This is a genomic window from Nonomuraea sp. CX421 (genome assembly GCF_059358955.1).
On record NZ_JCADBK010000005.1, the window covers coordinates 1 to 53874 of the forward strand.

Consider the following 53874-nt stretch of genomic DNA (forward strand, 5'->3'; position numbering starts at 1 on the left):
CTGGGCCGCGCCCGGGCGAAAGACGATCGGCCGGGCCAGCACCCGCTCACGCCGGACGGAGCCGGGCCTGCCCAGATTGCCGCTGCGCAGATTGGCATGCAGGGTGGCGTAGGCGTCGGCGACCTTCTTGATGACATGCTGCGCGGCCTGAGCCGCCAGCCCGTACCTGTCCTTGACCTGCCCGTAGACGTGCCTGCGCAGATCGTAGTTGCGAAACACCCGCCGGTCGTGGGCGAGCTGCGAGACCCAGGTGGCCGCGTCGTTGACCGCGCGCAACGTCGCCTCCAGCGCCGCCGCCTGCTCAGGCGTCGGCAGCAGCTTCACCTGCACCACCAGCTTCACCTCGAACACATTATCGCCAAGCCCACGCCACCGGGATGGAAACCGAACCCCGGCATGAGAAGAGGGCGGACGCGTCGTCCGCGCGCTTCACGCGCATGTGATCTTCACCCTGAGCCGCTCCACGGCCTACCGGTCACCGCACCGCTCGGGCCTTGGCGGCCCTCCCGCGCTGTCGTTTCCTCCCGGGCGTGAACGCCCGGGGTTCCACGCCAGATCACGCTGAACATCTCCTCGATCGCCGCGCGACACCCCGACTTTCCACCTGGCCCGTACGCGGCGCTCGGCGGGACGGTGTACGGCATGTGCAAGGCGGCGCTGGAGAGGTTCACCACGGGTCTCGCCGCCGAGCTCTACGCCGACGGCGTCGCGGTCAACGCCCTGTCACCCAACGGGATCGTCCCGACCCCGGGCACCCTCTTCCACCATCTGACGTCGGTGGACGCCCCGGACAACGAGCCGCCCTCGGTCATGGCGGACGCCGCCCTCGCGCTCTGCCACCGGCCCGCCACCGAGCTCACCGGCCGGATCGCGTACTCGCAGGACCTGCTGGCGGAGCTGGCCGACCGACGCTGACCGGCGGGACCGGCGGGACCGAAACCAGGGGCGGAGGGACCGGGGGCGACGAAACCGGCCGGAGACCCGGCACGCGCACACCGCGCACACCGGACACGCCGGGCGAACCGGGCCCTGACCGGCGCGGGTCAGGCGGGCGGGGCGAGGCCGGGCGGGAAACCGCCGGTCGCGATGGGGCCCCAGCGGTCGATGTGGATGCGGATCAGCGACTTGTCCTGGCGCCGCATGGCGGCACGGTACTCGTCCCAGTCGGGATGCTCCCCGGCGATGGACCGGTAGTAGTCGACCAGCGCGTCGAGGGCGGCGGGCATGTCCAGCACCTCGGCGCGCCCGTCGACCTGGACGTAGGGGCCGTCCCAGTCGTCGGACAGCACGCAGATCGAGGCCCGTTCGTCACGCCGGGCGTTGCGCGTCTTGGCCCGCGCGGGATAGGTGGACACCACGATCCGGCCGTGGTCGTCGACGCCGCACGAGACGGGTGAGAGCTGGGGCCGCCCGTCCTGGCGGGCGGTGGCCAGCAGGCCCCGGTGCCTGGGGCGCAGGAACTCGAGGAGGTCGGGCAGGTCGACGCGGCGCGCGGTGGCGATCCTGGGAGCCATGCCGGCAGCCTTCCACATCCGCCTCGTCCGGCGGCCGTCCGGCGGGCCTCGGACTCACTGAACGGCCCGGCGGGCCGCTCCCCTTCTGCGGATGGTGAGGATGGCGAGGTCGTCGCGCGCCGACGACTCGGTGAAGTCGGACAGGTCGGCGCTCAGGGTCTGGGCGAGCCGCGCGGGCGGGTCGCGGGCCCAGGACCGCAGCCGCTGTGCCAGCGGATAGAACGCGCCGGCGTGGTCGCGGGCCTCGGTGACGCCGTCGGTGCACAGCAGGATGGTGGCCCGTGCCGGGAAGGCGAACCGCGCGACCCGGCGCGGCTCGCGCGACAGCGCGGCCAGGCCGAGAGGCAGGCCCGGCTCTCCGATGCTCGCCTGCCACGCCTGGCCTTCGTGGATCAGGTAGGGCGCCATGTGCCCGCAGTCGACGACCTCGGCCCGCCGGCCCGGCCCGACGCCGAGCACGAGGGCGGTGACGAAGCGCTCGAGCTCGCCGGTGCGCGCGACGGACGTGTTCTGCCTCGCCACGGCGCTCTCCAGCGCGTCGACGACGCCGAGGAGCGTGGGCTCACGGTGGGCCGCCTCCCGGAACGCGCCGAGGACGACGAACGCGGTCCCGATCGCGGTCAGCCCCTTGCCCTGCACGTCGGCGATCAGCACCCGGCTTCCGTACTCGGAGGCGGCGACCTCGTACATGTCGCCTCCGATCATGGTGTCCTCCTCGACCGGCCGGTAGACGCCGTCCACGACGACGTCCGCGGTGCGCAGCGGCAGCGGGCGCAGGATCTGCCGCTGCAGGGCCGACGCCGCCGAACGCAGCCGGCGGATCTCCTCGTCACGCTGGAGGCGGTAGCGGCAACCGAGCACGCTCACCAGGCCGAACAGGGCGGCGAACCCGGTCGCGAGCAGGTTGCCCGTCAGGTCGCCGCCGAGGTAGGTGACGGACGCCGTCATCACCAGGGTCACCCACACGGAGGCGATGGCCGTCTGCCGCACGGTGCCGAGGCCGGACACGATCGCCGGCAGGAACACCAGCAGCGGCACCAGCCACGCCGCCGAGCCGATGACGAAGTCGAGCCCGACCACGGCCCCGGTGACGACGACGAGCAGGACCGCGAACCTCGCCGGCGTCATGAGGGGGCGCCGCCCGCTCGGCCACCCGGTCTCCCACACGATTTCCCCTCACCCCCGTGGCACTTTTACCCGTGCCGGTCCATCCCCCGCCCGCGAACACCCCCGTTCCGGGCCAAGGACGGCCCATGCCGCGAGGCATACGCATCCGCCCTGCGGATCGCCGGAAACGCAGGTCAGAGCCGTCCCTGTACCCTGAAGGTCAGGACGCTCGCCGGTCGATCCCGGGCGCTGCCCGGGGGACGGCGGGCACGGCTCGCACTCGTGCGGGAGGTGGGGCCGATGCGGCTTCACGATGCACGGCTCACCGGGGCGATGAGCGCGGTCATGCTCGCCGTGGCCCTCGCGGGGCCGCCGGCGGCGATGGGCCGCGCTCCGGATCCGGAGGAGCACGGTACTTCCCAGCAGGAATGCACTCCGCCGCCTCTGCCCGGCAAGGTGGTGGACGTGACCGTGAGCGACCAGCCGTCGGGCGGCAGGCGGATGAGCCTGTCGGTCAAGCCCGACCAGGTCCCCGCGGGGACCGTGTCGCTGCGGGTGTACAACAAGGGGCCCGACCTGGCGCACGAGGCCGTCGTGCTGCCGCTGCCGTCCGGGCAGGCCGCCGGGAAGCGGGCGGTCGACTCCCAGGGGCGCGTGGACGAGACGGGAGCCCTCGGTGAGGCGGCGCGCAACTGCGGCGCCGGCGAGGGCGAGGGCATCGCTCCGGGCTCCATGAGCTGGACCACGATGACGCTCCGTCCGGGCCGTTACGAGGTCGTCTGCAACTTCCCCAGCCACTACGGCGCGGGCATGTTCGCCGAACTCGACACCACCGGACAGTGACCTACGCAACGTTCCAGAAGGGTGATCAGTGGGTGCGAAAACGGTCAAGTTAGGTTAGCCTCCCCTAAAAGGAGGCAAAGAATTGACCACGCCTTTTCGCATGTTCAACGTACGGGTGAGCAGGCTGGACCGGCTGAGCCCGTCGTTCCTGCGGGTGACGTTCGCCGGGCCGGATCTGGCCCGGTTCGCCGACAACGGTTACGACCAGCGGATCAAGCTCGTCCTGCCGCTCCCCGAGCACGGCCTGGCCCACCTGCCCATGGGCGCGGACTGGTTCCAGCGCTGGCGGGAGCTGCCCGAGGAGCTGCGCAACCCCTTTCGCACGTACACCGTCCGGCTGGCCCGCCCGCAGGCGTGCGAGGTGGACGTCGACGTCGTGCTGCACGAGGACGACGGCCACAGCGGCCCCGTGGCGCGCTGGGCGGCGAACGCCCGGCAGGGCGACCTCGCGGTCCTGTGCGGGCCGAACGCCGACCACCCGGGTGAGCACGGCGGCCTGGAGTTCCGGCCGCTCGCCGAGACGGGACCCGTCCTGCTGGCCGGAGACGAGACGGCCGTGCCCGCCATCGCCTCCGTGCTCGAACGGCTGCCCGCCGGCTGCACGGGCGAGGCGCTGATGGAGGTGCCCTACGCGGCCGACTCGCTCGACGTCCTGACCTCCAGCCAGGTCAAGGTCACCTGGCTGCCCAGGGACGGCGCCGAACGCGGGAGCCTGCTCCGGCCCGCCGTGACCGCCGCCGCCGACCGGCTGCTCCCCGCGCCGGCCGCCCCGGACCCCGCGCGGAACGGGTTCCGGGACGTGGACGTGGACGTGGAGGAGCTCTGGGAGGTGCCGCAGGAGGAGCGGCCACCCGGCCCGCTCTACGCCTGGCTGGCCGGCGAGGCGTCGATCATCAGGGCGCTGCGGCGGCACCTGGTCGCCGAGCGGGGCATGGACCGCCGCTCCGTGGCCTTCATGGGGTACTGGCGTCTCGGCCGTGCCGAGCTCTGACCGGCCGCCGGCCTCCCGCCGTGGCCGGGCGCTCCGAGTCGGGTAGACGAAACCGTTTCATCGGGCGAGAGCCCTGTGTTCGAGGAGAGAACATGGCCCACCCCCCACGACGCCGCCTCATGGCCATGGGCGTCGCCGCCCTCATCGGCGTCGCCGCCTGTGGCGGCACGTCCGCGCCGCCCGCCGCCGCCCCGTCCGCGACGGCCCAGCAGACCGCCTGGACCTGGACCGACGACCGTGGCAAGAACATCTCCACGCAGCGGCGGCCGCAACGCGTGGTGGCGCAGTCGGGAGCGGCGGCCGCGCTCTGGGACTTCGGCGTGCGGCCCGTCGCGGTGTTCGGCCCGCACAAGCTCAAGGACGGCGGCCGCGATCCGGAGGTGGGCGAGGTCGACATCGCCACGGTCGAGTCGATCGGCAACGTCTGGGGCGAGTTCAACGTCGAGAAGTACGCCTCGCTCCAGCCGGACCTGCTGGTCGCGGGCATGTACCAGCCCAACACCCTGTGGTACGTGCCCGAGGAGTCGGCCACGACGATCGACCAGATCGCTCCGTCGGTGGGCGTGCAGCTCAGCGGCAAGCCGCTCGTGCAGATCATCGAGCGTTACGGCGAGCTGGCCGCGGCCCTGGGCGCCGACCCCCAGGCCGCGCCCGTGACCGAGGCGAAGGCCAGGTTCGAGGCGGCCGGCGCCGCGCTCAGGACACTCGCCGCGGCCAAGCCCGACCTCAAGGTCATGGTCGTCACCGGTACCCCCGAGTCCCTCTACGTCGCCTACCTGCCCGACCATCCCGACCTCTCCTACTTCGGCGAGCTGGGGCTGAACATGGTCTCCCCGGCCAAGCCCACCGAGAGCGAGGGCGGCTTCTGGGAGGTGCTCAGCTGGGAGAACGCCGACAAGTACGCGGCCGACGTGATCCTGGTCGACGCGCGCGCCCAATCGATGAAGCCCGCGGAGATGGCCGCGAAACCGACCTGGGCCAAGCTCCCCGCGGTCAAGGCCGGCCAGGTGTATCCGTGGCACGCGGCCGAGAGGTACAGCCACCTCGGCTACGCCAAGGTCATGGAGGAGCTCAAGGGCCACCTGGAGAAGGCGCGCGACGAAGTCGTCGACTGAGCAACGGCGCGCGAGCGCCCGCCGCCCGAGCGCCCGGCCGGCCGTACCCGCCCCGGGCCGGCTCCGGGATCAGCCCGCGACCACGTTCTTCACGTCCAGCGGGTCCTTGAGGTAGCCGTAGTCGCGCATGAGGTCGGCCACCCGCTGCAGCCTTCTCGCGTCCATCACTTTTCCGGTGGCCATCACGGGAGGGTAGACGCCGAGCCTGGTCTGCGCGGCGCTGTCGGCGTCGATCTTGAGGTAGGTCGGCAGCACCGCCTCGACCTCGGCGCGGTCGCCGGCGGCGCGCTGCCCCGCCGCGATCCCGCGTTGGAAGGCCGCCAGCGTGGCGGGGTTGGCGGCCCTCCATTCGCCGGCGGCCACCCAGCCGCCGACCGGCAGGTCGGCCAGGTTCCCGGTCATGGGGTCGGCGAGCCGGCGCAGCGAGCCGCTCCGCAGCCCGGAGGTGCCCCAGGGCTCGGGTAGCCAGGCGGCGTCGACCACGCCCGCGGCAAGCCGGCGCTCCATCTCCGGGAAGGGAATCTCGATGAATTTGACGTCTTTCTTCGTCAGACCCGCGCCCTTGAGTGTGGCCTCACTGGCGAGCATGCCGATGCCGAACAGGTTGTTGACCGCGATCGACTTGCCCTTGAGCCCGGCCACGGTCCCGATCCGCGAATCGGCCTCGACCATCAGGCCGAAGGCGCCGGGCGCCGCCTGGCACAGGTCCGCGATCACCTTGACGTCCTCGTCGTGCTGCTGGACCAGGAGGGCCGTGACGTAGTCGGCCTGAGTGAGGTCCAGCGCGGCGCTCTTGAGTTGAGGTATCGCCGCGGCGCCGCCCGTGATCATGGTCGCCTTGACCGTCAGTCCCTCCCGCTCGAAGTAGCCCTTGGCCATGGCCAGGTAGAGAGGCGCCGAGTCGGCGCTCGGCACGACGCCCACCGTGATGACGTTCTTCTCGAGCGGAACCTTCTTCGGCGGCGGCTCCGCCGGGCTGCTACAGGCGACCGTCATCACGGACAGGACGAGGGCGGCGACAATTCCTCGGCCACGAGTCACGCGTGTCATCAAACTGGCTCCCCACGTAAGGCGATCACAGCGGCGAAGCGTAGCCGCTGGCGATCATGCCTGATAAAGGAACGTCTTTATTGATGAAATTTCGCGACTTCAGCCGAAATTAAGCCTTTATCGAAATTGTCCGCTACCAGGCGACCTCCAGCGAGGCCAGGCCGTACACGATGTTGAACGAGCGGAACCGCGCCTCGGGACCGGCCAGGCGGAGCCCGGGGAAGCGCCGCAGCAGCGCCGGGAAGGCGATCCGCATCTCCATCCGCGCCAGCGGCGCCCCCAGGCAGTGGTGCACGCCGTGACCGAAGGCCACGTGGCCCGGCTCGCCCCGGGTGATGTCCAGCCGGTCGGCGTCGGGCAGCAGCGCCGGGTCGCGGTTGGCGGCGGGCAGCGCGCACGCCACCAGCTCCCCCGGCCCGATGGTCTGGCCGGACAGCTTGACCTCCGTGGTGGTCACCTTGAAGGTGCCGGAGTGGACGATGCTGAGCCAGCGCAGCAGCTCCTCCACCGCGGCGTCGATCCGTTCGGGCTCCTTGCGCAGCATCTCCAGCTGGTCAGGGTGGCGCAGCAGAGCCAGCGTGCCGAGCGAGAGCATGTTGGACGTGGTCTCGTGCCCCGCCAGCAGCAGCAGGGCGCCGATGCCGATCAGCTCGTTCGACGTCAGCTCGTCGCCGTGCTCGCGCACCAGCATGCCCAGGAGTTCCTCGCCGGGTTCGGCCCGGTTGCGGGCGACGAGCCCGGCCATGTAGGCGCGTGACTCCATCTGCAGCGCCATCCGCTCCTGGACCGGCACCGACATGTCGAGCATCCGGGTCGTACGGTGCTGGAACCCGTCGCGGTCCTCGTACGGCACGCCCAGCAACTCGCAGATGACCAGCGACGGGATCGGCAGCGCGAACGACGAGACCAGGTCGGCGGGCGGGCCGGCGCTCTCCATCGCGTCCAGGTGCTGCTCGACGATGCTGGTGATGCGCGGCTCCAGCCGGCGCATCCGGCGGATCGTGAACTCCGGTGTCAGCATCCGGCGCAACCGGGTGTGCTCGGGAGGGTCGACGCCCAGCAGATTGCCCGCCCGCAGCACGGCGATCTGCTCGTCGCTCAGCTTCGGCGCTCCGGGCAGCTCCGGGATGCCCCTCTGGGCCAGCTTGAACCGCTCCGCGTCGCCCAGCACCTCGCGCACATCGGCGTGGCGGGTCACCAGCCAGGCGTCGATGCCGAACGGGGTGCGGACGCGGGCCACGCCCTCCTTGTCGCGCAACGCCCCCAGCTCGGGAGCCGGGTCGAACTCACTACGCCGCATGTAGAGCGGCAACGTCTCGGACTCGGACATGAGGCCCCCTGGGCTGGAATCGGTTGTGATCGCTCACGCTCCACTCTTGCCGTTTCTGCCCTCGTCCGCCAGGAACCTTGACCTCGCGCCTGCGTCAGTTAACGATGCCGCATCTTGTACGGATCGCCACCGCACAGTCACTTAGCGGGAGAGCTCCTGGTGTGATCGCCGTAGATTCATGGCTTCGGCTTGGTACCCCGGACCTTGAGGTGGCGAAGTGCAGGAGAAGCCCGATGCAGTCTGGCACTTCTACCGCACGCCGAACGGTCGCCCCATCGTCAGCGAAGAGATCAGGGACGTCCTCGGCGACGGTCCACCCAAGAAGGAGCTTGGTGCTCTACTCGACAGAATTCAGTACAACCGGGCCTTGCCGCGAGACACCGGCTCTCTCGGTCACGGGCTATACGAAGCCCGCCTGACTCACGTCGGCAACGAGTACCGCCTCTACTTCGCGCGTGGACCACAGGGCGAGCACGTACTGCTGGCACTGGCCTTCCACATGAAGGGAAGCAGAGGTGCTCAGGACCGAGTCATTGACCTCGCCAGGGATCGTCTGGCTGATTTTCTGAAAAGAATATAAGGTGAAGCCGATACGGGGAGGTGGATGGTGATGGACCCTCACGTCGCCGAACTTCTGGGCATCGACCTTGACGATCCTGAAGTCCAGCGCGAGAACGCCGCGATTGACCGCGACATGCGGCTGATCGAAACGCTGGTGCACCTCCGCCGGCAACGCGACATGACGCAAGCCGACGTCGCCGAACGCATGGGACGCAGCCAGCCGGCGGTGTCCGACTTCGAGCGTCTGGGTGGCGACCCGCATCTGTCCACGATTCGACGCTATGCGCTGGCCATCGGCGTGGATGTGTTCCACACGGTGAACGTGCCGGGAGAAGCCGGCGAGACAAGCTCCACACCGACCAAGATCCAGGTTTGCGGTTGGGAGTCAGGAACACCTCAGACCTTTGGTACAGCCAGCATCGAGCTCAAGCGAGCCGCACTGTGATGGAGGGGTTTCTCGTCCTCGCGGATTCGGGCAACACTGACCAGACATCCGGAAAGGTCCACCTTCTCGGAGCCGGCTGGTCGTTGACCGGTCCAGTTGTGCCTCACTCAGCTGTGGCCGGGTTCTTGCGGATTCCCTGGAACGACGTCAAGGAGGACTTCACCTTTCGCCTCAGGCTTGTCGACCACGACCGAAACCCTGTCGAGGTTTCCCTGGTCGACGGGAAGACCAAGCCGGTCAGTTTCGAGGGCAGGCTCGGCGTGGGGAACAATCAGCCGCACGAGGATGTCGCGCACCAGATCCCGATGAACCTGTCCTTTTCCGTGGCCATCCCTCCACTGCCTTTGGCTCCTGACAGCGTCTACGAATGGATCTTGGACGTGGGGGACGCAGAAGTGGCGTCCGTGCGATTCGGTGTACGACCCGAGACTGTCACCGTGCCCTGACCGTTTTCTCCCGGACTCTTGACCTCGTTCGGTCCGAGCGGAGAATGGAGGGCGCTCCACCGTCACCGCGCGTACGACCACGCCGACCGAGCGAGGCGAGGCACATGGCGCCACTCGCACGACTGGGGAGATTCTCCGGGTTGCTCCTCCTGATGACCGCCGTGGTGGTGGCCGCCGGAGGCTGCGTCATCAAGCAGAACCGGCAGTTCGAGGTGGACTACACGGTGCGCAGGGTGCGCATCTACATCTACGAGAAGCCGACGTACCAGATCGCCTGGCAGCTGCGTAACGCTTGCAGCGCCCAGAGCCACGGCGATCGTGAGCGCACCGGCCGGTGCATGCTGACCATCCTGCGCGAGCAGGTCGACCTCAACGACAGCGGCGTCATCGGGGAGATCTCCGAGCGGGCGGCCGAGACCGAGTGGAACCTGTTCACCCGGGGCGGCGAGTGGGACGACATCATGTCCGCGACGGACGACGTGCGCCGCGCCGGCGCCGGCACGGACTCGCGCGGTGAGAAGTACGCGCGGCGCTGCCTCACCGGCGACCGGCACGCCTTCCGGGCGCCCAACTGGACCTACCGGGTGGGCAGCGACGGCCACTGCAAGCGGGGCGCGTACGCCACCCCGTGAGTCATGAGCGGCCGCGTGGCCTCGCGATCCCGGTCACAGGCGTCGCGGGACACGGGAACGACCGCCGACGGCGGTGTTCCGGGCGCCTTCGCGGCAGATGCCGGTGGCGCCCAGGCCGCGCCGGGCGTAGAAGTCGTCCACGGCGGCGAGGACGTTGGCGATCGTCGCCGGGGCGTACCCGCGGTCCCTCAGGTGGCGGTCGTAGTCGTGGGCCGTCACGACGGCCGTGGACATGTCGGCCAGCGGGCCGCGGTCGTGCGCGCCGCCGGTCTCGGCCTCGGCCGTCCAGGCCAGGAAGCCGCTGACGTGGGAGAGGTATTTCGCCTTGCTGGAGGGCTTCAGCGGCGAGCCGGCCAGGGCGGCGGCGTACGCGGACAGCATCCCGCCGTAAGGGGGCGGGAGCCGGCGCGGGGAGGAGCTGATCATGCCTCGAACGCTAGGGACGGGCCGGTGCCGCCGCCACGGGCGCAGGTCCCGCGGCGGAGGGACTTCCGGCCCTATCGGGCGGCCGCGGTGATCGAGCAACCTGGCCGGTCGCCGTCGCGAGAAAGGGACCGGGGTCCACACGCTTCGGGACCTTCGGCACTACATCTCGGCTCCCCCGTGCTGATGGACTCCTTGTCGGCGCCGAGAGTGGGGCCGATCGGGAGGACCCGGAGGGGCGCGTAACCGGCCTCCGGGCGGAGTGTGGAGGTAGGAGAACGTGCTGAGCTGGGCTGACCGTGGCTGAGGCGATGTGGCCCGTCCTGATCCAGGGCGGCATGGGCGTGGGGGTGTCCGGGTGGCGGCTGGCCCGCGCCGTCGCGGCCACGGGGCAACTGGGCGTGGTGTCGGGGACGGCGCTGGACGCGACGCTGGCCCGGCGGCTGCAGCAGGGAGACCCGGGCGGGCACCTGCGCCGGGCGCTGGCCGCCTTCCCGGTGCCCGAGATCGCCGGGAGGGTGCTGGAGCGTTACTTCGTGGCGGGCGGCACCGGGCCGGACGTCCCCTACCGGCCCGTCCCCCGGCTCGGCGTACGGCCCGGCCGGGCGAGGGACGAGCTGGCCGTGGTCGCCAACTTCGCCGAGGTCTTCCTCGCCAAGGAGGGGCACGACGGCCTCATCGGCGTCAACTACCTGGAGAAGATCCAGCTGGCCACGCCGGCGGCGGTCTACGGGGCGATGCTCGCCGGGGTCGACTACGTGCTGATGGGGGCCGGGATCCCGGCCGAGATCCCCGGGCTGCTCGACGAGCTGGCCGCGCACCGGCCGGCGGAGATCACGGTCACCGTGGCGGGCGACGGCGAGGCGCGGCACACGGTGGGCGTCGATCCGCGGGCGCTGCTCGGCCGTGCCCTGGCGCCGCTGCCCCGGCCCCGGCTGCTGGCGATCGTCTCCTCCCACGTGCTCGCCGCCTACCTGGCCAGGTCGCCGCGGACCCGGCCGGACGGGTTCGTGCTGGAGTCGCCCGTGGCGGGCGGGCACAGCGCGCCGCCCCGGGGGCGGATGCGACTGGACGCGGACGGCGAGCCTGTCTACGGCCCCCGCGACGAGGCCGACACCGGCAAGGTGGCGGCGATCGGCCTGCCGTTCTGGCTGGCCGGCGGGTACGGCACGCCCGACGGGTTGACGCGGGCGCTGGAGGCGGGTGCCACCGGGATCCAGGTGGGGTCGGCGTTCGCGCTGTGCCGGGAGTCGGGGCTCGACGAGGACCTCAGGCGGCGGATGCTGCGGAGGGCGGCGCAGGGTGTCCTGGAGGTGCGCAACGACCCGTCCGCGTCCCCGGCGGGCTTCCCGTTCAAGGTCGCCCAGGTGCCCGGCACCCTGTCGGATCCGGACGTCTACGAGGAGCGGCCCCGGCTGTGCGACCTGGGCTACCTGCGCACGCCGTACACGAAGCCGGACGGCGGGCTCGGCTACCGCTGCCCCGCCGAGCCGGTCGAGGTCTACGTGCGCAAGGGCCGCCCGGCCGAGGAGGCGGCCGGGCGGCGGTGCCTGTGCAACGGGCTGCTCGCCGCCATCGGGCTCGGCCAGCGACGGCCGGACGGCTACGAGGAGCCGCCGCTGCTCACGCTCGGGCAGGATGTCGGCTTTCTCGCCACGCTCCCGGAGGACCACTCGGCGGCCGACGTCGTGGCGAGCGTCCTGGGGGCCCGGCTCCCGGGGTGACCGCGCCCACCGGGGGCGCGGCTTCCGGGGTTGACCGCGTCCAGCGAGGGTGACCGGGCCCCCGGCCGGGGCCCGGGCGAGGGTGGTCAGACGGAGATCCGGCCGGCGCCGGCGCCCGCGGTCACGATCGACTTGACGCCGGAGGCGCCGTCGAGCGAGTAGGAGTAGGGGATGGACGCCACGCCGCCGCCCGACTGGCCGGTGCCGGAGTTGACGAAGTGGTTGGAGCGGGCGACCAGCGTGCCGGGGCCCGAGTCGCCCTCGCCGAGGTGGAAGGGGTCCTCGGTGTTCTCGAAGTAGTTGCCCTCGACGAGCACGCCGGCGCCTTCGGTGGAGGCCACGCCGTAGGAACCGATGCTGCCGTAGTAGTTGTTGTAGACGTGCACGGGGTTGCCGAAGCGGACCCGGGGGTGGCGCTGGTTGGTGCCGTCGAACCAGTTGTGGTGGTAGGTCACCCGCAGGCGCCCCCGGTCCTCGCCGCCGTTGCCGTCGTCGTGCCCGAGCAGCATGCTCTTGTCGTGGTCGGTGACCTTGTTCCAGGAGACGGTGACGTAGTCGCTGGCGCGCTTGATGTCCACGGCGCCGTCGTAGCCGTCGCTGAAGGTGTTGTGGTCGATCCACACGCGGGTCGAGTACTGCACGTTGATCGCGTCGTCGTTCCAGCCGCGGAAGGTGAGGTTGCGGACGATCACGTTGGACGCCTCGGCGATGTTGAACCCGCAGCCCACGATGGCCGCGCCGGAGTTGCCCAGCACGCTCTTGTTGGAGGTGACCCTGAGCATCCCGGAGCAGGAGATCGTGCCGGACACCCGGATCACCGACGTGCCGCTCGCCGACAGCGCACTGGTCAGCGCGGACGCGGTGGAGACGGTCACCGGCGAGGCGTTGCCGCCGCCGGTGGTGCCGCCGCCCTGGGTGGCCCAGCCGACCAGGCCGGTCGGGTTGCCCGGGGGCGTGGTCGGGGTCGTGGTCGGGGTGGGCGTCGGGCTCGGCTGCGACCCGGCGGGGACGAGCCGCCACTGCTTGGTCGCCACCGAGTCGCAGGAGTTGGTCTGGACCAGCGCGCCGGAGGACGTGGAGTTGTCCTTGGTGTTGAGGCATTTGCCGCCGTTGGCGTTGACCACCCGGTAGGCGGAGCCCGACTCGGTCAGGTTCCAGCTCTGGGACGCCGCGCCCGCGCAGCTCTCCTGCTGCACGGCCTTGCCCGCGGAGGTGCTGGCGTCCTTGACGCCCGCGCACTTGCCGGTGTGGGCCGCCCTGAGCTGGAAGGAGCCGCCGGCGGCGACCAGGTTCCAGGTCTGGGCCGCGCCACCGCAGCCGCTCTGGGTGAGCTGCACGCCGTCGGACGCGCTGCCGCCCGGCACGGTGAGGCACAGCCCGCTGCCGTCGTTCACCACGGTGTACGCCCCGGGCGCGGGGGCGGCCGAGGCGGGCGAGGCGGTGGCGACGCCTGCCACCCCCGCTCCCGCTAAGGCGATGACACCGGCGATGACCGCGGCCGTTCCGCCGCTGATTCTCTGTCGCACGATTGAGCTCCTTGCTGGCCCGGCAGACCCTGGTGGCCTGCTCCTCGGTGTCCCCCCAGCGAGATCTCGTTCATGTACGTGAACGCCATGCGTAGTAGCGAACACGCATAAGATAGGTAAGCGCTTTCCCAGTGTCAACAAGCCATGAAACTTTCATCACGAGCCCCGGTCAGACCGGGTCAGACGACGCCCGCGTAGACCCAGCGGCCGTCGAGCCGGACGAACCGGCTGTGCTCCTCGAGCTGCCCCGGGCGCCCTCGTTCGACGAAGTGTGCCCGGAAGCGCACGGTGCCCTCGCTGTGGAAGACGGTGCCGCCGGTGGTCTCCAGGATCTCCAGGCTCACCCAGCGCAGCCCCTTGTCGAAGCCGACCCGCGGCGGGCGGACGTCCGGATGCCAGGTGCGCAGCAGGTAGGCCTCGTCGCCCACGCCGAACGCGCTGAACCGCGACCTCATCAGCTGCTCCGCGGTGGTGGCCGCGCCCTCGCCCCGGTGCAGGCGGCCACAGCACCCGGAGTAGGGGGCCGGCAGGCCGCAGGGACAGGAGGCGGTGGCGGGACGGGACATGGCCCTCATTCTGCCGCGGGAACCGCCGTGAGGCGGCCCGCGAGAGCGCTCAGCGTCTCGCCGAGCGGCGCGTCCAGGGTCAGCGTGGCGTCGGCGTCGCCGCCGGTCGGCCCCTGGTTGACGATGGCGATCGGGATGCCGAGCGCGGCGGCCCTGGTGACGAACCGCAGGCCGGACCTGATCGCCAGCGACGAACCGAGCACGAGCACCGCCCGCGCCGCGGCCACCAGCGCGAAGCACTCCTCCACCCGGGGGCGGGGCACGTTCTCGCCGAAGAACACCACGTCGGGCTTGAGCAGGCCCCCGCACCCCGTGCAGTCGACCACCTGGAACCCCGCGACCTGGTCATCGGTGAGCACCGCGTCGCCGTCGGGGTTGAGGTGGCCGGTCGCCTCCCAGCCGGGGTTGGCCGACCGCAGCCGGTGCTCCAGCTCGTGGCGAGAGGTCCGCTCCCGGCACGACAGGCAGACGACCCGGTCGAGCGCGCCGTGCAGCTCGATCACCCCGCGGGCCCCGGCCGCCTGGTGCAGCCCGTCCACGTTCTGGGTGACGATGCCGCCGAGCAGCCCGCACCGCTCCAGCTCGGCCACGGCCCGGTGCCCGGCGTTGGGCGCGGCCCGGCCGATCTGCCGCCAGCCGACGTGGCTGCGCGCCCAGTAGCGCCGCCGCGCCTCGGCGCTGCCGACGAACCGCTGGTAGGTCATAGGCTCGGCCCGGCGCGCACGGCCGGTGGGCCCCCGGTAGTCGGGGATGCCCGACTCGGTCGACAGGCCCGCCCCGCTGAGCACCAGCACGCCGCCCGCCGCCAGCAGCCCGGCCAGCGACTCGACGGATCCCCGCATGTCGGTCACAACCCCATGGTGCCCGATCCGCGGTGGCGCTCGACGGCCGCGGTGGCGCGTTGGACGTCTCCGGCCGCGATGGCCTCGACCAGCTCGGCGTGGATCTCGACCCGCAGGTCGAGGTAGCCGTCGTCCGGCCCGTCGGGGTCACGGTCGGCGCGGGTGGCCAGGTCGGCGATGCAGCGGGACATGCTGAGGTAGACGGCGCGGGAGAGCGGGTTGGGCGAGATCTCGGCGATCCGCTCGTGCAGCTCCCAGTTGGCCCGCATGAAGCGGTCGGCGCCACCGGCCGCGGCCCGCCGGAGCCTGGTCAGCAGCTTGCGCAGGGCCACGATGTCCTGGGCTGTGCGGTGACGGGCGGCGTCGGTGACGATCAGGGCCTCCAGCGCCTCGCGTACGGCGATGGCGTCGGCGACCGTGGCGGGCTGGCGCCGGACGGTGAGCAGGGTGTGCCGGAGCCGGACCACCGGATCGAGATCGGCCACGAACAACCCGCCGCCCCGGCCGGGGCGGATCCGCACGGTGCCCCGGTCGCTGAGCAGCCGCGCGGCCTCGCTGATGGTGGCGCGGCCGAACCCGGAACGGTCGCGGAACTCGTCCATCGTGCCGATCGGGTCGCCGGGCCCGAGCCCCTTTTCGGCGATCATCCGCTCGATGTCGGCGGCGAGGACTTCGGCTCGCGTCTGGGGTGCACCGATGACCACCTGCGCGAATCTACCAGATCACTGGCTCTCGCCCTGGTCTGACGCTACGCTCCAGGGTTTAATAAACCAGCGAAAGGTACGGGTGTTTATGCACGCGCCTGATGGCGACCCGCTGCTGCGGCAGGTGTTACGCGGGGTCAACGGATCCGACGAGCGGCTGAACGAGGTCGTCTCCTCGCTGATCACCCACCTGCACGCCTTCGTGGCCGACGTGCGCCCGACGGAGCACGAGTGGCTGGCCGGCCTGGCCTTCCTGGCCGAGACCGGGCAGCGGTGGTGCGGCCCGCACCGCGACGAGTTCATCCTGCTGTCGGACATGCTCGGCCTGACCACGGCGGTCGACGACGTGAACCACTCCGGCCCCGAGACGATGACGCCCTCGTCGGTGCAGGGCCCGTTCCACTCCCCCGCGCCGCCCCGCGAGCTTGGCGACTGGATCGCCCACGGCCCCGAGCGCGAGCGCGCGACCCCCGCCGTGGTGCACGGCCGGGTCCTCGACTGTGACGGCGCCCCGGTGCCCGGAGCCGTCGTCGACGTGTGGCAGGCCAACGACACCGGCCTGTACGACAGCCAGGACGACGCCCAGGAACCGGGCAACCTGCGCGCCCTGCTGACCGCCGGCCCCGACGGCGGCTACTGGTTCCGCACCGTCCGGCCCGCCAGCTATCCGGTGCCCACGGACGGCACCGCCGGCCGGCTGCTGAAGGCGATCGGCCGTCACCCGATGCGGCCCGCCCACGTGCACGTCCAGGTCACCGCCCCCGGCTACCGGCCGCTGACCACCCACGTGTTCCTGGCCGGCGACCCCTACCTGGACTCCGACGCGGCCTTCGCGGTCAAGCCCGAGCTGATCCGCCGGCCCGTGCGCCGGGAGTCCCCCGACGACCTGCGCCGCCGGCAGATGGACGGGCCGTTCGAGGAGATCGAGTTCGACCTGCGGATGGTGCCGCTCGGCTGGGCGGAGGAGCGGCCGTGAGGCTCGTCGGGGTGATCCTGCCCGGCGCCGGCCAGGTCCAGGTCGCCCGGCTCGACGACGACGGGGTCCGCCCGGTCGCGGAGGTGAGCACGTTCTGGTCGGACGCCGCCCGCTGGACCGCGCTGGCCGCCGCCTCCCCCGGTGACGCCGTACCGGCCGGGTCCGTGCGGTTCGTGCCGCCGGTTCCGCCGACGGCCCGGGTGATCTGCGTGGGCCTCAACTACCGGGCCCACGCCGCCGAGGGCTCGTTCACCGTACCGGATCATCCGACGCTGTTCGGGCGGTGGACCGCGTCGCTGAGCGTCGGCGGTGTGCCCGCGCCGGTCCCCGTGGACGAGGCCGGTCTCGACTGGGAGGGCGAGGTCGCCGCGTACGTCGGCGCGCCGCTGCGCGAGGTGGACGCCGACACCGCGCGGGCCGCCGTGCTGGGCTACTCCACGTTCAACGACCTCACCGCGCGCCGCGCCCAGAAGCTGACCACGCAGTGGACGCTCGGCAAGAACGGCGACCGCACTGGCCCCATGGGACCGATCGTGACCGCCGACGAGGTCGGCGACCTGCGTGACGGGCTGCGGGTGCGCACCCGCGTCAACGGCGCGCTGGTGCAGGACGGCGACACCAGGGACATGATCTTCGAGGTCGGCGAGGTGCTGTCGCTGATCAGCCGCACCCTCACGGTCAACCCCGGTGACGTCGTCGCGACCGGCACCCCCGAGGGCGTCGGGTACGTCCGCACCCCGCCCTGGCTGCTGGGCCCCGGCGACGTCGTCGAGGTCGACGTCGACCGCCTCGGTGTCCTGCGCACTCCCATCACCGGCCCCTCCGGCTCGTAGCGGCCCGCTTCCGGCCCTTCGAGCTCCTCAGCCCCTCAGGAAAGAAGCCCTCCAACTGTGACTGAACTCATCGAGACCGAGGTCGTGATCGTCGGTGGCGGCCCGGTCGGCCTGACGCTCGCCCACGAGCTCGGCTCACGCGGCGTCGCGTGCGAGCTCGTCGAGCCGCGGCCGGAGGCGGGCCAGGGCTCGCCTCGGTGCAAGCAGATCAACCCGAGGTCGATGGAGATCTTCCGCCGGCTCGGCGTGGCCGGGGCGATCCGCGACAACGCGCGGCTGCCGTTCGGCTGGTCCGACACGGCGGTGTTCTGCGCGAGCCTGACCGGGCACCGCATCGAGCGCTTCGACGGGATCTTCGGGCTGTCCGACATCCAGCGTGACGAGCTCGCCGAGCCGGCCCAGTGGTGCGGCCAGAACCGGGTGGAGGAGGCGCTGCGCGGCTGCCTGGACCGGCGTCCGACGGTCTCGGCCCACTGGGGCTGGACGGTGGACGGCCTCCGGCAGGACGCGGACGGCGTCACCGCCGAGGCGGTCGACGCCGGCGGGGCACGCCGGCGGATCAGCGGCCGCTACCTCGTCGGCGCCGACGGCGGGCGCAGCGTCGTCCGCCGCGAGCTGGGCATCCGGCTGTCCGGCCAGACCCACGAGGTCCGCAACGTGCAGGCCGTGTTCAGCGCGCCGGGCCTGTCACAGGCGCACCCGCACGGCCCGGCCGTGCAGTACTGGGTGGTCAATCCCGAGGTCAACGGCCTGATGGGGCCGCTCGACACCGAGGGCACCTGGTGGGCGATCATCATCGGCGCGCCCGAGGACCCGACCGCCGAGTGGGTGGAGCGGGCGCTGCACACGATGATCGGCGCCGCCCATCCGCTGGAGGTGCGGCTGCTGGACCCCTGGACGTCCCGCATGCTGGTGGCCGACGGCTACCGGCAGGGCCGCTGCTTCCTGGCCGGCGACGCCGCGCACCTCAACCCGCCGTGGGGCGGGTTCGGCGCCAACACCGGCATCGGCGACGCCGTCGACCTCGGCTGGAAGCTCGCCGCCGACCTGCGCGGCTGGGGCGGCGCCGGGCTGCTGGACAGCTACGAGACCGAGCGGCGGCCGATGGCGGTCCGGGCCATCGCCGAGGCGGCCAACAACATGCGCGTCCTCACCGGCGAGCTGGCCCGGCCCGCGCTCGACGAGGACACCGAGGAGGGCGGGCAGGCCCGGCTCAAGGCGGCCGAGCTGGTCAGGCGGACCAAGTCCAGCGAGACGTACACGCTGGGGTTCGTGCTCGGCGCCACCTACGCGGGGTCGCCGCTGGTCATGGCCGACGACGGTCCCGCCCCGGAGTCGCGTACCTCGGTCTACCGCCCGTCGGGCGCGCCGGGCGGGCGGCTGCCGCACGTGTGGCTGGGACGCGACCGCTCGCTCTACGACGAGCTGGGGCCGGGGTTCACGCTGGTCGAGGTCGCGGCAGAGCCGGCCGACGCGCGCTGGGAGAGCGCGGCCCGCGAGCGCGGCGTGCCGTTCGCCCGGCATCACCTGCACCGTCCCGACCTGACCGGCCTGTACGGCGCCCACTACCTGCTCGTCCGCCCCGACCAGCACATCGCCTGGCGCGGCGACGCCCCCGCCCCCGACGCGGGCGCGATCCTCGACCGGGCACGAGGCGCGAGCTGACCCCGCCCGGCCGTGGGGCCCGTCGTCAGGTGACCCGTCGTCAGGTGACCACTCGGTGTGGCCGCGAGAGCTGGACGCGGCGGACGTCCGCGCGGCCCGCGATCCGGTCGATCTGCGACCGCGTGAGCCGCGCGGAGACGACCGTGGCCAGCACGCGCGGCTCGACGTCGGCCGCGCCGAGCCGTTCCAGGTCGGCCACGATGCCGGACAGCACGTCACCCGTCGCCCTGGGCAGGTCGCCCGCGTCAGGGATCGCCGTCGCGGGGATGACGTGCTCGATCAGCACCGTGACCCGGGCCGGACCGGCGCCGGAGGACTCCGCCGCGAGCCGGTCCAGCTCGCGGAAGACGTCCTCGTCGACCTTCGCGCGCACGATCACACCCCCTTGCCGAGCCCGCCCATCAGCGCGCCGAGCGTGTTGACCAGACCATAACCGGTCTCGTTCGGCGCGAACGGCAGTGGCTCGGCGCTCATCTCCAGCAGCTTCTTGACCTGGGCCGGACTCGCTCCGGGGAAGCGCTCCAGCATCAGCGCGGCCAGCCCGGCGACGTGGGGCGCGGCCATGGAGGTGCCGCTGAGCGCCACGAATCCGCCGCCCAGCGCGCACGACGTGATGGCCTCACCCGGCGCCGCCAGGTCGGGCTTGGTGAGCCGGGTCGGCGACGCGGGGCTCAGCCGCCCCGAGCCGGGTCCGATGCTGGAGAACGCGGACAGCTGCTTGGCCTTGTCCACCGACGCCACCGTGATGACCCGCCTGGCCGCGCCGGGGTGCCGGATGTTCGACAGGCCGGGCGGGGCCAGAGTGCCCTCGTTGCCGGCGGCGACCACGACCGTGACGCCGAGCCGGGCCGCGTTGTCGGCCGCCTGGCACAGGATGCAGTCGGCGTTGTCGCAGTACCAGCCGTGGAAGTACTCGCTCCAGCCGAGGCTGAGGTTGACGACGTCCGCGTTGCGCCGGACGGCCTGCTCCAGCCCCGCGACGACGTTCGCCGGCTGGCCGAATCCGAACGAGGTGAGCACCTTGATGTCGATGATGCCGCTCTGGTAGGCCACGCCCTGGTAGACGGCGTCGTTGCCGGCGATGATGCCCGCCACGTGCGTGCCGTGCGCGCCGGGGACGATGCCCTCGCCGGAGGTGTCCACCTGCTCGACGACCTTGCCGGACAGGGCGGGGTGGTCACCGTCCACGCCCGAGTCGAGCACCGCGACCCGCACGCCGCGCCCGTTGACGGCGAACTCCTCGCGCCCGTCGGCCACCTCGATCTCCACGGCGCTCTCGTTGAGCGTGGTGACGGCGTCCATGCGTTCGAGCCGTACCACCTTGACCTCGTCGAGCTCGGCGACCCGCGCGATCTGGTCGGGGGTGAGCGTGGTGGTGACCGCGTTGGTGAGCGTGTGCCGCACCACCTCTCCCTCCGGCGCGAGGTCGCTCAGCCGGTCGAGGATCGCCTGCTGGCTCGGGCGGGTCCGGACGCGGAGCTCCTCCAGCGCGTCCTCTCCGCGCCGCCCGAGGCCACCGGCCTCGGTGGCGAGGACCGGTTCCTGGTGCGAGATCGTGACCCGGAACCGTTCGGCGCGGTCCACGTCGGCGGCCTGGCCGCCCTGCGCCGTGGCGCGCGTCTTCTCGTGCTCGATCGCCTCGATGAGACGTGGTTCCATCTTTCCCGTCAGCATCGCTCAGCCTTTCGCCTGGATCGCTGGGAACGGTCCAGACGCTACGGATCGGCGGCTCGGCGACGCATCAGGGCGGCTCCCGGGAAAGTCCCTAGGCCGGTGCGCGCGGGGACGGCCGGGATGCGGCAGAACACCGATCTCGCTGGCGTTCCGTCCTTCGGCGCACGACACTGGAAGCCATACAAAGGCGGTGACCCATGGAAGATCCCGACCTCCCGGCGCGCCCCGGCGACGAGGCGGCGCCCCCTCCGCGCAGGCGCGAGGCCTCCGCCATCGACGGTCGCCTGCCGCCGGACGTGCTGGCGCTGCTCGCCGCCCGGGACGATCTCGATCCGGAGAAGCGCACGGCGGTGGATGAGCAGGCCGGGTCACAGCCCGAATGATCGGCTGGTCTTCGAGCGGGTGGAGACGAAATGACGCGAACGCCAGTGGGCGACTCCGGTGAGCGGATCCTCGTCGAGTTCGGTCAGCGCGGTGGGTTACGGCAGGTGTCGCTGAGCGCTCCGGAGGCGATGGCCCGTTCGGCCGAGGCGGTGAACCAGGCGATGGACACCATCCACGGCATGGCCGAGCGCGTGCGTGACACCGTCGAGAAGCTCGCGGTGCGCCCCGACGGGGTTCAGGTGGAGTTCGGGATCAAGTTCGATGCCGAGGCCGGTGCCGTGATCGCCAAGGCCGGCGTCGAGGCGGCGGTCACCGTGACACTGACCTGGGGCCCGAGCGGCACGCCATGAGCGGGCCGGAAGGGGGAGACGCGCCCCGAGTGATCCTGCAGGACGTCAGGGAGTTCACCGTGCAGATCAGGGACCCCGAGGGGCAGAACGTCCTCGGCACCGGAGTGGTGATCTCCCGCACCGGCCTGATCGCCACCTGCGCCCACGTGGTGCGGGCGGGCGGGGTGGAGCCGCGGGCGAGCCGCGAGGCGCGGGTCCGCGTCTACTTCCCGTCGTCGGGCCGCAGGTCCGAGCCAGCCGAGTTGCGCGCCGCGTGGGTCATCGCGTGCTTCTCCGACAGCGACGACGACCTGGTGTGCCTGCAGGTGGACGGCCCGCTGCCGTTGCCCGTCGAGCGGGTGGCCGTGCTGGGAGCCGCGGGAGACTCCCACTGGCATGCCTTCCGCAGTTACGGGTATCGCCAGCTGGGCGGCTATTTCGGCGCCTGGGCGCGCGGCATCATCCTCGGCGAGGTGGAGGCCCCCGCTGACCGGCGGCTGCTGCTCGATCCCGTGCAGCTGGAGTCCAAGCACATCGACGCCGGCATGAGCGGCGCCGCCGTCCTGGACGTCGAGCGAAATCTGGTGGTCGGAGTCGTGGCGGAGACGTGGATCGCCGAGCTCGCCGGTAAGGACCGTGACACCGCCTGGGCCGTCAACGCCGGCCTGCTGGAGCTCTCACCGCTACGGGTCGACCTGCGGAGCGAGCCGCTGCCGCTGGTCAGGGCCGAGCCCGCGCACGTGCAGCCGGCGCTGATCGGCCGGGCGCGGCCACGACGGGCGGCGCGCCACATGGACTTCGCGCCGCTGCCCCTGCCCGAGTGGGTCGGGCGCGACAGCCATCTGCGAGAGCTGGACGAGCGCGCCCGCGACGACGAGGTGCTGGTGATCAGCCTCGTCGGCTTCGGCGGTGAGGGCAAGACCAGCATCGCCCGCCGCTGGATCGACCAGCTGAGCGCGTCGGCGCCCGAGGACGACCAGCTGAGTGTCTTCTGGTGGAGCTTCACCGAGCGCGCCAGCGCCGACGACTTCCTCGAGGCGGCGCTCGACTTCGTCAGCGGCGGCAGCATCTCCCCCGACGAACTGCCGGACGGACGGGCCAGGGCCGAGTGCGTGGCCGGGCTCCTCGGGCTGCACCGGTTCCTGTTCGTCCTGGACGGCTTCGAGGTGATGCAGCATCAGGAGGGCGACCACTACGGCTCCGTGACCAGCGCCGACCTCCGCGACTTCCTGACCTTCTTCGCGACACCGGACCACGCGTCGCTGTGCCTGATCACCACCCGCGCGCCGGTCTTCGACCTCATCCCGTACGTGACCCACCACCAGGTGGACGTGGAGCCGCTGGAGATCGAGCCGGGCAAGGAGCTGCTGCGCAAGCTCGGCATCTACGGCCCCGACGCCTCGATCGAGCAGGTGGTGCGCGACTGGGGCGGGCACGCGCTCACGCTCAGCCTGGTGGCGGCCTACCTGATGACGCGCCACGACGGCGACGTGCGGAGGGTGTCGTCGCTGCCCGCCCCCGATCCGAGCCTGCCCCGCGACGTGCTGGTCCGCCGGGTGCTGCGGGAGTACGACGCGTGCCTGTCCGAGGAGGAGCGGACGTTCCTCGTGCGCTACAGCGTCTTCCGCACGCCGGTCCCGGACGACGCGCTGCGCCGGGTCCTTCCGGACATTCCGTGGGAGGAGGGCGGCCACGAGTGGCGGCAGGCTCGCTCGGCCGTGTTCCGCCATCTCATCGCCGCCAGGATCGTCCGCCGCGACGCCTCGGGGCGGACGAGCATGCACCCGCTGGTGCGCGACTTCTTCGGCGGACAGGCGGCCGACGACGACGCCCGCCGCGCGCTGCACCGCAGGGCCATGGACTACTACCTGTCCGCGACGGCCGCCGTCGCGGCGGCGCGAACCCTCGAAGACCTCGCCGCCACCGTGGAGGCCGTCCACCACGCCTGCCGGGCGGGCGTCCACGACGACGCCTGCGACCTGGTCCACGAGCGGCTGTACGAGGGCGAACGCGGCCTCATCACCCGCGAGCTGGGCGCCTACGAGTCGGCGCTGACCGTCTTCGCCGACTTCTACCCTCGGGGCGAGCTCATGCGCCGGCCCCTGGTGCGGGACGGGGTCTCCCGGGGGTGGATCCAGCACGAGGTCGCCACCTGCCTGCAGATGCTGGGCCGGCTCCGCGAGGCGGCCGTCGCGACGCGCCGCGCCACGCAGGCGTTCCGGGCGGTCGGAGCCTGGCACGACGCCGCGGTGAGCTGCCAGAACATGGCGGAGCTGCATCTCAGCCTGGGCGCGCTGCCGTCCTGCGAGCCGATCGTGGACGAGACGTTCGAGCTCGCCCGCCGCGCCGGTGACGAGGAGGACGTGCTGGTCGCCGAGACCCTGCGCGGCGCGCTGGGCCACCTCCAAGGGCGCACGGAGATCGCGGGCGCGGCCTTCGCCGAGGCCCTTCGCATCGCGCGCGAGCACACCCCGATCCCCGCCCTCTACAGTTCGAGCGGCATCCGCTACGCCGACTATCTCCGTCACCTCGGCCGGGCCGACGAGGCCCGGCGGGTGCACGAGGTCAACCTCGACGTGTGCCGGGCGGCGGGCTGGCGGGGCGATGAGACCGGCTGCCTCGTGGGGCTCGGCGATCTCGCCCTCCAGGCCGGCGACGCCGACGGCGCCCGCCAGTGGTACGACCAGGCCTTCCGCATCGCCCGCGGCATCACCAGGCGCGACGTCCTCATCGGCGCCATGATGGGCCGCTCCCGCTGGGACCTCCGCTTCGGCAGGCCCGACACCGCCGTCCTCGGCGAGCTCAGACAGGCGCTCACCATGGCCATGGCCGGCGGCTACCGCATCGCGGAGATCGACGTGCGCCTGCTGGTCGCCGAGACGCACCACCGGCTGGGCGACATCGAGGCGGCCTGGGACTCGACGACCCGGGCCGAGCAGATGAGCCTGGAGATCGGCTACCACTGGGGGGCGCGGCGCGCCCAGGAGCTGACCGAGTGGCTGGACCAGGAAGCCTGAGGGCGCGTCAGGCGGGCACGACCGCAACCGGGCACGAGGCGTGCTCGGCCATCGCGCGGACGACCGTGCCCAGGCGGCCGTGGCGGTGCCGGGTGCGGTCCGCTCCGACGACCACGAGAGTCGCCCCGGCCGACGCCTCGCCCAGGACCTCCCCGGCCGCGCCGATGACGGCGCGCGCTTCGGTCAGGACCTCCGGATGTCTGTCACGCCACGGCGCCAGGCGCTCCTCCACCTGTTCCCGCCCGGCCTGGACGAACGCGTCGGTGTCGGGCAGCGGCGGAATCGGCATGCCCCACGACATGGTGGGCAGGCGCACGGCGTACACGGCCACCAGGCGCAACTGCCGCACGGCGGCCTCGCCGAAGGCGAACTCCAGCGCCTCGTCGGGCGTGGCCGGGCCCAGGCCCAGCACCACGGGGCCGGGGTTCACCGGCTGAGGGAGCGGGCCGGGGCCGCGCACCACGATCACCGGGGCGGTCGCGTGCGCCGCGACGTAGGCGGTGACGGAGCCGACCACCGACCGGGCCAGCGCCCCGAGGCCGCGGCAGCCGATCACCACCAGGTCGGCGCCGGCGGACAGCTCGACGAGGCGCTCACCGGGCGAGCCCTCGTACAGGTCGGTGGTGACGCGGGTGACCGTGCTGGACGAGCGCGCGCACTCGGCGCCGTGGCCGAGGACGTGCTCGGCGGCCTTGCGCAGATGCAGTTTGGCCTCCTCGGGCGCCTCTCCGTACGGCCAGCGCCACGCGTGGCTGAGCGTCAGCGGCAGCCCGCGCAGCTCGCACTCGTCGATCGCCCAGTCCAGGGCCTGCATGGAGAAGTCCGAGCCGTCGTAACCGAGGACGACTCCGCGTGGATCGGTCATGGTCAACACCTCAAATCCGGTTGCGACGGGGTGCTCACCCCGCTGCCTGGCGGGCGTTCACGACGCGGAACACCGGGATCCGCGCCGCGACCCGCTCGAAGTCCTCCAGCGGGGCGTGCCGGTCCACCGGGATGTGCGGGCGCGCCCCGGGTGCGACGGCCAGGTAACGCCGCAGGACGGGCGCGCGGAGGCCGGGTTCGACCTCTTCGAGACGTACCCGCTCACGGCGGCCGTGCCGCAGCACCACCCGCCCCTCGGCGGCCTGTACGTTCCGTACCCAGTTCGTGTCCGCACCGAGCATGGCGACGAGGTAGCGCTCGCCCTCGTGGTCGGCGACGACCACCGGGAAGGAGATGAGCTTGCCGGTGCGCCGGCCGGGCACCTCCAGGGTGGCCAGCCGGTCCGGCAGCACCACCCCGGTCGAGTGGAGGGCGGCCGAGATCCTGTTCAGCGCGCGGGCCAGCCCGTTGGGGTGGCCGCCCCGGTAGAGCCAGCGCGAGTAGCGGTGCAGGCCGTCGGTCACGGTGCCGTTCACGGTCACGCGCCCCCTCATGGGTCGTCGGGTCGGGCTGACCTCGTTCGCTGCCAGCATCGCAGCGGGGGCGCGGGTCCGGTACGGGCCAAGGTCCCCGCCGCCCGGGACTTTCGGGCCCGGCCGTCAGCGGGTGGCGCTCCGCCACCGGGTGACGGCGGCGATCGCCAGGACGCCCGCGACCGTCCAGCCCGCGAGCACGGCGAGGTCGGTCCACGGCCACGGCCGGCCCGCCGGGTCCAGCGCGGCGAGGAGGGCGAGGGCGGTGTGCTTGACCGGGAAGAGATCGCCGACCGCGCGTAGTCCGGCGGGCAGGGTCCCGCCGACCACGAACACCTCCGAGACGAACGCGAGCAGGAGGAACGAGCTCAACGTGACCGCGTTGGCCGTGGCCCCCTTGGAGACCAGCGTGGAGACCAGCGCGCCCAGCACCGAGAAGCAGGCGAACCCGAGCACGATCGCCACCAGCGCTCCGGGGAGCATGCCGGGGCGCACCTCCGCGCCGAAACCGAGCACCGCCACCGCGACCAGGGCGACGGCGGCGGCCAGGGTCACGCAGAGCCCGGTGGTCGCCGCGCCCGCGTAGTGGGCCCAGCGGGGCAGCGGCGTGCCGGCCAGTCTCTTGACGATTCCCCGGTCCTTGTCGGTGCTGATCGTCTCGGCCAGGTTGACGTAGCCGGCGATGCCGATCACGTAGGTGATCATGGATGCGATCATGAACTGCGCGAGCCGTACCCCTTGCGTCCGTACGTCGCCGAAGACCAGCGAGATCAGCACGAGGATCAACACCGGCAGGATCGCGGTGAAGAACGCGGTGGCCGGGTCGCGGCGCAGCCGTGAGAGCGCGTGCGCCACCTGACCCCGCACCAGCCGTCCAGGCGTCGGCCGTCCGTCCGGCGGCTCCGGGCGGGCCGTCCGCCCCGCGCGGACCGGGCGGACCGGGAGGACGGGACGGGTCGCCGGGCGGCTCGTGGCGACACGGTCCGGCGGCCGTTCCCACTGGAAGCGCCAGAGCGCCACGGCGGCGCCCGCGATCCCCCAGGCGGCGAGCACGGCCAGGTGGTCGCCATGGAACCCCGCCCCGGGCAGGAACGGGTTGAGATCGTCGCCCACGGCGTTGGCGAAGTGCCGCAACGGGAAGATCCAGCCGATCACGTCCAGCCAGCGTGGCAGCGGGGCGTTCTGCAGGAAGATGTCGGAGACGAAGGCCAGCGCGAGCAGCAGCCCGGTGCCGACCATCTGCACCGCCGTCCCGCGCACCAGCGCGGCCAGCGCGAAGCCGAGCGCGGCGAAGCACCCGGCTCCGACCAGCAGGGTCAGCACCAGGGCGGGCAGGGTCCGCCCCACCAGGCGCAGGTCGTAAAAGATCATCCCGGTGCCGAGCAGCAGCACGACGGCCACCATCGACACCACGAGCGCCGCCCCGACCAGACCGGAGATCACCGCCCAGGCCGGCACGGGGGTGCCGCGCAGCCGCTTCAGGTAGCCCCGGTCGCGTAGGTCGGCCAGGTGGATCGCGAGCGCGCCGAAGCACGCCTGGGCGATGCCGAACACCGCCAGCACCGGGATGACGAACTGCATCATCCGGACCCCCGACCGGGCCTCGATCACCGCGTTGCCCACACTCGCGCCCAGGATGACCATCATCATCATCGGCAGCGCGAGGGTGAAGACGGCGGCGATCGGAGCCCGGAAGAACGACACGGTCTCGTGCCGGACGAGGCCGAGCACCAGCCGCGCGTTCATGACCGCACCTGATCGGCGTGGCTCTCGCCGGTCAGCTCCAGGTAGACGTCCTCCAGGCTGGGCCGCGTCACCGTCAGGGAGTCGAGTTCCACTCCGCGTTCGAGGGCCCAGCCGGTGAGGGTGTGCATGTCGTGGGCGGGCCTGGAGGTCCGTACGGCGATGGCCGCGCCGTGCGCCTCGACCTCCCCGGCCAGGCCCGGCAGATCGGCGACCACGGTGCCCGGCGGCAGCCGGAAGGCGAGCACGCTGGCGTGGCCGCCGGAGACGCCGAGCGTCTCGGGCGTGCCGACGGCGATGAGCCTGCCCTCCTTGAGCACCGCCACCCGGTCGGCCAGGTGCTGGGCCTCGTCCATGTAGTGCGTGGTGAGCAGGATCGTGGTGCCCGACGAGCGCAGCCCGTCGACCAGTTCCCACGCCCGGTGCCGGGCCGACGGGTCGAACCCGGTGGTGGGCTCGTCCAGGAACAGCAGGTCCGGCCGGCCCACGAGCCCCAGCGCCAGGTCGAGCCGGCGGCGCTGGCCGCCCGAGAGGGTGCGCACCCGCGCGTTCCGCTTGTCCTTCAGCCCGACCTGCTCGATCACCTCGTCGGGGTCGCGGCCGTGGGGGTAGAACCCGGAGAACAGGCGTACCAATTCGGCGACGCTGAACTCGTCCTCGAAGCCGGCCTCCTGGAGCACGACGCCGATCCGCTCGCGATACTCACGGCCGCCGGTCGCCGGGTCGAACCCGAGCACCGACACCGTCCCGCCGTCGCGTCCCCGGTGCCCCTCCAGGATCTCCACCACCGTGGTCTTGCCGGCGCCGTTCGGCCCGAGCAGGGCGAACACCTCGCCGGGCTCGACGGTGAAGCTGACGCCGTCGACCGCCCGCACCGGGCCGTAGTGCTTGCTTAAGTCTTCGACGATGACCGCGGACATCACTTCACCTCGGCTTCGCTCTGTGCGGGAGGACTTCCCTCCGCTGAGGGAGCTCCTGGAGGGAGTTCGCCTCTCTCTCACTGTCTCTGTCCGCGGGCACGGGAGCCGGGGGCGAACGTCATCTCTGTCGCGGCGTTGGTCCCGGATTTGCCTCGGCATACCCCCCTGGGTATGGTGAAGCCATGGAACTGAACGAGGCCATGCTCGGCGACGCCGTGACGCGGCTCCGCCGCGCGCAGGGACAGCTCGCCGGGGTCATCTCGATGATCGAGGCGGGCGAGGACTGCACGAAGGTGCTCACCCAGCTGGCCGCCGTCTCCAAGGCGCTCGACCGGGCCGGCTTCAAGATCGTCGCGACCGGTCTGCGCCACTGCCAGAGCGCCCAGGATCGCGGCGAGCAGCCGCCGATGAGCGTGACCGAGCTGGAGAAACTGTTCCTGGCGCTCGCGTAGGCGGGCACGGGCGGGCGAGAGCCCGCCCACTTTTTTACCGATTCTATACCCCCGGGGGTATTCCCTGGGAAGGGGCGTTCCATGGATGTCATCTCTTTCCGCACCGACGGGCTGGGCGACCAGAGCCACCTGCTCGTCCACGAGGGCAGGGCGATCCTCGTCGACCCGCAACGCGACATCGACCGGTTCCTGAGCGCGGCCGAGGAGCGTGACCTGGAGCTCCGCTTCGTCCTGGAGACCCACCTGCACAACGACTACCTCTCCGGCGCCGAGCAGGCCGCGCTCCGCACCGGCGCGGAGCTGGTGCTGCCGGCGGCGGCCGCGGCGGCCTACCGGCATACGCCCGCCTACCACCTGGAGGACATCGAGGCCGGCGACGGGCTGACCATCCGGCCCATCCACACGCCCGGCCACACCCCCGAGCACACCAGCTACCTGGTGCTGGTGGACGGGGCGCCGGTCGCCGTCTTCTCCGGCGGCAGCCTGCTCGTGACGTCCGTCGGACGCCCCGACCTGCTGGGGCCCGAGCGGGCGCGGTCGCTGGCCAGGCTGCAGCACGACTCGCTGCGCCGGCTGGCGGCGCTCCCCCGGGAGGTGGGGCTGTTCCCCACCCACGGTGAGGGCTCGTTCTGCACCACGACCGGCGCCGGGCGGCACACCTCCACCATCGGCGACGAGCTGGACGGCAACCCGATGATCGGCATCGCCGGGGCCGACGAGTTCGCCGACCGGCTGCTCGCCACCCCGCTGCCCATCCCCGCCTTCTACCGCCACATGGGCCCGGCCAACACGCTGGGCGTGCCGCCCATGCCCCCCGTCACGGCCCCCGAGCTGTCACCCGACGACCTGCCGCCGGACGTCCAGGTGGTCGACATCCGCCCGCGCGCGGCCCAGGCGGCGGGCATGCTGCCGGGCTCGCTCGGCATCGAGCTCGACACCGACTTCGGCAGCTGGACCGGCTGGCTGGTGCCGCACGGGGCGCCGATCGCGCTGGTGGCCGAGCCCGGCCAGGACACCGCCGAGGCGATCACCCAGCTGGCCCGGATCGGCGTGGACACCGTGCGGGGGATCGTCCGCGATCCGGGTGACTCCGCCACCCAGCGCTTCGACCTGGTGGACCTGCCCGGCTTCCTGACCCGGCTCGCCCGGCCGTCGGCCCAGCTGCTCGACGTGCGCATGCCGTCGGAGCGGGAGGAGGTCCGGGTGGACGGCGCGATCGAGCGGTTCCTTCCCGACCTGGTCGCCGAGGGCCTGCCGGCCGAGCTCGACAAGGACCGGCCGGTGCTCGTGGCCTGCGCGACGGGCCGGCGGGCCACCGTGGCGGCCAGTGTGCTGGCCCGCGAGGGCTACCAGCCGGTCGCGCTGAACGGTGCGGGCATCGCCGAGGTCGCCGACGCCCTCCACGCACCCGACACCCCCTGACCACCACCCCTGGGGACATCCTTCCCCTGCTCTACGCGATACAGGAGATCTCACTGTGAACGGCACAACCCACATCGGCGTCGAGGCCATGCGCTCGCTCGTCGCCGCCAACCCCGACGTGCTCGTGGTCGACGTCCGCACCCCGGCGGAGTTCGGCACCGCGCACATCCCCGGCGCGCTCAACCTGCCGCTGGAGCAGGTCGACGCCCATCTACGCCGGATCGTCGCCGACGCCGGCGGCAGCATGGTGCTGATCTGCCAGTCCGGGGGGCGCGCCGCCCGGGCGCGGGAGGCGCTGGAAGGCGCGGGCCTGACCGATGTCGCCGTGCTCGACGGCGGCATGAACGCCTGGATGGCGGCCGGCGCCCCGGTCACCCGCGGAAAGCAGCGGTGGAGCCTGGAACGTCAGGTCCGCCTCACGGCGGGAGGCATCGTGCTCGCCTCGGTCGTGGCAGGCGCCTGGCTGCCCGCGGCGACGGTGGTGGCCGGCCTGGTCGGGGCCGGGCTGACCGTCGCGGCCCTCACCGACACCTGCGCCATGGGGATGCTGCTGGCCAGACTCCCCTACAACCGGCGCGGCGGCACCGACCTCGACGCCGTCATCGCCCGGCTGCGCCGGAACCCCGTCGAATCATGACCTCTATATACCCCCAGGGGTATAAGCCATGATGGCCGTAACCCTCGCCGCCGCCGTCGCGGTCGGCGTGACCCTGGGCCTGTTCGGCGGCGGCGGCTCGATCCTCACCGTGCCGCTGCTGATCTACCTGGCCGGGCTGCCGGCCAGGACGGCCATCGCGGTCTCCCTGTTCGTGGTGGCCGCCACCAGCCTCGCCGCCGCCGTCGGTCATGCCCGTGCCGGGCGGATCCGGTGGCGGACCGGGCTGATCTTCGGCCTGGCCGGCATGGCGGGCGCCTACGGGGGCGGCCTGCTCGGACCGCACCTGCCCGAGCCACTGCTCCTGGCCGGGTTCGCCGTCATGATGTCGGCCACCGCGATCGCCATGATCCGGGGCCGCCGTCCCCGGGAGCCCCGCCCGCCCGGCTCCGACCTGCCGCTCGCGCACGTGGTGCTGGAGGGCGTGGCGGTCGGGGTCGTCACCGGACTGGTCGGCGCCGGCGGCGGTTTCCTGGTGGTCCCGGCGCTGGTGCTGCTCGGCGGCCTGCCGATGGGCATCGCCGTGGGCACCTCGCTGCTGGTCATCGCGATGAAGTCGCTGGCCGGCCTGGCGGGCTACCTGCAGAGCGTCACGATCGACTGGACGCTGGCGCTGCCGGTGGCCGCCGCCGCCGTGGCGGGAGGACTGCTCGGCGGCGCGCTGGCCGGACGGATCGACGGCGACCGGTTGCGCCGCGCCTTCGGCTGGTTCGTGCTGATCATGGGCGTGTTCATGCTCGTCCAGCAGGCGCCCGCGCCACTCGGCGCCGCCCTGACCGTCGCCGCGGCCCTCGGCGGCCTGGCGGTCCTGGCCTGCCGGATCCTGACACGGCGAAACGCCCACCCCCCTCGCCTGGGGCGGGCGTTTCGAGCGTGCCTGCTACCGCAGGTACGGGGTGCGGCGGACGATCGGTAGGTTGCCCAGGCCGAGCGTGCGGCCGGCGTCGGACAGAGCCAGGCCGACCAGCACGATCGCGTAGATGATGTGGTCGTCCATGAAGGGGTTGGTGGTCAGGGGCAGCGCTGCCGCCCACATCATGAGCAGCAGGAGGGAGCCGGTGACGGCGGCGATCCGCAGGCCGACGCCGAGGATGAGCGCGGTGCCGATGCCGAGCAGGCCGATCATGAACAGCCAGTCCACCCAGGCCTGTCCCGCGAGGGAGCTGAAGAAGCCGCCGAGCGCGTTCTCACCGGTGCCCTTGAGGAAGCCGGTCGTCGGGCTGCCACCCGCGACCCAGGCCCGCTCGGCGGGAGTGGCGAATCCCCAGCCGAAGGTCTTGTCGAGGAACGCCCACAGGAAGATCCAGCCAAGCGAGATCCGGGTGATCGCCCAGACGTAGTCGGCGGGGCGGCGCGCCGTTGAGCCTGCGTCCACATTCATGGCGTGGCCGGAGGTGGTGGCCATGACGGCCCCCTTTCCATACGGAGTTGTCCTTCGCATCTCAATCACATCGTGTCCGGCGGCTCCGGTGCAGTGCCCTAGGCCCCGCACCGCCGGGACTTTCGCCCTTTACCCGACACGGGAGGAGTCCACTCCGTCAACGTTCGCCCAATTTAGGACTTCCGCTCCTAAGGTCCAGGTCTGTCCGGATTTGCCCGGAACTCACCCCGTCAAGGGGTGGGGGTGAACCTGGTCATCCGGCGGCCCGGCCCAGGCCGGCGAAGCCGTCCAGGGCGGCGGGGACCGCCTTGCGCATCGTGTCGCTGCCGGTGTGACCGGAGTCGTCCACCACCACGAGCCGTGCGTCTGGCCAGGCCTCGGCCAGCTCCCAGGCGTTCTCCAGCGGACAGCCCAGGTCGAAGCGTCCGTGGATGAGCACCGCCGGGATGCCGGCCAGCCGGTGCGCGTCGCGCAGCAGGACGCCTTCGTCCAGCCACGCGGCGTTGGAGAAGTAGTGGCTGCAGATGCGGACGAAGGCGAGGAGCGCGGCGGACGGCCGGTCGCTGTAGGCGCCCGGCTTGCCGTTGGCCTCCAGCGAGATCACCGCGTCCTCCCACGCCATCCAGTCGTGGGCGGCCTTGGCCCGCACGTCGGGGTCGGGGTCGGACATGAGCCGCGCGTAGGCGGCGAGCAGGTCGCCGTCGCGCTCCGCCTCGGGGACCCCGTCGCGAAAGCGCCGCCACTCCTCGGGGAAGAACCGGCCCACGCCGCGATAGAGCCAGTCGATCTCGGAGCGGCGGGTCATGGTGACGGCACAGATGACCATCTCCGACACCCGTTCGGGATGGGCCTCGGCGTAGGCCAGCATCAGCGTCGAACCCCATGAGCCGCCGTAGAGCAACCACCGGTCCACGCCGAGGTGCTCGCGCAGCCGTTCCATGTCGGCGACCAGGTGGTGGGTGGTGTTGGTGGTCAGATCGACGGCCGGGTCACTGGCGTGGGGCAGGCTCCGGCCGCAGTTGCGCTGGTCGAACTGGATGATGCGGTAGCGCTCGGGGTCGAAGCCGCGCCGCTGGCCCGGCGTGCAGCCCGACCCGGGACCGCCGTGGACGACCAGCGCGGGCTTGCCCTCGGGGTTGCCGCTGACCTCCCAGTAGACGAGATGACCGTCGCCGGTGTCGAGGTGTCCGTGGTCGTAGGGCTCAATCGGGGGATACATCGCTCCACCCTAGAACGACGGACCTATGGGGCCGGACACGTCCAATGTCCAGAACGACGGACCAAGGGGGCCGGACAAGTCCCATGTTCCCTCAAGTGAAGGACTTTGGTCCCTGTCGCCGGAGCCCCGCCATGGCCGACCGTGTGGGGATGCCACTCGATTCACCCGCTCCAGCGTCGCTGGAGCGGGATTTACTGCGCCGGATGCTCCGGATCCGGCGCTTCGCGGAGCGTTGCGCGGATCTGCTGCCTCCGTACGCCGGCGGGGAAGCCGTGGCCGTCGGCGTCTGCCAGGCGCTCACCCCGGACGACGCGATCGTCTGCACCCACCACGAGTACGGCCCGGCCCTGGCCCGGGGTGTGCCGGCCCGGGAGATCGTGGCGACGCTGCGCCACGCCGCCCGAGTCCCTCTCGGACACGACGGCCTTCCCCACGTCTCCGACGCCGGTCGCCGCTTCCACGGGGGCGGCCTGCCCGTGGCCGTCGGCCTGGCGATCGCCGACCAGCTCCTCGACCGCCGCCGGGTGACGGCCTGCTTCTTCGGCGACTGCGCCCCGGCCGACGCCGAATGGCTCGCCCTGGCCGCGCAGTGGAGGCTTCCCATGCTCTTCGTACGGGAGAGCGACGACGCGCGGCGCCCCTCCCCGGCGCGAGGCGTGCGGCCCGGCCTCGTGTCCTGGCCGGGCGGCCTGACGGCCCGGACGGTCGACGGGGTGGACGTGTGGGCGGTGATCTCGGCGGCCGAGCAGGAGTGCGCGTCCCTGCGCGCCGGCTCCGGCCCTCGCTTCCTGGATCTTCGCACCGCCCCCGCCTCCCCGGCCTTCGCCCCCGGCCCGGACGGGGGCGATCCGCTCGCCCGGATCGCGCCGGCCCCCGCGGACCTGGCCGCGCTGGAGCGGGAGATCGCCCAGGAGCTGGACGAGGCGCTCACCTCATGGCAGGAGCCGCAGGCCGACCCGCTGCCGAGCGTCCGGGCCTGACCGGCCCCGCGCCTCGGACGGCCCCCCCTCCCGGGCTTGCCCCGCGGCGCTCGACCACCGCTCCCGGGCTTGCCCCGCGGCGCTCGATCGCCTGTCAGGCCGAGCCGACGAGCGTCACCTCCGGCAGCCGGGAGACGACGGCCGGCACCGGAGGCACCACGACCACCGGGCACGGCGGCCGGCGCAGGCACGCCAGCAGCACCGGGCCGAGGTGCCCGTCTCCAGCCTGGTTCGCGGCCGAGCCGAGCACGAGCAGTTCGGCTCCCTCGGCGCCGCCCGCCAGCACGACCTCCGGCCGTCCCCTGACGAGCTCGGGGCGTACGGACAGGCCGGGACGCGCGTCGTGGACCGCCGCGACCGCGCGGTCGAGAGCGGCGGACGCGCGCGACCGCTGGAAGGACAGGTCACGATGCCAGGTGTAGCGCGCGTAGGGCGCGTGGTGCTCGGCCGGCGCGCCCCACGCGTGGACGATCACCAGCTCGGCCTGGCGGCGGACCGCCTCGTCGGCCGCCCACACGAGCGCGGTCTCGGACTGCGGAGTGCCGTCGGTGCCGACGACGATGCGACGAAGCCTCATGCCCGTATGGTCGCGCGCGGCGGAAGGGGGCCGGTAGGGCCGTTGCTCCCCCGCGCCCAGGACTTTCGTCAGTCCTGCGCGGCGATCGCGGGAGGTCACTCTGCTGAGGGCCGTCTCCTCCCCCAGAACAGGTAGGCGACCGGACCCACCGGCTGAACGAAGATGGCGGGCCACCACAGCTCCTTCCGCCCCCGGACCTGGTCCCGGGGACGGAACCACAGATCGACGACGGCGGTCGCGGTGAGCGCGATCTCGGTGGAGATCAGCGTCAGCATGACGAACTGCCGTTCCTTGGACATCTCATTCCACCGCATGTCCTGCTCCCTTCGTCCGTTCCCTGTGCCTATTCCTCGCGGAGCCGGCCCTCGTGCGCCTGCACGCGGGGCCGTACGACGGCCACCGGGCAGTGCACGTGGTGCAGGACACCGTGGCTGACCGAGCCGAGCACCGCCGAGGCGAAGCCGCCCCGCCCGCGCGTGCCGACCACCACCAGGTCGGCGGACTCCGCGGCCTTCGTCAGAGCGGCCACCGGGTGCTCGCCCACCTCCTCGTCGAGGATCCGGACGTCAGGGTTCCGCTCCCGCCAGGGCACCACCCGCTCGCGGGCGGCCCGTACCTCCTCCTGGTACGCCTCCTCCAGCAGGCTGCCGTACGCGGCGGCGTACGGCGAGAACAGCGGCAGCCGCCAGCCGTAGACGACCAGGAGCTCGGCGTCGCGGGCGCGAGCCTGCTCGACGGCGTAGGCCATGGCGGCGCGGGAGGGCTCCGACCCGTCGTAGCCCACGACGATCCGGCCGTGCCGGCCGCCCGTGGCCGAACGCACCACCACCACGGGCCCTTCGCCGTGCGCGGCGACGCCCATGCCGACCGACCCGAGCACCATCCCGGCGAACCCGCCGAGCCCCCGGCTGCCGAGCACCACCGAATCGGCCGCCACCGATTCGCCGATCAGCGCGTCGACCGCGTTCCCGGTCAGGATCTCGGTGCTCAGCTCGACGTCCGGGGCCATCTCGCGCGCCCGGTCCTGGGCGCCCTCCAGCATCCCGGCGCAGTACTGGGTGCCGCCCAGGCCGCGCGCCCACTTCTCGCAGACGTGCACGAGCCGCAGGGCCTTGCCACGCCGCCGGGCGTCGCCGGCCGCCCATTCCACCGCCGCTGCCGCCGACGCGGACCCGTCCACGCCGACCACGATCCGTCCAGTCATGACAACCTCCTCACCTTGAGCCTTGCCAGGTGAACGACCCGGCACGCGGGGACGAAGTCACCGATTCGCGGGCCATTGGTCCTCAACCGCCCCGTTCCAGGTGCGGGAATGGCAGGATCAGCCGGATGAGCCACTTCACAGGCGCCCAGCCGGCGCTCCGGCGCACCCCGCTCAGCGCGGAGGAGAAGAATCGGGGCGAGGCCAACTTCGCCCCCCTGGTCGCCCAGCAGCTCCTCGACAACGGACGCTTCAGGGTGAGTGCTGACACGCCGGAGCTGGTGGAGCTGTTCCAGAGGGTCGCCCGCAGGGTGAGTGACGCGCTCGGACGGTCCGTGGTCAGCTACACCAACGGCAGATACATGGTGATCACCTTCGGGGAGCAGGAGGCCGCCCGGCCTCTCCCGTCACAGCCGTAGGTCTGCCGTCCCGACAGGGTGCCGCGGCCGGAGAGCGCATCCCGTGGGCGCTCGTCGCTAGGCCGGCTCGCCGCCGGTGAGCGAGAAGTAGGCCTCCTCCTCCTGCGCGAAGTGCAGGGTCAGCACCGCGTGCAGCCCGTACAGGCAGGCGCGCAGGTCGTCGAGCTGCTCGGGGATCGGCCCGTGGTCGCGGGCGAGACGCAGGTGGGCGCCCAGCCGGTTGGTCAGCCGGATGATCTCCGCGTGGGCCCTGCTCATGGTGACCGTCGCCTCCGGGTCTCCGAGCAGCCTGCTCAGCGCCGGATACAGGCGGGTGTCCTCCTCCTGCTCGTGCGGGAGGACCTCCTCGGTGAGGAGCCGGTAGGCGCGCTGGAGCATGGCCAGGGACTCCGGCCCCGGCCGGTCGAGCGCGTCGGCCGTCTCGCGCAGCAGGTCGAGCACGGGCCGCAGGCCGGCGTGTTCCTGGTCGAAGCGCTGCAGCAGCTCGCCGGTGGCCTCGTCCACCCGCAACCGCGTGCCCTGCACGGGACGCAGGGCGCGCAGCGCGTTGACGATGACCGCGACGTCGATGCCCTCCTGCAGGAAGGCGCCCGCGACCGGCGGCAGGTAGCCGAAGGCGGCCACGACCATGGCGGCGAGCGACATGCCGATGCCGACGCCGGCGCTCTGCACGGCGATGCGGCGGGTGCGGCGGGCCACGTCCATCGCGTCGGCCAGCCGGTCGAGCCGGTCGGCGGTCAGCACCACGTCGGCCGCCTGCGCCGACGCCGCCGACCCTCGGGCTCCCATGGCCACGCCGACCTGGGCGGCGGCCAGCGCGGGGGCGTCGTTGATCCCGTCGCCCACCATCACGGTCACCGCCCGCTCGGCCTCCTCGCGTACCCCCACCACCTTCTCGGCGGGGCTGCGCTCGGCCAGCACGCGATCGATGCCGAGGATCCCCGCGACGCTCTCGGCGACCTCCGCGCGATCCCCCGTGAGCATGACCACGCGCTCGATGCCGGCCGTCCGCAGCCTGCGCAGCGTCCGGGCCGCGTCGGCGCGCACCGCGTCACGCAGCAGGATCACCCCGGCGACGTCATCGTCGACGCACACCCAGACGGTCATCGCGCTGTCCAGGGCCGCCCTGGCCCGCGCGGCGGCCATCCAGGGCGTGGAGAGGCCGGGCGGAGCCTTGCCGACGCTCACCTTGCGCCCGTCGACCACCCCGGTCGTGCCGACCCCGGCCCGCTCGCGCACCTCCCTGGCCGCGGGCAGCTCGACACCGCGCCGGCGGGCCGCGCGCACGATGGCCGCCGCCAGCACGTGTGACGACATCTGGTCGACCGCCGCCGCCAGCCCCAGCACGTCCGCCGACGTGTACTCCCCGGCGGCCACCGCGTCGACCACCTCGGGCCGTCCCTCGGTCAGGGTGCCCGTCTTGTCCAGTACGAGGGTGCGGGCCCGGCCGAGGGTCTCCAGCGCCGCTCCGCCCTTGACCACGACGCCGTGACGGGCCGTTCGTGACATTCCGGAGGCGATCGCGGCGGGCGCGGCCAGCAGCAGCGGGCAGGGCGTGGCCACCACCAGCACGGCCACCGCCCGCACCGGCTCACCCGACAGCGCCCAGGCCAGGCCGGCGATCAGCAGCGTGGCCGGCAGGAACCAGGCGGCGAACCGGTCGGCCAGCCGCACCACCGGCGCGGTGCCGGCCTCGGTCTCGCGAGCCAGCCTGACCACTCCCGTGTAGGTGCTCTCCTCGACCGTGCCGGTCGCCCGCAGGTCGAACGCGTGGCCGGCGTTGACGACGCCGCTGCGCACGCTCTGCCCCTCGCCGTACTCCACCGGGAGCGACTCGCCCGTCAGCGCCGACTCGTCCAGGACCGCCGTGGCCCGTTCGACCACGCCGTCCACCGGCACCAGCTCGCCCGGCGGCACCAGCAGCAGGTCGCCGCGGCGTACCTCTCCCACGGGCACCACGTGCGGGCCGCCGTCCCCGTAGCGGTGCGCCGAGCGGGGCGCGCGCTCGTACAGCGCGGTGAGGTCGCGACCGGCCCGCCGCATCGCGTAGTCCTCCAGCGCGCGGCCGGTCGCCAGCATCACCGCGATCACCGCGCCGGCCGCGTACTGCTGTACGGCCAGCGTCCCGACCAGTGCCAGCACCGCGATCGCGTCCACGCCGAGCTGTCTCGCGCGGAGCGCGGAGATCACCCACCACGCGGCGGGCGGCACCGCCACGACGGTGCCCGCCATCCAGCAGGCGTCCCCGGCCTCCGGGTGGCCGGCCAGGTGCAGCACGGCTCCGGCCACCAGAGCCGCGATGGTCCCTCCGAGAAAGGCCGTCAGCCAGAAGTGCTTCACTCTCTCCCCCTGCCCCTCAGTCCGGAAGACACCCAAGGACTCTGATGCCCGTGACCAGGGACGATCGCCATCCCCGCCGACATCGGCCGTCCACGGATCGCGGCCGGGCCCGCTTCGGCCGTCAGGTGCGGTGGACGACGGCGACCGGGCACGGCGCGTGCTGGATCATGGCCTGGCTGATCGAGCCGAGCAGCAGGCCGCGCACTCCGCCTACCCCGCGCGACCCGGCGAGCCCACGCGGCCCGACCACGAGCAGGCTCGCCTTCTCCGCCGCCGCCGTCAGCGCCTCGCGGGCGGGCTCGTTGACCAGCTCGACCTCGGCCTCCAGGCCGGGATGGTCGCGCTTCAGCAGCACCAGCTCGTCCCTTGCCCGGTCGTCGGCGCGGGCCCGCTGATCCTCCTGGCCGGCCTCCTCGCCACGGTCACGGCGGGCGACGACCACCCGCAGCCCCACCTCCCGCAGATGCGCCTGGTGCGCGGCGAACCGCAGGGCGCCCATCGCCGCCGGTGACCCGTCGAAGCCCACGACCACGTCGCGGGCCGGATCCACCTCGCCGCGCACGACGATCACGGGGCAGGCCACGCGGGTGGCGACCTGGGTGCTGACCGATCCCGCCAGCAGGCCGGCTAAGCCGCGGTAGCCACGGCTGCCGACCACGACCAGGTCGGCCGTACGGGACAGGTCGATCAGCAGGGCGGCCGCCGCGCCGCGTTCGAGCACGGTGTTGACCGGCACCCCGGGGTGATGGCGCCGGGCCCAAGCGGCGGCCAGGTCGAGCAGGCGCGCGGCGGGGCGGCGGGCCAGTTCAAACGGCACGACCTCGCCCGGCCACTCGTGGTAGGGCCACTCCCAGGCGTGGCACACGGTGAGGGGCAGTTTCCTGGCCTCGGCTTCGGCGGCGGCCCAGCGCAGGGCCCGCCTGCTCGACGGCGAGCGGTCGACCCCGATCACGACTCCCAGCTCTTCTCGCATGACGATCGCCTCCCTGCCCCTTACGATCGGGCGCCGCGAGGACGGCGGTCAGGGTCGTCCCTCCTCACCGGGAGGGACTTTCGTCCCGGCGCCGCGCGGGCGGACCGGAATAGGACCAAAGGCCGACGCGACCTGGACCTTCGGCACTGCCGTCCGCCCGCCCGCGGGTGATGACATAGGGGCATGGAGAGTCGTGACATACGCGGATGGCCACGAGTGGCGCTCGCCGGAGCGGCGTCGCTGGCCGCGTACCTGCTGTTCGTCCGCCCGAGGTTGCTGCGCTGGGGAGCCACCCGCGACGAGGTTCGCCGGCCGTTCCCGGGAGACGCCATCGTGCCCCAGCCGCACATCCGGGCGACCCGCGCCATCACGATCGACGCGCCGCCCGAGGCCGTCTGGCCGTGGCTGGCGCAGATGGGCGACTCTCCCCGGGCCGGTTGGTACGGCTACGACCTCGCCGACGACGGCGGCCCGAGCGCCGACCGGATCATCCCCGGGCTGCAGCGGCTCAAGGTGGGCGACCTGCTGCCGACCGGCAGCGGCACCGGCTACCTGGTCGAGCAGGTGGAGCCCGGCCGGGCGATCGTGCTGGCCGTCCACGCCTTCCACGTCACCGAGACGTGGGCGATCGTCCTGGCGGGCGAGGGCTCACGCACCCGGCTGCTGTTCCGGCACCGGGTGCTGTGCCGGCCGGGTGTGCTCGGGCTGGTCTATCTGCTGCTGTCGCACGCGGGCAACTTCCTCAACGTCCGGAAGCAGCTCACCACGATCAAGGCCCTGGCCGAGCGGACACCGTGGCCGCTCACACAGGGGAGCGAGCCCGTCAGTCTCCCGGCGCCCTGACCCCACCCGTCGTCCCGGAGCCGTCACGCGTCCCGGAGCCGGCCGAGGTCTCGGAGCCGGCCGAGGTCTCGGAGCCGGCCGGGGTCTCGGAGCCGGCCGGGGTCTCGGAGCCGTCGGGCGCCTTGGCACGCGATGGTGTCGCGGAGTCCGGCGATGTCAGCGGCTCGTCCGGTGTGCCGGGGTCGTACGGGGGGAGGCCGAAGCGGGCGCGGATCATCCGCTGGATGGTGATCTTGTCCGCGCGGGCGTCGATCGTCATGACGTACTCCTTGCGGCGGAACAGCTCCACGACCGGGTCGATCTTGTCGTGGTATTCGCGCAACCGCCTGGTCAGCGCCTCGGGAGTGTCGTCGGCGCGGGTGACGAGCTCGCCGCCGCAGACGTCGCAGACGCCCTCGGTCTCGGGACGGTCCGCGATCAGGTTGTAGTCCATGCCGCAGCGCGAGCACAGCCGCCGGGCGAGGACCCTGCGCCGTACCTCCTCGTCGGGCAGTTCGAGGTAGATCACGCCGTCGATGTCGTAGCTCTCCAGGAAGAACTCCGCCTGGCCCCGGCTGCGCGGGAAGCCGTCGATGACGAACCCGTAGTTCCAGTCGTGCTGCTGTAGCCGGTCCCGGACGACCTTCTCGACCAGGTCGTCTCCCACGAGCTCGCCGGCGGCCACGAGGCGGCGGACCTGCGCGCCGAGCTTGGTGTGGTGCTTCACGTGCCAGCGGAAGATGTCGCCGACGCTGATGTGCACGAGGTCGAGATCGCCGGCGAGCAGCGTGCTCTGCGTGCCCTTGCCGCTCCCCTGCACGCCCATGATCACATATTTCCGCATGTTCCACCCTCCACTGATCTCATCACCCTCCCACGTACCTTGCCGTGCTTCAGGAACGCAGGCCGCTCGCGTAACGCCAACCAACGCGTGTCCCGGCGCGTCCATCTGTGGTCACCCTTTCCAAGGAGCCGCCATGTCGCTCGGCCACGGTCCTCCCTCAGGCGGCGGGCATCCTCCCCTGGGCCCTCCCCCACCCGGCCACGGCTATCCACAGCCGCCCGGAGGCAGGCGCACCGGGGTGAAGGTCGCGATCGGCATCGTGAGCGCGTTCCTCTTCCTGGCGGTCGTCGCCGCGATCACCCGCGCGAGCGACGGCGGCCCGGCCGCGCGCGACACGCTTCCCCTTGTTTCGCAGCCGGGACACGGCCCGGTCCAGCCGGCCACCGAGACGCCCACGCGCGCTCCGGCGGCGGAGCGGATCTCGCCTCCCCCGGAGGCGGACATGCGCACCTACAGCGGCGCCGGCGACGACCTCGTCCTGCTCCAGACCACCGAGGTCATGTTCCTCGCCTCGCTCACCCACCAGGGCACGTCCCCCTTCATCGTGCGCCCCCTCGTCCGCAACGGCCCCGAGCAGCCGCCGATCGTGCACGCCGTCGGCGGCTACCAGGGCACGGTCCTCGTGAACGGGCACGACGGGAAGGTGCTGCACGGCTTCGCGATCAAGGCCGACGGCGCCTGGACGCTCGCCCTCAAGCCGGTCACGCTGGCCCGCGCGTGGACGGGCGGCCCGGTGTCCGGCCGGGGCGACGAGGTGCTGACGCTGTCGCCCGCGAGCTCCGGCCCCACCACGGTCAGGATCGAACACGCGGGCAGCGGCAACGTCACCGTCCACGCCTACGGGGACGGCTCACGCGGCATCCTGGTGCACGAGATCGGGACGTACCACGGCGAAGTACCGCTGCCGGCCGGGACCTCTCTGGTAACGATCACAACCGACGGCACCTGGACCCTCACCAGGACGTGACCACCGCGAGGATCGCCGCCGTGCCGGTGACCGGGGGGCGGAGTTCGACTCACGGGTCCGAGGGGCGCATACTGATACCAGTGAAGCCCAGAAAAGCCGCGGCCCGGCGCCCTCTGCCCGGAAGTCCCTTCAACGTCCCTGTGGTCCCTCCGCCACCGGTCGAGCAGTTCGTGCTGCAGGACCGGGTCAGTCACGACAAGTACGGTCTCGGCCTGGTCATCGGGGTCGAGGAGGATGTCGCCGTGCTCGTAGACTTCGGCGCCGAGACACACCGCATCATCGCCCCCTACAACAAGCTGTTCAGGCTCTGAGACCTCGGGTTCCCCGTGGCCGGCGGCCACTGAGCGACGGCGCTCCCAGCCGTGCGCGGCCGTGCCCGGCCCGGCGGCCATCACCGCGTGCCCGGTCGACGGACACGCACGCCCGGAAACTCCCTCAGGCGAGAGCGCGCACCACGGTCGTGAAGAGTCCCGGCAGGCGTTGCGCGGCGGGCACGACGAGGCGGGCCGTCGCCGGCCGGTGGGCTGCCCGCACCAGCGCGCCGGTGAGCACCCGGTGCGCCAGCGACAGCCGGCGCCAGGCCCCTTCGTAGTCCTGTGGCCGGTCCCGCTGGAGGCAGCCCACCAGGGCGCGGGCGCACTGCACCGCCAGTGAGATCCCCTCCCCGGTGAGCGCGTCGGTGTAGCCGGCGGCGTCGCCGACCAGCAGCACGCGCCCGGCGACCCGGGCCCGCACGCGCTGGCGCAGCGGCCCGGCGCCGCGCACGGCGGTCGCGGGCGCGCCGTCGAGGCGGGCGAGCAGGCTCGGGAAGCCGCCGAGGTGCTCCTGGTAGTCGCAGCGCCGCGCGCTGAGGATCGCCACGCCGACGAGCTCGTCGCCCACCGGCGTCACGTACGCCTCGCCGCGGCCCGACCAGTGCACCTCGACGAAGTCGGTCCACGGCGCCAGCCGGTAGTGCCTGCGCAGGCCGTACCTGCGGGGGCCGCGATCGGGCAGGCCGAGACCCAGCGAGCGGCGCAGCGGCGAGTGCAGGCCATCGGCCGCGACGAGCCAGCGGGCCCGCAGCCCGGCGGCCTCCACCCAGGCGCCGCCCTGGTGGGCTGCGGCGATCCGGCCGGTGACCGTCTCGACGCCCAGCTCCGCCGCCCGCCTCGCCAGCGCCGCGTGCAGCGCGGTGCGCCGCACGCCCATGCCCGTCTCGTGACGGAAGGCGGCCCGCGCCTGGTGCCGGCCGTCGAGGTAGTGGATGCCGCGCAGAGGCACCCCTGGCGCCTGTACGCCCATCGCCACCAGGGCGGCCACCCCACCGGGCATCAGGCCCTCGCCGCAGGCCTTGTCCACCGGCGCGGGGCGGGGCTCGACCACCACCGCCCGCATCCCGGCCAGCGCGGCGTGGATCGCGGTCGCCAGCCCGGCGGGTCCGCCCCCGGCGACGAGGACGTCGATCACGACCCGGCTCCCGCCGCGGCGAGGGCGGTGTTCTCGCACCTGACGCGGATGGTCAGCAGCACCGCGTTGAGCACGGTGAACACGACCGCGGTGACCCACGCGGTGTGCACCAGGGGTAGCGCGAACCCCTCCACGACCACCGCGACGTAGTTGGGATGGCGCAGCCAGCCGTGGCGGTAGGGGCCCCCGGTCACCAGCGGCAGGCCGGGCACCACGATGACCTGGGTGTTCCAGCGCCGGCCGAGCGTGGCGACGCACCACCAGCGCAGCGCCTGGGCCGCCACGACCAGGGCCAGCATCGGCCAGCCGAGCGCCGGCAGGAAGGGCCGGTCGGCCAGCGCGACCTCCAGCGGGGCGCCGGCCAGCAGGCCGGTGTGCAACACCACCATCCACGGATAGTGGCCCTGACCGCTGACGACGCCGCCGCGTTCCAGGCTCCACCGGGCGTTGCGCCGGGCGATGACCAGTTCGGCGAGGCGTTCCAGCCCGATGAGCAGAATGAGGACCAGATACCAGGACATGCCGGTCACCAGCGCAGCAGGACGAGTTCGGAGCAGAAGCCGGGGCCCATCGCGACCAGCAGGCCGTACGTCCCGGGCTCGGGTGGCCGGAGCGCGAGCGTGTCGCCCAGCACGTGGAGCACCGAGGCCGACGACAGGTTGCCGTTGGCGGCCAGCGAACGCCAGGTCAGGTCGAGCGCCCCCGCCGGCAGCGCGAGCGTCTCGGCCACGGCCTCCAGGACCTTCGGTCCGCCCGGATGGCACACCCAGGCGGTGATGTCCCGGGCCGTCAGGCCGTGGTCGGCGAGGAAGCCGTGCACGTCGTCGGCCAGGTGGCGCCGGACGACGTCGGGCACGCTCGCGTCGAGCAGCACGCCGAACCCGGTGTCGCGCACCTGCCATCCCATGACGTGCCCGGAGCCGGGATACAGGTGGCTGCGGGTGGCGAGCACGGTGCCGCCCGGCCCCGCCGCCGGCCCCGCCCCCGGCCGCCTGCCTTCGCCGCAGGCGACCACGGCGGCCGCTCCGTCGCCGAAGAGCGCGCTCGCCACCAGGTTGGCCGGTGAGACGTCGCCGCGCTGCACGGTGAGGGAGCACAGCTCGACCGACAGCAGCACGGCCACGTGGTCGGGCCAGCCGCGCAGGTAGTCGTAGAGCCGGGCGATGCCCGCGGCCCCCGCGACGCAGCCCAGCCCGAAGACGGGCACCCGTTTGACGTCGGGCCGCAGCCCCAGCCGCTCGACCAGCCGGGCGTCCACCGAGGGGGCGGCGATGCCGGTGACCGAGGTGAACATGATCATGTCCACGTCGGCCGGGGTCAGCCCGGCGGCCTCCACCGCGGCGGTCACGCACTCGGCGCCGAGGTCGACGGCGGTCGAGATGAAGGCGTCGTTGGCCGCGCCGAAACCGTCGAGCTTGTCGTACTGCTCGATCGGCAGCGCGAGGTTGCGGAACTCCACCTGTGCGCTCCGATGCAGGCGGTCGAGGAGGCGGCGATCGGCGCCCTCAGGCAGGCACAGCCGCGCCGCCATGTCGGTGAGCTCGGCCTGAGGGTAACGGTTCGGGGGAAAAGTAGTGCGAACGGCTGTAATACGTGTCATCTAGCCTCTCCCCGGCACGTGGCGCCGAACGGTTCCGACCTCCGGGACGCTTCCCGCCCCAGCACTGGCTAAGCCACCTGCGGGTGGGAATGGCCGCCGGGATCTACGATCGTGGCTGTGGCGGACAGGGCGTCGAGCCTCCTTCAGACGGTCGGCGGGCTCGCGCGCGCCTGCCATCCCGGCCCCACCCTCGCGGTCACCGCCCTGGTCACGGCGCTGGCGATGGCCGTCGGGCGTGACGCGGGCGGGGTCGCGCTGGTCGCCGCGGCCGTCCTCACCGGCCAGCTGTCGGTCGGCTGGTGCAACGACGCGGTCGACGCCGGGCTCGACACGACGGCCGCGCGGACCGGCAAACCGGTCGTGGCCGGCGCGGTGAGCGCGCGGACCGTGTGGATCGCCGCCGTCGCCGCCCTGATCGCCTGCGTGCCGCTCTCCCTGGCGTCCGGTCCGGCCGCGGGGCTCGTCCACCTCGCCGGTGTGGGCGCCGCCTGGGCCTACGACCTCGGGCTCAAGGCCACCGTCCTGTCGTGGGTCCCGTACGCGGTGGGGTTCGGGTCGCTTCCGGCCTTCGTGACGCTCGGCCTGCCGGAGCGGCCGTGGCCGGCGTGGTGGTCGGTCCTGGCCGCGGCCCTGCTCGGGTGCGGCGCCCACCTGGCCAACACGCTCCCGGACATCCCCTCCGACCTGGCCGCCGGGGTGCGCGGCTGGCCGCAGCGGCTCGGCCCGGTGCGGGCCCGGCTGCTGGCCCCGCTCCCGCTGCTGGCCGCGTCGTTCCTGCTCGTCCTCGCCCCACCCAGTGGTCCCGGCACGGCGGGGTGGCTCGCCCTGGCCGCCGCCGCTGCTCTGTCCGGCGCCGGGCTGCTGCTGCACGGCCGCTTCCCGCGAGCCCCCTTCGCCGCGGCCATCGCCGTGGCCGCGGTGGACGTCGCCCTCCTGCTGGGCAACGGCGCCGCCCTCACCTCCTGACGACACCGGACGCCCGCCTGACGACACCCGGACCGACCGCCGACGGACGGTCAGGTGAACGCGTCGCGGAGCCAGCGGCGGCCTACTGCCAGGGCGATCGGAAGGGGCACGAGTCCCGCGCCGAGGCCCACGTCGACGAGCACGTCGAACATCTCCTCGCGGTGCGCGGCCGTGCCGATGGCGGCGTCGATGAAACCGGGCGACTGGGCGAGCCGGGCGAGCACGTCGGTGGTGCGCAGATGGCTCCCGAGGGCCGCTCGCAGCTTGCGCAGGTAGGCAGGCAGCGGGTCGTCGGCCGCCTGGACGGCCGCCTCGCCGGCGAGCCGGCCCGACAGCAGGGCGTAGTAAATGCCTTCGCCGGTGAGCGGGTTGATGAGGCTCGCGGCGTCGCCGGCCAGCATCACCCGCCCGGCCCCGGCCTTCGGCCGGCCGGACGACAGCGGCAGGTGGTGGGCGCGCAGGTCGCGGGCGGGCTGGTCGGGCAGCAGGCGGGCGAGCCGCCCGTGCAGCACCTCCCGGCCCGGCAGCCCCGTGGCGTGCAGCCGGGGCAGGAGCATCCCGAAGCCGACGTTGGCGGTGCCGTCGCCGATGGGAAACGACCAGGCGTAGGCCGGCCAGCCCTCCTTCTGCATGGCGATGAGCTGCACGTCGTCGGATCCGGCGACGTCGGAGTAGCCGCGTACGGCGATGGCGGTGTGCCGGTCGGGAGAGGCCGGCAACCCGATGAGGCGGCGCACGGCCGAGTTGGCCCCGTCGGCGGCGACCACGACGCGGGCCGTCAGGCAGCCGTCGATCACGACGTGCGGGCCGCTCTCCGCGAGCGCGCGGACGCGGTGACGGCGCACCTCGACGCCCCGGGCCCGGGCGGCCTCGACGAGGCGGGCGTCGAACACCATTCTCGGGACCACGTGGTTGGGCCGCGCCGCCGTGGCCGACACCCGCGTGCCGCCGGGGGCGACGACCGTGAGGCGGGAGGTGGGCCGGTAGTCGTCGAGCAGACCGGGCAGGCCGAGCAGGGCCAGCTCGTCACGGCCGTGGGCCGCGATGCCGTCGCCGCAGGCCTTGTCACGGGGGAAGTCGGCCTTGTCGAGCAGGAGGATCCGCCCGTCCGGCCGGAGTTGCGCCGCGCGCAGGGCCGCCGCCGCCCCGGCCGGCCCGCCGCCCACCACCACCAGGTCCCAGACGTCGTTCACATCCGGACTCTGCCCGGCAGGCGCCCCCGGAACCGTGGCCGCCCGGCCCGTGTAGTGTCCGAACATGGCCGGCACACCAGGAGGTGCGCGATGAGCCGTACGAAAGACCCCGGACCGTTCCGGAATCCCGCTTCGTGAAGGTGGCACTGCTGGGGCCGGTCGCCTGGCGGACCCCTCCTCGCCACTACGGCCCCTGGGAGCAGGTCACGAGCCTGCTGGCCGAGGGGCTGGTCGCCCGGGGGATCGACGTGACACTGTTCGCCACCCTCGACTCGATCACCTCCGGATCGCTCGACGGCGTGTGCCCGCACGGTTACGCCGACGACCCGTCCCTCGATGGCCGGGTGTGGGAGGCGATGCACGTCGCCCACGCGCTGAGCCGGTCGGGTGAGTTCGATCTCGTCCACAGCCATCTCGACTGGCTGCCCCTGGCTTTCGCCGGCCACTGCCGAGCCCCGCTGCTCACCACGGTTCACGGGTTCTCCGGAGCGGGGATCCTGCCGGCCTACGCGCGGGCCGGGTCCGCCTACGTGTCCATCTCCGACGCCGACCGCGCCCCGGAGCTCGACTACGTCGCCACGGTGCATCACGGCGTCGACCTGGCGTCCCTGCCCTTCGACCCCGTCGGCGGGCGCCGGCTCGTGGTCTTCGGCCGGATCCATCCCGACAAGGGGACCCACACCGCGATCGAGATCGCACGACGGGCCGGGCTACCCCTGACGATCTGCGGGATCGTCCAGGATGAGCGCTACTTCGATGAGCAGGTCGCGCCGCACGTCGACGGCGGGCAGGTCGTGTTCCTCGGTTCGGTGGGGCCGGAGCGGCGTGGCGAGATCCTCGGTGACGCCCTCGCCCTGCTGCATCCCATCACGTTCGACGAACCGTTCGGCCTGTCGGTGGTGGAGTCGATGGCCTGCGGCACGCCCGTCATCGCCTACCGGCGCGGTTCCATGGCCGAGGTCGTGGATCCCGGTGTGACGGGCTTTCTGACGGATTCCCTCGACGAAGCGGTCTCCGCGGTGGCGCGCATCGCCACGATCGACCGGGCGGGCTGCCGGGCCCAGGCCGAGCGCAGGTTCGGCGTCGACCGGATGGTGACCGACTATCTCCGGATCTACCACGCCATATTGGCGAGACAGGAGCCTGATACCGTTCAGGTGATATAGGCCCTGCCGTCGGCAACGGGTCGCTACGCCGGGCCCGCACGAGGGCGGCCCCGGTGCCAGGCTCAGGTCCATCCGCGCACACGCTGCCTGATGGACGTCTTCACCGCGTGAGGCCGCACCGCGTTTCCGGGGCGGCCGAATACCGGAAGGCATGACTGTTGGCCTGCACATACGGCTTTCTCAGCACCCATCCGCCGACCCAGTGCGGACTCGCCACCTTCAACTCCGCCCTGGCCGCCCACCTCACCAGGGCAGGCACGTCCGGCGGCATCGTCCGGGTCGCCGCGGAAGGCGATGACCTACGACCTCTTCCCGAGGTCGTGCACACGTGGGCTCCCGGCGGGCCCGGCGGCTGGCAGGCCGCCGCCTCCGCCCTCGGCGTCTTCGACGTGGCCATCGTCCAGCACGAATACGGCATCTACCCCGGCGCGGACGGCCGTGACGTCCTGCCGCTGATCCGCAGCCTGACCGTGCCCGTCATCGTGGTCCTGCACACCGTCCTGACCGAGCCCACCGCGGCGCAGAGAGCGCTGCTCGAACAGATCGTGGCCGCCGCGGACGCGATCGTGACCATGACCGGAACCGCCCGCGACCGGCTGCTGGCCGGCTACCACGTCGACGCCGGCAAGGTGTCCGTCATCCCGCACGGCGCGCCCGACCACACGCGAGTCCGGGCGCGGCGGCGCCTCCGGCCGCACCTGCTCACCTGGGGACTACTCGGCCCCGGCAAGGGCATCGAGTGGGCGTTGCGGGCGCTCGCTCTCCTGACGGACCTCACACCGCCTCCTGCCTACACCGTTGCCGGGAAGACCCACCCCAAGGTGCTGGAACTCCAGGGGGAGGCCTACCGCGACAGCCTGTTCGAGATCAGCGAACGACTCGGCATCTCCGGCGCCGTACGGTTCGACCCCCTCTACCGGGACGAGGCCTCACTGCGGCGGCTGGTCCGCTCGGCCGACATCGTCGTACTCCCCTACGACTCACCTGAGCAGGTCACCTCCGGCGTGCTGATCGAGGCCGTGGCCGCCGGCGTGCCGGTCGTCGCCACCTCCTTCCCGCACGCCGTGGAACTGCTCTCCGGCGGGCCGGGGCTGCTCGTCCCGCATGGCGATCCCGTCGCGCTGGCCGCCGCCATCCGCCGCGTCATCACCGAGCCCGGCCTGGCCGGGGAACTCGCCGCCCGGACCCACGCGCTGGTCCCGGCGCTGTTGTGGCCGGCGGTCGCGACCCGTTATCACGCCCTGGCCAGGTCCCTCCTCGCCGTACGCCCCGTCGCCGTGGCGGCGGCGCTGCCATGAACGGCGCTCTACCCGGCTTCGGGCACCTGATCCGGCTGAGCGACGACACCGGCCTGTACGAACACGCCCGGCACGCCGTCGTACGCCGTGAGCACGGTTACTGCACCGACGACGTCGCGCGCGGGCTCGTCGTCACCAGCCGGGAGCCGGCCCCGGCCCCCCGAGTGCGACGGCTGGCCGAGTGCTATCTGGCCTTCCTCACCCACGCCCAGGACGGCTCCGGCGGGTTCCGCAACCGGCTCGGCTTCGATCGGCGCTGGAGCGACCGGCCCGGCGTCGGCGACTGGTGGGGACGAGCGCTGTGGGGGCTGGGCACCGCGGCGGCCCGCGGCTGCGCCCCCTGGATCCGGGCGGAGGCTCGGCTCGCCTTCGCCCTCGGCGCCGCGCAGCGGTCACCGCATCCGCGTTCCATGGCGTTCGCGGGGCTCGGCGCCGCCGAGATCCTGCGCGTCCATCCGGACGACAGCGTGGCCGCCGCCCTGCTGACGGACGCCGCCCGGATGATCGGCACTCCCGCGGAGGACCCCGGCTGGCCGTGGCCGCAGCCGTACCTGACCTATGCCAACGCCGCCCTGGCCGAGGTGCTCATCGCCGCCGGGCACCTGGGCGGCGACCGGCAGTCGCTCACCGGCGGCCTGCGGATGCTCGACTGGCTGTGCGACGTCCAGACGAGGGACGGCCGGCTCACGGTCGTCCCCGTCGCCGGCTGGCGGCGGGGCGCGCCGCGCGAACGCTACGACCAGCAGCCGATCGAGGTCGCCGCGCTCGCCGACGCCTGCGCCACCGCGGCGGCCGTCACCGGCGACCCGCTCTGGCAGGAGCGTCTGCGGCGGCCGGTGGCCTGGTTCCAGGGCGCGAACGACGCCGGCGCGCCGATGTGGGACGCGGCGACCGGAGGCGGGTACGACGGGCTGACCGCGCACGGTCCCAACCTCAACCAGGGGGCGGAGTCGACCATCGCGCTGATCTCCACCATGCAGCACGTCTCGTGGCAGTCATGACCGGCCGGGACCTGGCGACACGGCTCGGCCCGACACTCGCTCCCGACGCACGAAGAGTGATCATCAAGCTGTTCGTCCCCGGCGAGGACGCCGCCCTGACCCGTAGCCGGGCGGCCGCCCTGATCGATCGCATCGGCCTCCTCGGCCCTGACGAGACCACCGGCATGCTCCAGGACACGCTGCGGCGATTCGCCGGGCGGCACCACGATCTCGAAGCCACCTTCGCTCACCACTATGACCTGGTCCGGCACCGGGTCCGGCGCCACGTCGACCTCCCGCTCCCGGCTCGGCTGCTCGTCGGCGCCTACTTCAGTCACGAGTACGCCGTGGAGGGCGCCGCGCTGTGCAATCCCTCCATGGCGCCTCACCCCGACCAGTCCGGCCTGGACACCGGACAGCTCCGTGTGGTGGTCAGCCTCCGGCAGATCGGCGAGGGCCACCTGTCCTCCATCGGCTTCGCCACGGCACTGCTCGGGCCCGGCTCCGACCTCACCGTCGTCGACCGCTCGGGACCGTTGACCGTCGGACGCCGGCTCGGCACCCACCACCGGCGCGATCTGTTCGCCGCCGGGCTCACCGACGAGGGCTGCGACAACGAGGTCTCCGCCACCGTGCTCAACTCCCTGCCCGAGCACTTCGACGACGACGACTTCGAACACGCGGTCGCCGGTCTTCCCACCGATCTGCTCACCCGCACCACCACGCACCGGACTCTGGAGGAGCTGCGCCGCGCGACGCGCTCCGCCTACGCCGTCACCTTCCCCGCCGACGTGCCCCTCCACCGGCGGGTGCTCTGGCCGGCCACGGCGGCCGAGAGCAACGGCATGGAGGACGCCCGGTTCGTATGGGCGCACAACGAAGACGGCCTGCCGTCGTACCGCGCCACCTACACCGCCTACGACGGGCGGCGCATCCGCTCACACCTGCTCGCCAGCGACGACCTCCGCCGGTTCGAGATCACACCGCTGCACGGTCCCGCCGCCGCCAACAAGGGCATGGCGCTGTTCCCGCGTCCTGTGGGCGGGCGAATCCTCGCGTTGTGCCGCTCCGACGGCGAGACCATCGGCCTGGCCGCCTTCGACCGGCACAGCAGGTGGCAACCGGTCGCGCCTCTCCGCATCCCCCGCCGAAGCTGGGAGCTGACGCAGACCGGCAACTGCGGGTCCCCGATCGAGACCCGGTTCGGCTGGCTCGTGCTGACCCATGGGGTGGGTCCCATGCGCGCGTACGCGATCGGAGCGCTGCTTCTCGACCTGCATCAGCCGCACCGCGTCATCGCCGAACTCCCCCGCCCGCTTCTCACCTTCGACGACACCGAACGCGAAGGTTACGTGCCCAACGTCGTCTACTCCTGCGGGGGCCTGCCGCACGCCGGCGCTCTGTGGCTGCCGTACGGGGCGAGCGACACCCGCGTCGGGTTCGCCCGCGTGGCACTCGGCACCCTCATCAAGGCGATGGAACGTCCGTGAAGGTGGATGACCTGGCCTTCGAAGCCCCGCCGGTCCAGCCTGGCGCTCCAGCCAACGGCGGGCCGCCGCTCCGCGGGGTACACTCAAGGGACCGAGGACATTCCGTACGTTGGCATTCAGGTTGGCGTCGCCCGCGGCGATACACCGCTTTGGACCCTTTCGAGGGTCTGGACAGGCCAGGCGATCATGACGCCAACGATCCTTTCGCATCTCAAGCCGATGAGCGCCGTCGCCACCGCGATTCCCACGACCGACTCCATGGTCCGCGTCAGCCTCGATCCCGTCCTCGGACGCAGGAGCATGGTGGACGGGGCCTGGTGGCCCTACTCTCGTGACGCCACCGCCGAACTTCCCGGCCTGATCTCCGCCGTCGACCAGCGACTCGGCCGCACCACGCTGCGCGTCGGCCTGCACCTCGACTCGTGGGACCACATCCCTCGCCGCGTCCCGGCACGAGGCCGCCAGGTCAGGGTCGGCTGGTTCCGCGTCGGCGACCCCCGCGTGATCACGCTGATCCTCGCGGGCACCGAGTACATCACGCTGCTGGTCATCCCACCGGACGCGCCGAACGGTTCGGCCGCGCTCGAACTCGCGGCCGGCGGCACGCCCCGCCTCCATCCGGCCGACATCCTCGACACCGCCCACCGCCCGGTGATGACGGGCGCCGACACGCCGGACGAGAACGATCCGTCCGGCTGGGAGAACGAGGGCGGGCACCTCGCG

Annotated in this window: 57 protein-coding genes and 1 pseudogene (1 of these 58 only partly in view); 30 read left to right on the forward strand and 28 right to left on the reverse strand. The window is 72.8% G+C overall.

Annotation, left to right across the window (positions count from 1 at the left end):
• Positions 1–342: pseudogene (locus tag AC5L3X_RS11280) on the reverse strand (RNA-guided endonuclease TnpB family protein); the annotation flags it as partial.
• Between the two features lie 291 nt (positions 343–633).
• On the opposite strand from AC5L3X_RS11280, the gene AC5L3X_RS11285 reads away from it, so the two are divergent.
• Positions 634–915, forward strand: a complete 282-nt coding sequence (locus tag AC5L3X_RS11285; RefSeq protein WP_494856830.1) for an SDR family oxidoreductase — start codon at positions 634–636, stop codon at positions 913–915.
• Between the two features lie 128 nt (positions 916–1043).
• On the opposite strand, the gene AC5L3X_RS11290 is transcribed toward AC5L3X_RS11285, so the two are convergent.
• The gene (locus AC5L3X_RS11290) at positions 1044–1514 is read right to left on the reverse strand and encodes a PPOX class F420-dependent oxidoreductase (RefSeq protein ID WP_189123887.1); all 471 of its coding nucleotides are present in this window, start codon (positions 1512–1514) and stop codon (positions 1044–1046) included.
• A gap of 54 nt (positions 1515–1568) precedes the next feature.
• Complete coding sequence (locus tag AC5L3X_RS11295) at positions 1569–2642, reverse strand: PP2C family protein-serine/threonine phosphatase (RefSeq protein WP_189123989.1); 1074 nt, start codon at positions 2640–2642, stop codon at positions 1569–1571.
• 279 nt (positions 2643–2921) lie between these two features.
• Between AC5L3X_RS11295 and AC5L3X_RS11300 the strand changes: the two genes are divergently transcribed.
• From AC5L3X_RS11300 to AC5L3X_RS11310, 3 genes are all read left to right on the forward strand, one after another.
• A complete protein-coding gene (locus AC5L3X_RS11300) occupies positions 2922–3464 on the forward strand; it encodes a hypothetical protein (RefSeq protein WP_494856832.1) in 543 nt (180 codons plus the stop codon).
• 82 nt (positions 3465–3546) lie between these two features.
• Positions 3547–4455, forward strand: coding sequence for a siderophore-interacting protein (locus tag AC5L3X_RS11305; protein ID WP_494856833.1), 909 nt, complete (start codon positions 3547–3549; stop codon positions 4453–4455).
• Between the two features lie 92 nt (positions 4456–4547).
• A complete protein-coding gene (locus AC5L3X_RS11310; RefSeq protein ID WP_494856835.1) occupies positions 4548–5570 on the forward strand; it encodes an ABC transporter substrate-binding protein in 1023 nt (340 codons plus the stop codon).
• Positions 5571–5639: 69 nt separating this feature from the next.
• Here AC5L3X_RS11310 and AC5L3X_RS11315 read toward each other — a convergent pair whose 3' ends face one another.
• Positions 5640–6620, reverse strand: a complete 981-nt coding sequence (locus AC5L3X_RS11315) for an ABC transporter substrate-binding protein (protein ID WP_494856837.1) — start codon at positions 6618–6620, stop codon at positions 5640–5642.
• Positions 6621–6753: 133 nt separating this feature from the next.
• The gene (locus AC5L3X_RS11320) at positions 6754–7950 is read right to left on the reverse strand and encodes a cytochrome P450 (protein WP_494856839.1); all 1197 of its coding nucleotides are present in this window, start codon (positions 7948–7950) and stop codon (positions 6754–6756) included.
• Between the two features lie 217 nt (positions 7951–8167).
• Here AC5L3X_RS11320 and AC5L3X_RS11325 point away from each other — a divergent pair, with 217 nt between their 5' ends.
• The 4 genes from AC5L3X_RS11325 to AC5L3X_RS11340 all read left to right on the forward strand — a co-directional run bounded on the left by AC5L3X_RS11325 (position 8168) and on the right by AC5L3X_RS11340 (position 10034).
• Entirely contained in the window at positions 8168–8530 is a 363-nt protein-coding gene (locus tag AC5L3X_RS11325) for a type II toxin-antitoxin system RelE/ParE family toxin (protein WP_494856841.1), read from the forward strand.
• A gap of 30 nt (positions 8531–8560) precedes the next feature.
• Complete coding sequence (locus AC5L3X_RS11330; protein WP_494856843.1) at positions 8561–8956, forward strand: helix-turn-helix domain-containing protein; 396 nt, start codon at positions 8561–8563, stop codon at positions 8954–8956.
• Positions 8956–9402: a DUF6941 family protein gene (locus AC5L3X_RS11335; protein WP_494856844.1), complete on the forward strand. Its 447-nt coding sequence runs from the start codon at positions 8956–8958 to the stop codon at positions 9400–9402. Before AC5L3X_RS11330 ends, AC5L3X_RS11335 begins: the two co-directional genes overlap by 1 nt.
• Before the next feature lie 104 nt (positions 9403–9506).
• Complete coding sequence (locus AC5L3X_RS11340) at positions 9507–10034, forward strand: hypothetical protein (protein WP_494856846.1); 528 nt, start codon at positions 9507–9509, stop codon at positions 10032–10034.
• A gap of 33 nt (positions 10035–10067) precedes the next feature.
• Here the strand turns inward: AC5L3X_RS11340 and AC5L3X_RS11345 are convergent, their stop codons facing one another.
• Positions 10068–10460, reverse strand: coding sequence for a hypothetical protein (locus AC5L3X_RS11345; RefSeq protein WP_494856848.1), 393 nt, complete (start codon positions 10458–10460; stop codon positions 10068–10070).
• 296 nt (positions 10461–10756) lie between these two features.
• Here AC5L3X_RS11345 and AC5L3X_RS11350 point away from each other — a divergent pair, with 296 nt between their 5' ends.
• Complete coding sequence (locus AC5L3X_RS11350; protein ID WP_494856849.1) at positions 10757–12181, forward strand: nitronate monooxygenase; 1425 nt, start codon at positions 10757–10759, stop codon at positions 12179–12181.
• Between the two features lie 86 nt (positions 12182–12267).
• On the opposite strand, the gene AC5L3X_RS11355 is transcribed toward AC5L3X_RS11350, so the two are convergent.
• The 4 genes from AC5L3X_RS11355 to AC5L3X_RS11370 all read right to left on the reverse strand — a co-directional run bounded on the left by AC5L3X_RS11355 (position 12268) and on the right by AC5L3X_RS11370 (position 15819).
• Positions 12268–13707, reverse strand: a complete 1440-nt coding sequence (locus tag AC5L3X_RS11355; protein WP_494856851.1) for a pectate lyase family protein — start codon at positions 13705–13707, stop codon at positions 12268–12270.
• 179 nt (positions 13708–13886) lie between these two features.
• A complete protein-coding gene (locus AC5L3X_RS11360; RefSeq protein ID WP_494856852.1) occupies positions 13887–14273 on the reverse strand; it encodes a YchJ family protein in 387 nt (128 codons plus the stop codon).
• Positions 14274–14278: 5 nt separating this feature from the next.
• On the reverse strand, positions 14279–15115 hold the full coding sequence (locus tag AC5L3X_RS11365) for an NAD-dependent protein deacetylase (protein WP_494857226.1): 837 nt from the start codon (positions 15113–15115) through the stop codon (positions 14279–14281).
• Positions 15116–15120: 5 nt separating this feature from the next.
• On the reverse strand, positions 15121–15819 hold the full coding sequence (locus AC5L3X_RS11370) for a FadR/GntR family transcriptional regulator (protein WP_494856853.1): 699 nt from the start codon (positions 15817–15819) through the stop codon (positions 15121–15123).
• 88 nt (positions 15820–15907) lie between these two features.
• Here AC5L3X_RS11370 and AC5L3X_RS11375 point away from each other — a divergent pair, with 88 nt between their 5' ends.
• Genes AC5L3X_RS11375 through AC5L3X_RS11385 form a run of 3 tightly spaced genes read left to right on the forward strand, consistent with a single transcriptional unit; the run spans position 15908 to position 19293 of the window.
• Positions 15908–16795, forward strand: a complete 888-nt coding sequence (locus AC5L3X_RS11375; protein WP_494856854.1) for a dioxygenase family protein — start codon at positions 15908–15910, stop codon at positions 16793–16795.
• Positions 16792–17628, forward strand: a complete 837-nt coding sequence (locus AC5L3X_RS11380; protein WP_494856856.1) for a fumarylacetoacetate hydrolase family protein — start codon at positions 16792–16794, stop codon at positions 17626–17628. Before AC5L3X_RS11375 ends, AC5L3X_RS11380 begins: the two co-directional genes overlap by 4 nt.
• A 57-nt stretch (positions 17629–17685) precedes the next feature.
• A complete protein-coding gene (locus AC5L3X_RS11385; protein WP_494856858.1) occupies positions 17686–19293 on the forward strand; it encodes an FAD-dependent monooxygenase in 1608 nt (535 codons plus the stop codon).
• A 40-nt stretch (positions 19294–19333) separates the two neighbouring features.
• Here the strand turns inward: AC5L3X_RS11385 and AC5L3X_RS11390 are convergent, their stop codons facing one another.
• On the reverse strand, positions 19334–19666 hold the full coding sequence (locus AC5L3X_RS11390; RefSeq protein WP_494856859.1) for a hypothetical protein: 333 nt from the start codon (positions 19664–19666) through the stop codon (positions 19334–19336).
• Between the two features lie 2 nt (positions 19667–19668).
• A complete protein-coding gene (locus AC5L3X_RS11395) occupies positions 19669–20952 on the reverse strand; it encodes a S8 family peptidase (RefSeq protein WP_494856860.1) in 1284 nt (427 codons plus the stop codon).
• A gap of 212 nt (positions 20953–21164) precedes the next feature.
• Between AC5L3X_RS11395 and AC5L3X_RS11400 the strand changes: the two genes are divergently transcribed.
• From AC5L3X_RS11400 to AC5L3X_RS11410, 3 genes are read left to right on the forward strand one after another with little or no spacing between them, the layout of a single operon-like run.
• Positions 21165–21350: a hypothetical protein gene (locus AC5L3X_RS11400; protein ID WP_494856862.1), complete on the forward strand. Its 186-nt coding sequence runs from the start codon at positions 21165–21167 to the stop codon at positions 21348–21350.
• 30 nt (positions 21351–21380) lie between these two features.
• Positions 21381–21701, forward strand: a complete 321-nt coding sequence (locus AC5L3X_RS11405; RefSeq protein WP_494856863.1) for a CU044_2847 family protein — start codon at positions 21381–21383, stop codon at positions 21699–21701.
• Between the two features lie 29 nt (positions 21702–21730).
• Positions 21731–24697 (forward strand): trypsin-like peptidase domain-containing protein, encoded by a 2967-nt coding sequence (locus tag AC5L3X_RS11410; protein WP_494856864.1) that lies wholly within the window; start codon positions 21731–21733, stop codon positions 24695–24697.
• A 7-nt stretch (positions 24698–24704) separates the two neighbouring features.
• Here the strand turns inward: AC5L3X_RS11410 and AC5L3X_RS11415 are convergent, their stop codons facing one another.
• The 4 genes from AC5L3X_RS11415 to AC5L3X_RS11430 form a co-directional block, all read right to left on the reverse strand.
• Complete coding sequence (locus AC5L3X_RS11415) at positions 24705–25562, reverse strand: universal stress protein (RefSeq protein ID WP_494856866.1); 858 nt, start codon at positions 25560–25562, stop codon at positions 24705–24707.
• A 34-nt stretch (positions 25563–25596) separates the two neighbouring features.
• On the reverse strand, positions 25597–26103 hold the full coding sequence (locus AC5L3X_RS11420) for a nitroreductase/quinone reductase family protein (RefSeq protein WP_494856867.1): 507 nt from the start codon (positions 26101–26103) through the stop codon (positions 25597–25599).
• A 117-nt stretch (positions 26104–26220) separates the two neighbouring features.
• Positions 26221–27840 carry an ABC transporter permease gene (locus AC5L3X_RS11425; protein ID WP_494856868.1) on the reverse strand — a complete coding sequence of 540 codons (1620 nt, stop codon included), beginning with the start codon at positions 27838–27840 and terminating at the stop codon, positions 26221–26223.
• Positions 27837–28757: an ABC transporter ATP-binding protein gene (locus AC5L3X_RS11430; RefSeq protein ID WP_494856869.1), complete on the reverse strand. Its 921-nt coding sequence runs from the start codon at positions 28755–28757 to the stop codon at positions 27837–27839. Before AC5L3X_RS11430 ends, AC5L3X_RS11425 begins: the two co-directional genes overlap by 4 nt.
• Positions 28758–28939: 182 nt before the next feature.
• Here AC5L3X_RS11430 and AC5L3X_RS11435 point away from each other — a divergent pair, with 182 nt between their 5' ends.
• From AC5L3X_RS11435 to AC5L3X_RS11450, 4 genes are all read left to right on the forward strand, one after another.
• Positions 28940–29209 (forward strand): metal-sensitive transcriptional regulator, encoded by a 270-nt coding sequence (locus AC5L3X_RS11435; protein ID WP_189123870.1) that lies wholly within the window; start codon positions 28940–28942, stop codon positions 29207–29209.
• A gap of 81 nt (positions 29210–29290) precedes the next feature.
• A complete protein-coding gene (locus AC5L3X_RS11440) occupies positions 29291–30631 on the forward strand; it encodes a rhodanese-like domain-containing protein (RefSeq protein WP_494856870.1) in 1341 nt (446 codons plus the stop codon).
• Positions 30632–30719: 88 nt separating this feature from the next.
• On the forward strand, positions 30720–31268 hold the full coding sequence (locus AC5L3X_RS11445; RefSeq protein WP_494857227.1) for a rhodanese-like domain-containing protein: 549 nt from the start codon (positions 30720–30722) through the stop codon (positions 31266–31268).
• 28 nt (positions 31269–31296) lie between these two features.
• A complete protein-coding gene (locus AC5L3X_RS11450; protein WP_494856871.1) occupies positions 31297–32202 on the forward strand; it encodes a sulfite exporter TauE/SafE family protein in 906 nt (301 codons plus the stop codon).
• Here the strand turns inward: AC5L3X_RS11450 and AC5L3X_RS11455 are convergent.
• Together AC5L3X_RS11455 and pip are read right to left on the reverse strand one after the other, a co-directional pair.
• Entirely contained in the window at positions 32167–32691 is a 525-nt protein-coding gene (locus tag AC5L3X_RS11455; protein ID WP_494856872.1) for a hypothetical protein, read from the reverse strand. The two genes, AC5L3X_RS11450 and AC5L3X_RS11455, sit on opposite strands and share 36 nt — an antisense overlap.
• A gap of 229 nt (positions 32692–32920) precedes the next feature.
• Positions 32921–33886 carry a prolyl aminopeptidase gene (gene pip / locus AC5L3X_RS11460; protein ID WP_494856873.1) on the reverse strand — a complete coding sequence of 322 codons (966 nt, stop codon included), beginning with the start codon at positions 33884–33886 and terminating at the stop codon, positions 32921–32923.
• A gap of 149 nt (positions 33887–34035) precedes the next feature.
• Here pip and AC5L3X_RS11465 point away from each other — a divergent pair, with 149 nt between their 5' ends.
• Positions 34036–34866: a thiamine pyrophosphate-dependent enzyme gene (locus tag AC5L3X_RS11465; RefSeq protein ID WP_494856874.1), complete on the forward strand. Its 831-nt coding sequence runs from the start codon at positions 34036–34038 to the stop codon at positions 34864–34866.
• Positions 34867–34960: 94 nt separating this feature from the next.
• Here the strand turns inward: AC5L3X_RS11465 and AC5L3X_RS11470 are convergent, their stop codons facing one another.
• The 3 genes from AC5L3X_RS11470 to AC5L3X_RS11480 form a co-directional block, all read right to left on the reverse strand.
• Entirely contained in the window at positions 34961–35443 is a 483-nt protein-coding gene (locus AC5L3X_RS11470; protein ID WP_494856875.1) for a universal stress protein, read from the reverse strand.
• A gap of 95 nt (positions 35444–35538) precedes the next feature.
• Positions 35539–35757: a PLD nuclease N-terminal domain-containing protein gene (locus tag AC5L3X_RS11475; RefSeq protein ID WP_189123863.1), complete on the reverse strand. Its 219-nt coding sequence runs from the start codon at positions 35755–35757 to the stop codon at positions 35539–35541.
• Positions 35758–35786: 29 nt separating this feature from the next.
• Positions 35787–36647, reverse strand: a complete 861-nt coding sequence (locus tag AC5L3X_RS11480) for a universal stress protein (RefSeq protein ID WP_494856876.1) — start codon at positions 36645–36647, stop codon at positions 35787–35789.
• Positions 36648–36772: 125 nt separating this feature from the next.
• On the opposite strand from AC5L3X_RS11480, the gene AC5L3X_RS11485 reads away from it, so the two are divergent.
• Positions 36773–37063: a hypothetical protein gene (locus AC5L3X_RS11485; RefSeq protein WP_189123861.1), complete on the forward strand. Its 291-nt coding sequence runs from the start codon at positions 36773–36775 to the stop codon at positions 37061–37063.
• 57 nt (positions 37064–37120) lie between these two features.
• Here AC5L3X_RS11485 and AC5L3X_RS11490 read toward each other — a convergent pair whose 3' ends face one another.
• Positions 37121–39403: a heavy metal translocating P-type ATPase gene (locus AC5L3X_RS11490; RefSeq protein ID WP_494856878.1), complete on the reverse strand. Its 2283-nt coding sequence runs from the start codon at positions 39401–39403 to the stop codon at positions 37121–37123.
• A gap of 121 nt (positions 39404–39524) precedes the next feature.
• A complete protein-coding gene (locus tag AC5L3X_RS11495) occupies positions 39525–40376 on the reverse strand; it encodes a universal stress protein (RefSeq protein WP_494856879.1) in 852 nt (283 codons plus the stop codon).
• Between the two features lie 183 nt (positions 40377–40559).
• Here AC5L3X_RS11495 and AC5L3X_RS11500 point away from each other — a divergent pair, with 183 nt between their 5' ends.
• Entirely contained in the window at positions 40560–41219 is a 660-nt protein-coding gene (locus tag AC5L3X_RS11500) for an SRPBCC family protein (RefSeq protein ID WP_189123859.1), read from the forward strand.
• Here the strand turns inward: AC5L3X_RS11500 and AC5L3X_RS11505 are convergent.
• Positions 41200–42042 (reverse strand): adenylate kinase family protein, encoded by an 843-nt coding sequence (locus AC5L3X_RS11505; RefSeq protein WP_494856881.1) that lies wholly within the window; start codon positions 42040–42042, stop codon positions 41200–41202. The two genes, AC5L3X_RS11500 and AC5L3X_RS11505, sit on opposite strands and share 20 nt — an antisense overlap.
• A gap of 133 nt (positions 42043–42175) precedes the next feature.
• Between AC5L3X_RS11505 and AC5L3X_RS11510 the strand changes: the two genes are divergently transcribed.
• Together AC5L3X_RS11510 and AC5L3X_RS11515 are read left to right on the forward strand one after the other, a co-directional pair.
• Entirely contained in the window at positions 42176–43009 is an 834-nt protein-coding gene (locus AC5L3X_RS11510) for a hypothetical protein (RefSeq protein WP_494856883.1), read from the forward strand.
• A gap of 140 nt (positions 43010–43149) precedes the next feature.
• Positions 43150–43320 (forward strand): hypothetical protein, encoded by a 171-nt coding sequence (locus AC5L3X_RS11515; RefSeq protein WP_225262594.1) that lies wholly within the window; start codon positions 43150–43152, stop codon positions 43318–43320.
• 124 nt (positions 43321–43444) lie between these two features.
• On the opposite strand, the gene AC5L3X_RS11520 is transcribed toward AC5L3X_RS11515, so the two are convergent.
• The 3 genes from AC5L3X_RS11520 to AC5L3X_RS11530 are packed head-to-tail and all read right to left on the reverse strand — an operon-like array spanning position 43445 to position 46058.
• The gene (locus AC5L3X_RS11520) at positions 43445–44458 is read right to left on the reverse strand and encodes an NAD(P)/FAD-dependent oxidoreductase (RefSeq protein ID WP_494856884.1); all 1014 of its coding nucleotides are present in this window, start codon (positions 44456–44458) and stop codon (positions 43445–43447) included.
• Complete coding sequence (locus AC5L3X_RS11525) at positions 44455–44979, reverse strand: isoprenylcysteine carboxyl methyltransferase family protein (RefSeq protein ID WP_494856885.1); 525 nt, start codon at positions 44977–44979, stop codon at positions 44455–44457. Before AC5L3X_RS11525 ends, AC5L3X_RS11520 begins: the two co-directional genes overlap by 4 nt.
• A gap of 5 nt (positions 44980–44984) precedes the next feature.
• Positions 44985–46058 carry a type III polyketide synthase gene (locus AC5L3X_RS11530; protein WP_494856887.1) on the reverse strand — a complete coding sequence of 358 codons (1074 nt, stop codon included), beginning with the start codon at positions 46056–46058 and terminating at the stop codon, positions 44985–44987.
• Positions 46059–46175: 117 nt separating this feature from the next.
• On the opposite strand from AC5L3X_RS11530, the gene AC5L3X_RS11535 reads away from it, so the two are divergent.
• Complete coding sequence (locus tag AC5L3X_RS11535) at positions 46176–47024, forward strand: UbiA family prenyltransferase (RefSeq protein ID WP_494856888.1); 849 nt, start codon at positions 46176–46178, stop codon at positions 47022–47024.
• A gap of 50 nt (positions 47025–47074) precedes the next feature.
• Here the strand turns inward: AC5L3X_RS11535 and AC5L3X_RS11540 are convergent, their stop codons facing one another.
• Positions 47075–48217, reverse strand: coding sequence for an NAD(P)/FAD-dependent oxidoreductase (locus AC5L3X_RS11540; protein ID WP_494856890.1), 1143 nt, complete (start codon positions 48215–48217; stop codon positions 47075–47077).
• A 134-nt stretch (positions 48218–48351) separates the two neighbouring features.
• Here AC5L3X_RS11540 and AC5L3X_RS11545 point away from each other — a divergent pair, with 134 nt between their 5' ends.
• The 5 genes from AC5L3X_RS11545 to AC5L3X_RS11565 all read left to right on the forward strand — a co-directional run.
• Positions 48352–49383 (forward strand): glycosyltransferase family 4 protein, encoded by a 1032-nt coding sequence (locus tag AC5L3X_RS11545; protein ID WP_494856891.1) that lies wholly within the window; start codon positions 48352–48354, stop codon positions 49381–49383.
• Positions 49384–49541: 158 nt separating this feature from the next.
• Positions 49542–50681: a glycosyltransferase gene (locus tag AC5L3X_RS11550; RefSeq protein ID WP_494856893.1), complete on the forward strand. Its 1140-nt coding sequence runs from the start codon at positions 49542–49544 to the stop codon at positions 50679–50681.
• Entirely contained in the window at positions 50678–51682 is a 1005-nt protein-coding gene (locus tag AC5L3X_RS11555) for a glycosyltransferase (RefSeq protein WP_494856894.1), read from the forward strand. The genes AC5L3X_RS11550 and AC5L3X_RS11555 overlap by 4 nt, the downstream gene beginning before the upstream one ends.
• A complete protein-coding gene (locus AC5L3X_RS11560; protein WP_494856895.1) occupies positions 51679–53151 on the forward strand; it encodes a glycoside hydrolase family 130 protein in 1473 nt (490 codons plus the stop codon). The genes AC5L3X_RS11555 and AC5L3X_RS11560 overlap by 4 nt, the downstream gene beginning before the upstream one ends.
• A 219-nt stretch (positions 53152–53370) precedes the next feature.
• A protein-coding gene (locus AC5L3X_RS11565; protein ID WP_494856896.1) for a DUF5994 family protein crosses the window boundary here: on the forward strand, positions 53371–53874 show its 5' portion. The gene runs 36 nt beyond the window's last position; the window shows 504 of its 540 coding nt (coding positions 1–504); the start codon lies at positions 53371–53373; its stop codon lies off the right edge, out of view.

What these genes read in the sequence shown, in the direction of transcription:
- AC5L3X_RS11290 (WP_189123887.1), bottom strand. Translation starts at nt 1,514, where the DNA reads ATGGCTCCCAGGATCGCCACCGCGCGCCGCGTCGACCTGCCCGACCTC.
- AC5L3X_RS11295 (WP_189123989.1), bottom strand. Translation starts at nt 2,642, where the DNA reads ATGACGCCGGCGAGGTTCGCGGTCCTGCTCGTCGTCGTCACCGGGGCC.
- AC5L3X_RS11300 (WP_494856832.1), top strand. Translation starts at nt 2,922, where the DNA reads ATGCGGCTTCACGATGCACGGCTCACCGGGGCGATGAGCGCGGTCATG.
- AC5L3X_RS11310 (WP_494856835.1), top strand. Translation starts at nt 4,548, where the DNA reads ATGGCCCACCCCCCACGACGCCGCCTCATGGCCATGGGCGTCGCCGCC.
- AC5L3X_RS11315 (WP_494856837.1), bottom strand. Translation starts at nt 6,620, where the DNA reads ATGACACGCGTGACTCGTGGCCGAGGAATTGTCGCCGCCCTCGTCCTG.
- AC5L3X_RS11320 (WP_494856839.1), bottom strand. Translation starts at nt 7,950, where the DNA reads ATGTCCGAGTCCGAGACGTTGCCGCTCTACATGCGGCGTAGTGAGTTC.
- AC5L3X_RS11330 (WP_494856843.1), top strand. Translation starts at nt 8,561, where the DNA reads ATGGACCCTCACGTCGCCGAACTTCTGGGCATCGACCTTGACGATCCT.
- AC5L3X_RS11335 (WP_494856844.1), top strand. Translation starts at nt 8,956, where the DNA reads ATGGAGGGGTTTCTCGTCCTCGCGGATTCGGGCAACACTGACCAGACA.
- AC5L3X_RS11340 (WP_494856846.1), top strand. Translation starts at nt 9,507, where the DNA reads ATGGCGCCACTCGCACGACTGGGGAGATTCTCCGGGTTGCTCCTCCTG.
- AC5L3X_RS11345 (WP_494856848.1), bottom strand. Translation starts at nt 10,460, where the DNA reads ATGATCAGCTCCTCCCCGCGCCGGCTCCCGCCCCCTTACGGCGGGATG.
- AC5L3X_RS11360 (WP_494856852.1), bottom strand. Translation starts at nt 14,273, where the DNA reads ATGTCCCGTCCCGCCACCGCCTCCTGTCCCTGCGGCCTGCCGGCCCCC.
- AC5L3X_RS11365 (WP_494857226.1), bottom strand. Translation starts at nt 15,115, where the DNA reads ATGCGGGGATCCGTCGAGTCGCTGGCCGGGCTGCTGGCGGCGGGCGGC.
- AC5L3X_RS11375 (WP_494856854.1), top strand. Translation starts at nt 15,908, where the DNA reads ATGCACGCGCCTGATGGCGACCCGCTGCTGCGGCAGGTGTTACGCGGG.
- AC5L3X_RS11395 (WP_494856860.1), bottom strand. Translation starts at nt 20,952, where the DNA reads ATGGAACCACGTCTCATCGAGGCGATCGAGCACGAGAAGACGCGCGCC.
- AC5L3X_RS11400 (WP_494856862.1), top strand. Translation starts at nt 21,165, where the DNA reads ATGGAAGATCCCGACCTCCCGGCGCGCCCCGGCGACGAGGCGGCGCCC.
- AC5L3X_RS11405 (WP_494856863.1), top strand. Translation starts at nt 21,381, where the DNA reads ATGACGCGAACGCCAGTGGGCGACTCCGGTGAGCGGATCCTCGTCGAG.
- AC5L3X_RS11415 (WP_494856866.1), bottom strand. Translation starts at nt 25,562, where the DNA reads ATGACCGATCCACGCGGAGTCGTCCTCGGTTACGACGGCTCGGACTTC.
- AC5L3X_RS11425 (WP_494856868.1), bottom strand. Translation starts at nt 27,840, where the DNA reads ATGAACGCGCGGCTGGTGCTCGGCCTCGTCCGGCACGAGACCGTGTCG.
- AC5L3X_RS11430 (WP_494856869.1), bottom strand. Translation starts at nt 28,757, where the DNA reads ATGTCCGCGGTCATCGTCGAAGACTTAAGCAAGCACTACGGCCCGGTG.
- AC5L3X_RS11435 (WP_189123870.1), top strand. Translation starts at nt 28,940, where the DNA reads ATGGAACTGAACGAGGCCATGCTCGGCGACGCCGTGACGCGGCTCCGC.
- AC5L3X_RS11440 (WP_494856870.1), top strand. Translation starts at nt 29,291, where the DNA reads ATGGATGTCATCTCTTTCCGCACCGACGGGCTGGGCGACCAGAGCCAC.
- AC5L3X_RS11445 (WP_494857227.1), top strand. Translation starts at nt 30,720, where the DNA reads ATGCGCTCGCTCGTCGCCGCCAACCCCGACGTGCTCGTGGTCGACGTC.
- AC5L3X_RS11450 (WP_494856871.1), top strand. Translation starts at nt 31,297, where the DNA reads ATGATGGCCGTAACCCTCGCCGCCGCCGTCGCGGTCGGCGTGACCCTG.
- AC5L3X_RS11455 (WP_494856872.1), bottom strand. Translation starts at nt 32,691, where the DNA reads ATGGCCACCACCTCCGGCCACGCCATGAATGTGGACGCAGGCTCAACG.
- pip (WP_494856873.1), bottom strand. Translation starts at nt 33,886, where the DNA reads ATGTATCCCCCGATTGAGCCCTACGACCACGGACACCTCGACACCGGC.
- AC5L3X_RS11465 (WP_494856874.1), top strand. Translation starts at nt 34,036, where the DNA reads ATGCCACTCGATTCACCCGCTCCAGCGTCGCTGGAGCGGGATTTACTG.
- AC5L3X_RS11470 (WP_494856875.1), bottom strand. Translation starts at nt 35,443, where the DNA reads ATGAGGCTTCGTCGCATCGTCGTCGGCACCGACGGCACTCCGCAGTCC.
- AC5L3X_RS11475 (WP_189123863.1), bottom strand. Translation starts at nt 35,757, where the DNA reads ATGCGGTGGAATGAGATGTCCAAGGAACGGCAGTTCGTCATGCTGACG.
- AC5L3X_RS11480 (WP_494856876.1), bottom strand. Translation starts at nt 36,647, where the DNA reads ATGACTGGACGGATCGTGGTCGGCGTGGACGGGTCCGCGTCGGCGGCA.
- AC5L3X_RS11485 (WP_189123861.1), top strand. Translation starts at nt 36,773, where the DNA reads ATGAGCCACTTCACAGGCGCCCAGCCGGCGCTCCGGCGCACCCCGCTC.
- AC5L3X_RS11495 (WP_494856879.1), bottom strand. Translation starts at nt 40,376, where the DNA reads ATGCGAGAAGAGCTGGGAGTCGTGATCGGGGTCGACCGCTCGCCGTCG.
- AC5L3X_RS11500 (WP_189123859.1), top strand. Translation starts at nt 40,560, where the DNA reads ATGGAGAGTCGTGACATACGCGGATGGCCACGAGTGGCGCTCGCCGGA.
- AC5L3X_RS11505 (WP_494856881.1), bottom strand. Translation starts at nt 42,042, where the DNA reads ATGCGGAAATATGTGATCATGGGCGTGCAGGGGAGCGGCAAGGGCACG.
- AC5L3X_RS11510 (WP_494856883.1), top strand. Translation starts at nt 42,176, where the DNA reads ATGTCGCTCGGCCACGGTCCTCCCTCAGGCGGCGGGCATCCTCCCCTG.
- AC5L3X_RS11525 (WP_494856885.1), bottom strand. Translation starts at nt 44,979, where the DNA reads ATGTCCTGGTATCTGGTCCTCATTCTGCTCATCGGGCTGGAACGCCTC.
- AC5L3X_RS11530 (WP_494856887.1), bottom strand. Translation starts at nt 46,058, where the DNA reads ATGACACGTATTACAGCCGTTCGCACTACTTTTCCCCCGAACCGTTAC.
- AC5L3X_RS11555 (WP_494856894.1), top strand. Translation starts at nt 50,678, where the DNA reads ATGAACGGCGCTCTACCCGGCTTCGGGCACCTGATCCGGCTGAGCGAC.
- AC5L3X_RS11560 (WP_494856895.1), top strand. Translation starts at nt 51,679, where the DNA reads ATGACCGGCCGGGACCTGGCGACACGGCTCGGCCCGACACTCGCTCCC.